At 71.1% G+C, this 57,490-nt stretch carries 49 protein-coding genes (1 of these 49 cut by a window edge); 34 read left to right on the top strand and 15 right to left on the bottom strand.

From position 1 onward, the window contains the following. Positions 1–241: 241 nt before the first annotated feature. A complete protein-coding gene (locus FK529_RS18010) occupies positions 242–727 on the bottom strand; it encodes a free L-methionine (R)-S-oxide reductase MsrC (RefSeq protein WP_146563811.1) in 486 nt (161 codons plus the stop codon). 363 nt (positions 728–1,090) lie between these two features. On the opposite strand from FK529_RS18010, the gene FK529_RS18015 reads away from it, so the two are divergent. The 3 genes from FK529_RS18015 (at position 1,091) to FK529_RS18025 (ending at position 4,388) form a co-directional block, all read left to right on the top strand. After that, positions 1,091–2,068, top strand: a complete 978-nt coding sequence (locus FK529_RS18015) for an alpha/beta hydrolase (protein WP_146563813.1) — start codon at positions 1,091–1,093, stop codon at positions 2,066–2,068. A gap of 300 nt (positions 2,069–2,368) precedes the next feature. Further along, positions 2,369–3,331, top strand: a complete 963-nt coding sequence (locus FK529_RS18020; RefSeq protein WP_146563815.1) for an alpha/beta hydrolase — start codon at positions 2,369–2,371, stop codon at positions 3,329–3,331. Positions 3,332–3,446: 115 nt separating this feature from the next. Next, positions 3,447–4,388 (top strand): HpcH/HpaI aldolase/citrate lyase family protein, encoded by a 942-nt coding sequence (locus tag FK529_RS18025; RefSeq protein ID WP_146563817.1) that lies wholly within the window; start codon positions 3,447–3,449, stop codon positions 4,386–4,388. Between the two features lie 59 nt (positions 4,389–4,447). Here the strand turns inward: FK529_RS18025 and FK529_RS18030 are convergent, their stop codons facing one another. The 3 genes from FK529_RS18030 to FK529_RS18040 all read right to left on the bottom strand — a co-directional run bounded on the left by FK529_RS18030 (position 4,448) and on the right by FK529_RS18040 (position 7,227). Next, positions 4,448–4,984: a YceI family protein gene (locus FK529_RS18030; protein WP_146563819.1), complete on the bottom strand. Its 537-nt coding sequence runs from the start codon at positions 4,982–4,984 to the stop codon at positions 4,448–4,450. Between the two features lie 115 nt (positions 4,985–5,099). Further along, positions 5,100–5,468, bottom strand: coding sequence for a VOC family protein (locus FK529_RS18035; protein ID WP_146563821.1), 369 nt, complete (start codon positions 5,466–5,468; stop codon positions 5,100–5,102). 76 nt (positions 5,469–5,544) lie between these two features. Further along, a complete protein-coding gene (locus FK529_RS18040; protein ID WP_146563823.1) occupies positions 5,545–7,227 on the bottom strand; it encodes a phosphoenolpyruvate--protein phosphotransferase in 1,683 nt (560 codons plus the stop codon). A 102-nt stretch (positions 7,228–7,329) separates the two neighbouring features. Here FK529_RS18040 and FK529_RS18045 point away from each other — a divergent pair, with 102 nt between their 5' ends. The 4 genes from FK529_RS18045 (at position 7,330) to FK529_RS18060 (ending at position 11,462) form a co-directional block, all read left to right on the top strand. Further along, positions 7,330–8,103 carry a DeoR/GlpR family DNA-binding transcription regulator gene (locus FK529_RS18045; RefSeq protein WP_146563825.1) on the top strand — a complete coding sequence of 258 codons (774 nt, stop codon included), beginning with the start codon at positions 7,330–7,332 and terminating at the stop codon, positions 8,101–8,103. Beyond that, positions 8,100–9,053, top strand: a complete 954-nt coding sequence (locus FK529_RS18050; RefSeq protein WP_146563827.1) for a 1-phosphofructokinase family hexose kinase — start codon at positions 8,100–8,102, stop codon at positions 9,051–9,053. The genes FK529_RS18045 and FK529_RS18050 overlap by 4 nt, the downstream gene beginning before the upstream one ends. 38 nt (positions 9,054–9,091) lie before the next feature. Next, positions 9,092–11,137 (top strand): PTS fructose transporter subunit IIABC, encoded by a 2,046-nt coding sequence (locus FK529_RS18055; protein WP_146563829.1) that lies wholly within the window; start codon positions 9,092–9,094, stop codon positions 11,135–11,137. 67 nt (positions 11,138–11,204) lie between these two features. Further along, positions 11,205–11,462, top strand: coding sequence for an HPr family phosphocarrier protein (locus FK529_RS18060; RefSeq protein ID WP_068523395.1), 258 nt, complete (start codon positions 11,205–11,207; stop codon positions 11,460–11,462). A 9-nt stretch (positions 11,463–11,471) separates the two neighbouring features. Here the strand turns inward: FK529_RS18060 and FK529_RS18065 are convergent, their stop codons facing one another. Further along, a complete protein-coding gene (locus tag FK529_RS18065; RefSeq protein ID WP_146563832.1) occupies positions 11,472–12,089 on the bottom strand; it encodes a hypothetical protein in 618 nt (205 codons plus the stop codon). Positions 12,090–12,197: 108 nt separating this feature from the next. Here FK529_RS18065 and FK529_RS18070 point away from each other — a divergent pair, with 108 nt between their 5' ends. The 4 genes from FK529_RS18070 (at position 12,198) to pntB (ending at position 16,939) form a co-directional block, all read left to right on the top strand. Continuing rightward, positions 12,198–13,118, top strand: coding sequence for a D-isomer specific 2-hydroxyacid dehydrogenase family protein (locus FK529_RS18070; RefSeq protein ID WP_146563834.1), 921 nt, complete (start codon positions 12,198–12,200; stop codon positions 13,116–13,118). Then, entirely contained in the window at positions 13,118–13,642 is a 525-nt protein-coding gene (locus FK529_RS18075; protein WP_146563835.1) for a MarR family winged helix-turn-helix transcriptional regulator, read from the top strand. Before FK529_RS18070 ends, FK529_RS18075 begins: the two co-directional genes overlap by 1 nt. Before the next feature lie 314 nt (positions 13,643–13,956). Continuing rightward, complete coding sequence (locus FK529_RS18080; RefSeq protein WP_146563836.1) at positions 13,957–15,483, top strand: Re/Si-specific NAD(P)(+) transhydrogenase subunit alpha; 1,527 nt, start codon at positions 13,957–13,959, stop codon at positions 15,481–15,483. A 7-nt stretch (positions 15,484–15,490) separates the two neighbouring features. Then, on the top strand, positions 15,491–16,939 hold the full coding sequence (gene pntB / locus FK529_RS18085; protein ID WP_146563838.1) for a Re/Si-specific NAD(P)(+) transhydrogenase subunit beta: 1,449 nt from the start codon (positions 15,491–15,493) through the stop codon (positions 16,937–16,939). Between the two features lie 58 nt (positions 16,940–16,997). On the opposite strand, the gene FK529_RS18090 is transcribed toward pntB, so the two are convergent. Next, on the bottom strand, positions 16,998–17,648 hold the full coding sequence (locus FK529_RS18090; RefSeq protein WP_146563840.1) for an SDR family oxidoreductase: 651 nt from the start codon (positions 17,646–17,648) through the stop codon (positions 16,998–17,000). A gap of 206 nt (positions 17,649–17,854) precedes the next feature. Next, on the bottom strand, positions 17,855–18,466 hold the full coding sequence (locus tag FK529_RS18095) for a LysE/ArgO family amino acid transporter (protein ID WP_146563842.1): 612 nt from the start codon (positions 18,464–18,466) through the stop codon (positions 17,855–17,857). 71 nt (positions 18,467–18,537) lie between these two features. Between FK529_RS18095 and FK529_RS18100 the strand changes: the two genes are divergently transcribed. Together FK529_RS18100 and FK529_RS18105 are read left to right on the top strand one after the other, a co-directional pair. Then, positions 18,538–19,413: a LysR family transcriptional regulator ArgP gene (locus FK529_RS18100; protein WP_146563844.1), complete on the top strand. Its 876-nt coding sequence runs from the start codon at positions 18,538–18,540 to the stop codon at positions 19,411–19,413. A 40-nt stretch (positions 19,414–19,453) separates the two neighbouring features. Beyond that, complete coding sequence (locus FK529_RS18105) at positions 19,454–20,941, top strand: bifunctional phosphatase PAP2/diacylglycerol kinase family protein (protein WP_146563846.1); 1,488 nt, start codon at positions 19,454–19,456, stop codon at positions 20,939–20,941. A 12-nt stretch (positions 20,942–20,953) separates the two neighbouring features. Here the strand turns inward: FK529_RS18105 and FK529_RS18110 are convergent, their stop codons facing one another. The 3 genes from FK529_RS18110 to FK529_RS18120 are packed head-to-tail and all read right to left on the bottom strand — an operon-like array spanning position 20,954 to position 25,064. Beyond that, the gene (locus tag FK529_RS18110; RefSeq protein ID WP_146563848.1) at positions 20,954–21,781 is read right to left on the bottom strand and encodes a chymotrypsin family serine protease; all 828 of its coding nucleotides are present in this window, start codon (positions 21,779–21,781) and stop codon (positions 20,954–20,956) included. A 17-nt stretch (positions 21,782–21,798) separates the two neighbouring features. Further along, positions 21,799–22,656 (bottom strand): P1 family peptidase, encoded by an 858-nt coding sequence (locus FK529_RS18115; RefSeq protein ID WP_146563850.1) that lies wholly within the window; start codon positions 22,654–22,656, stop codon positions 21,799–21,801. Between the two features lie 44 nt (positions 22,657–22,700). Further along, positions 22,701–25,064 (bottom strand): ATP-dependent DNA ligase, encoded by a 2,364-nt coding sequence (locus tag FK529_RS18120; RefSeq protein WP_146563852.1) that lies wholly within the window; start codon positions 25,062–25,064, stop codon positions 22,701–22,703. Positions 25,065–25,347: 283 nt separating this feature from the next. Here FK529_RS18120 and ku point away from each other — a divergent pair, with 283 nt between their 5' ends. Beyond that, a complete protein-coding gene (gene ku, locus FK529_RS18125) occupies positions 25,348–26,160 on the top strand; it encodes a non-homologous end joining protein Ku (RefSeq protein WP_146563854.1) in 813 nt (270 codons plus the stop codon). A 20-nt stretch (positions 26,161–26,180) separates the two neighbouring features. Here the strand turns inward: ku and FK529_RS18130 are convergent, their stop codons facing one another. Further along, complete coding sequence (locus tag FK529_RS18130) at positions 26,181–27,941, bottom strand: GNAT family N-acetyltransferase (RefSeq protein ID WP_146563856.1); 1,761 nt, start codon at positions 27,939–27,941, stop codon at positions 26,181–26,183. 52 nt (positions 27,942–27,993) lie between these two features. On the opposite strand from FK529_RS18130, the gene FK529_RS18135 reads away from it, so the two are divergent. Further along, entirely contained in the window at positions 27,994–28,767 is a 774-nt protein-coding gene (locus FK529_RS18135) for an alpha/beta fold hydrolase (RefSeq protein ID WP_146563858.1), read from the top strand. Here the strand turns inward: FK529_RS18135 and FK529_RS18140 are convergent. Continuing rightward, the gene (locus FK529_RS18140; RefSeq protein WP_146563860.1) at positions 28,670–29,626 is read right to left on the bottom strand and encodes a DMT family transporter; all 957 of its coding nucleotides are present in this window, start codon (positions 29,624–29,626) and stop codon (positions 28,670–28,672) included. The two genes, FK529_RS18135 and FK529_RS18140, sit on opposite strands and share 98 nt — an antisense overlap. 81 nt (positions 29,627–29,707) lie before the next feature. Between FK529_RS18140 and FK529_RS18145 the strand changes: the two genes are divergently transcribed. Both FK529_RS18145 and FK529_RS18150 read left to right on the top strand, forming a co-directional pair. Further along, positions 29,708–30,613: a LysR family transcriptional regulator gene (locus FK529_RS18145; RefSeq protein WP_146563862.1), complete on the top strand. Its 906-nt coding sequence runs from the start codon at positions 29,708–29,710 to the stop codon at positions 30,611–30,613. A gap of 72 nt (positions 30,614–30,685) precedes the next feature. Further along, positions 30,686–31,003: a helix-turn-helix domain-containing protein gene (locus tag FK529_RS18150; RefSeq protein WP_146563864.1), complete on the top strand. Its 318-nt coding sequence runs from the start codon at positions 30,686–30,688 to the stop codon at positions 31,001–31,003. 12 nt (positions 31,004–31,015) lie between these two features. On the opposite strand, the gene FK529_RS18155 is transcribed toward FK529_RS18150, so the two are convergent. Beyond that, a complete protein-coding gene (locus FK529_RS18155) occupies positions 31,016–32,098 on the bottom strand; it encodes an adenylate/guanylate cyclase domain-containing protein (RefSeq protein ID WP_158635150.1) in 1,083 nt (360 codons plus the stop codon). 31 nt (positions 32,099–32,129) lie between these two features. Here FK529_RS18155 and FK529_RS18160 point away from each other — a divergent pair, with 31 nt between their 5' ends. From FK529_RS18160 to FK529_RS18170, 3 genes are read left to right on the top strand one after another with little or no spacing between them, the layout of a single operon-like run. Beyond that, positions 32,130–33,506, top strand: a complete 1,377-nt coding sequence (locus FK529_RS18160; protein WP_146563868.1) for an L-serine ammonia-lyase — start codon at positions 32,130–32,132, stop codon at positions 33,504–33,506. 36 nt (positions 33,507–33,542) lie between these two features. Next, complete coding sequence (locus tag FK529_RS18165) at positions 33,543–33,947, top strand: NUDIX hydrolase (RefSeq protein WP_146563870.1); 405 nt, start codon at positions 33,543–33,545, stop codon at positions 33,945–33,947. Next, positions 33,944–35,101 carry a winged helix-turn-helix domain-containing protein gene (locus FK529_RS18170; RefSeq protein ID WP_146563872.1) on the top strand — a complete coding sequence of 386 codons (1,158 nt, stop codon included), beginning with the start codon at positions 33,944–33,946 and terminating at the stop codon, positions 35,099–35,101. Before FK529_RS18165 ends, FK529_RS18170 begins: the two co-directional genes overlap by 4 nt. On the opposite strand, the gene FK529_RS18175 is transcribed toward FK529_RS18170, so the two are convergent. Then, on the bottom strand, positions 35,089–35,913 hold the full coding sequence (locus tag FK529_RS18175; protein WP_146563874.1) for a Fic family protein: 825 nt from the start codon (positions 35,911–35,913) through the stop codon (positions 35,089–35,091). The genes FK529_RS18170 and FK529_RS18175 overlap by 13 nt on opposite strands. 31 nt (positions 35,914–35,944) lie before the next feature. Continuing rightward, a complete protein-coding gene (locus FK529_RS18180) occupies positions 35,945–37,480 on the bottom strand; it encodes an ATP-binding cassette domain-containing protein (protein WP_146563876.1) in 1,536 nt (511 codons plus the stop codon). Between the two features lie 441 nt (positions 37,481–37,921). Between FK529_RS18180 and FK529_RS18185 the strand changes: the two genes are divergently transcribed. The 14 genes from FK529_RS18185 to eccD all read left to right on the top strand — a co-directional run. Next, entirely contained in the window at positions 37,922–39,217 is a 1,296-nt protein-coding gene (locus FK529_RS18185; RefSeq protein WP_146563879.1) for an ROK family transcriptional regulator, read from the top strand. A 244-nt stretch (positions 39,218–39,461) separates the two neighbouring features. Then, on the top strand, positions 39,462–39,779 hold the full coding sequence (locus tag FK529_RS18190; RefSeq protein ID WP_146563881.1) for a hypothetical protein: 318 nt from the start codon (positions 39,462–39,464) through the stop codon (positions 39,777–39,779). Positions 39,780–39,793: 14 nt separating this feature from the next. Next, entirely contained in the window at positions 39,794–42,493 is a 2,700-nt protein-coding gene (locus FK529_RS18195; RefSeq protein ID WP_146563883.1) for a DUF5632 domain-containing protein, read from the top strand. After that, complete coding sequence (locus tag FK529_RS18200; protein ID WP_146563885.1) at positions 42,490–44,424, top strand: AAA family ATPase; 1,935 nt, start codon at positions 42,490–42,492, stop codon at positions 44,422–44,424. Before FK529_RS18195 ends, FK529_RS18200 begins: the two co-directional genes overlap by 4 nt. Further along, a complete protein-coding gene (gene eccB, locus FK529_RS18205; RefSeq protein WP_158635151.1) occupies positions 44,417–46,015 on the top strand; it encodes a type VII secretion protein EccB in 1,599 nt (532 codons plus the stop codon). Before FK529_RS18200 ends, eccB begins: the two co-directional genes overlap by 8 nt. After that, complete coding sequence (gene eccCa, locus FK529_RS18210) at positions 46,015–50,235, top strand: type VII secretion protein EccCa (RefSeq protein ID WP_158635152.1); 4,221 nt, start codon at positions 46,015–46,017, stop codon at positions 50,233–50,235. Before eccB ends, eccCa begins: the two co-directional genes overlap by 1 nt. Before the next feature lie 45 nt (positions 50,236–50,280). Further along, positions 50,281–51,438 (top strand): DUF7373 family lipoprotein, encoded by a 1,158-nt coding sequence (locus FK529_RS18215; RefSeq protein ID WP_146563891.1) that lies wholly within the window; start codon positions 50,281–50,283, stop codon positions 51,436–51,438. Positions 51,439–51,598: 160 nt separating this feature from the next. Then, entirely contained in the window at positions 51,599–51,874 is a 276-nt protein-coding gene (locus FK529_RS18220; protein ID WP_269432104.1) for a PE domain-containing protein, read from the top strand. A 13-nt stretch (positions 51,875–51,887) separates the two neighbouring features. Beyond that, positions 51,888–53,288, top strand: a complete 1,401-nt coding sequence (locus FK529_RS18225) for a PPE family protein (protein WP_146563896.1) — start codon at positions 51,888–51,890, stop codon at positions 53,286–53,288. Positions 53,289–53,341: 53 nt separating this feature from the next. Next, positions 53,342–53,647 (top strand): hypothetical protein, encoded by a 306-nt coding sequence (locus tag FK529_RS18230; RefSeq protein ID WP_146563898.1) that lies wholly within the window; start codon positions 53,342–53,344, stop codon positions 53,645–53,647. Positions 53,648–53,676: 29 nt separating this feature from the next. After that, positions 53,677–53,979: a hypothetical protein gene (locus FK529_RS18235; RefSeq protein WP_146563899.1), complete on the top strand. Its 303-nt coding sequence runs from the start codon at positions 53,677–53,679 to the stop codon at positions 53,977–53,979. A gap of 60 nt (positions 53,980–54,039) precedes the next feature. Beyond that, positions 54,040–54,909 (top strand): ESX secretion-associated protein EspG, encoded by an 870-nt coding sequence (locus FK529_RS18240; RefSeq protein WP_158635153.1) that lies wholly within the window; start codon positions 54,040–54,042, stop codon positions 54,907–54,909. 79 nt (positions 54,910–54,988) lie between these two features. Further along, on the top strand, positions 54,989–56,764 hold the full coding sequence (locus tag FK529_RS18245) for a MinD/ParA family ATP-binding protein (protein ID WP_146563903.1): 1,776 nt from the start codon (positions 54,989–54,991) through the stop codon (positions 56,762–56,764). Positions 56,765–56,770: 6 nt separating this feature from the next. Beyond that, a protein-coding gene (gene eccD, locus FK529_RS18250) for a type VII secretion integral membrane protein EccD (RefSeq protein ID WP_146563905.1) crosses the window boundary here: on the top strand, positions 56,771–57,490 show its beginning. It continues 849 nt past the right edge of the window; the window shows 720 of its 1,569 coding nt (coding positions 1–720); it begins with the start codon at positions 56,771–56,773; its stop codon lies beyond the right edge, outside the window.

Here is a 57,490-nt window from a genome sequence, read left to right on the forward strand (position 1 = left end):
TAGCGTGGGACATGAAGGCCTCCTGGCTGTGGTGTGGTTCCTCGACAGCTCCACTTCACAACCGGAGGCCTTCACCTGTCAGGTGAACTCACCGATCAGCATCAGGACAACGTCCCTGGACATCACACCTAGCGGGGCGGCCACTTCCCCATGTCCATGGACCTGGGGAATGCACGGCGCGCGGAGGCGGTGCGCGCCCCGCTAGGGAGGCCAGACGGTGCGGGCGGGTCGGGTCGGTGAGCTACGCCAGCGAGTCGACGAAGACGGCGGCGATCCCTTCGAGGCCGCGCTGGTCGTCGTCGGTGAACCGCGCGGTGCGTTCGCTGTCGAGGTCGAAGACGCCGATCAGTTCGCCGTCGCGGACGAGCGGCACCACGAGCTCGGAGTTCGTAGCGCCATCGCAGGCGATGTGATCGGCGACGGCGTGTACGTCGTCGATCCGCTGCGTGGTGCGCGTGCGCGCGGCGGCCCCGCAGACGCCCCGGTCGAGCGGGATGCGGATGCAGGCCGGGAGGCCCTGGAACGGCCCGACGACGAGCTCGGCACCGTCGTAGAAGTAGAAGCCCACCCAGTTGAGGTCGGGCACCGTCGCCTTGACGAGCGCCGAGAGATTGGCGGCGTTGGCGATGCGGTCGGGTTCGCCGTCGAGGAGGGCGCGGGCGTAGGTGGCGAGCTCGGCGTAGCGCTCGGCGGGGGAGTCGGAGAGGTCCGGCAGGGTGAACGACACGACTCGACGGTACGGGGTCCGACGGTGCGCCGACACCCTCCCGCGGGGCGTGATTCTGGGTGGAGGCTGAGAGCGTTATCGAATCGGAACCGGGATGATCGGGATCGAAAAAACACCTCGTGTACAGCGCTGACCTGCCTGAGTGCATCGATCTTCACCGGTGGCTGTCGCTGAACTGACATGCCGCTCCGACTAAGAGTTTGTCAGGAACTGAGATCTGGCCTACAGTTCGTGCCGAGTACTGAATCGCTCGCGTTGCTCTGTCACGGGTCCTCCCGTGGCGGCGACGGGGTCGGCACGCCGGCGCCGCGCAGCGGTTTGCACGCGCCCACCGGGCGGAAACACTGAGGAAGAGAGTCTCGTATGCGTATGCGCAACGGCTGGGCCAAGAAGGCCACCGCCGCCGCGGTCACCGTGGCTGCCATTCCGGCCCTGACGATCGCCGGCACGGGCGCCGCGAACGCCTGGGGCCCCGGCAGCGCCCAGAACCCGCCGAAGGGCTTCAAGCAGGCCTTCGTCAACGGCGCGGGCATGCCGAACGTCAAGGTCCGGAGCTGGGCGTCGACCACGACGAACCCCAAGAACGCCCCCACCGTCGTTCTGCTCGACGGTCTGCGCGCGACCTGGGACGTCTCCGGCTGGGAGCGCGACTCCAACGTGGCCTTCCTGTCGCAGCAGGGCGTCAACGTCGTGACGCCCGTGGGCGGCACCTCGAGCTGGTACACCGACTGGCAGAGCCCGTCCTCGACGAACCGCCAGGCCTACCGGTACACCTGGGCTTCGTTCCTGAAGAACAGCCTTCCGCAGTACATCCGCAGCCTCGGTTTCAGCGACAATGTTTCGCTGGTCGGTCTGTCGATGTCCGGTAGCGCCGCGATCATCAACGCTGTCGAGTCGAACGGCTACTACAAGCGCGCCGCTTCGCTCTCCGGCCTGAACAACATCTCGGCGCCCGGTGTCCCGATCGCCGTCGGCATCGCCTCCCTGGATTCGGGCGGCTACAACGCCGGACTCGACATGTGGGGCGGCCCGCTGGACGCGCGTTGGGCCAAGAACGACCCGACGGTGCAGGTGAACCGCCTGAAGAACATCCCGCTGTGGATCTCGGCCGGTAACGGCGTCTTCGGCAAGTACACCCCGAACCCGGGTCCGGCCGACGTCATCCAGGGCGTGCCGCTCGAGTGGCTCGCGCTCTCGCAGTCGCGCGCCTTCCAGGGTGCGGCGCAGCGCGCCGGCCTGAACAAGGTGCATTACGACTTCCCGCCGGCCGGCACCCACACGTGGGGCTACTGGCAGGACCAGGTGTGGCAGATGCAGCGCACCGGCTGGTTCTCGAAGTAATCCTTCGCGATTCCACGAACAGATCACACGACAGGCGGCCTCGTTCGGACGAACGGGGTCGCTTGTCGTATTGTGAGGCGGACGACTTTCCTGAGGAAACAGGGAGGGTCTGTAACGACTTACCCTGTGATTGCGATGAGATCCAGGGAGAGTGTCGCTCATGTTATTGATGTGAATCATGTGACATGTGTGATGAATGATGTTAGAGTGACGGCTGTGACATGGCTGGTCGAGTGTGACCATCTGTCCGGTCCACCAGCAACTGCGCGGAGACTCCGCGTGAAAAAGGAGAGGTCAGCAATGCGAGCAGCCTGGGGTAAGCGAGCGGGTGCGGCGGTTCTCACCGCCGCCATGGTGCCCGCCCTCGCCGGTCTGGGTGCCGGCGTCGCCGGTGCCTGGGGTCCGGGGTCGGCACAGAATCCGCCCAAGGGCTTCAAGTCCGAGAAGGTCGACGGAGCCGGCATGCCGGCCGTCACGGTGCGTTCGTGGGCCTCGACCACGACCGACCCGGCGAAGGCCCCGACCGTCGTCCTGCTCGACGGTCTGCGCGCCACGCAGGACGTCTCGGGCTGGGAGCGCGACTCCAACGTCGCCTTCCTGTCCGAGAAGGGCATCAACGTCGTCATGCCCGTCGGTGGCACGGCCAGCTTCTACACGAACTGGGCGAACACCTCCCGGCACGGCAACGGAACCTACAAGGCCACCTGGGGCAACTTCCTCGCCACCAGCCTGCCGTCCTACATCAAGTCGCGTGGCTTCTCGAGCAACCTCTCGATCGTCGGCATCTCGATGGGTGGCGGCGCCGCCCTCATCAACGCCGCGAACAACCCGGGCGTCTACAAGCGCGCGGCTTCGCTGTCGGGCTTCCTGAACACCTCGGCGCCCGGCATGCCGGTCGCCGTGGGCGTCGCCATGCTGGACGCGGGCGGCTACAACGTCCTCGACATGTGGGGCGGCCCGTTCGACGCCAACTGGGCGAAGAACGACCCGACCGTGCAGGCCGCGCGCCTGTCGGGCACCAAGCTGTGGATCACCGCGTCGACCGGCGAGCCCGGCAAGTACACCCCGAACCCGTCGCCCGCCGACATCGTTCAGGGTGTGCCGCTCGAGATCCTCGCCAAGTCGCAGTCGGAGGCCTTCAAGGCCGCGGCCGACAAGGCGGGCGTGAGCGCTCACTACGACTTCTCGGCGGTGGGCACCCACACGTGGGGCTACTGGAGCGATCAGGTCTGGCAGATGCAGCGCACGGGTTGGTTCAACTGACCTCGCGTTGAGCTGACGTCTCGCACGGAAGGCCCCGGGCACCTGCCCGGGGCCTTCCGGTGTATCGGTACGCTTTTCAGCGAACCCACACGAGAGAGTCGAGGTTGCAGCCCTGATGACCCCGCCGGCCCCGCTCCCCCCCACGAACGCCGATTCCGACGAGCCCCTCGGCTTCCGTATCGACCCCGTGCTCGCGCGCAGCTGGCTGCTCGTCAACGCCGCGCAGCCGGAGCGCTTCGACGCCGCCGCCCGCTCCCGCGCGGACATCGTGGTGCTGGACATCGAGGACGCCGTCGCGCCCAAGGACAAGGTGGCGGCGCGCACCAACGTGGTCGACTGGCTCAGTCGCGAGGTCGACGGTCGCCCGAACGACGGGTGGGTCCGCGTCAACGGCTTCGGCACGCAGTGGTGGGCCGACGACCTGGAGGCGCTGCGCGAGGCGAAGAACCTCGGCGGCATCATGCTCGCGATGGTCGAGTCGATGGACCACGTGACCGAGACGGCCAAACGGCTGCCGGACACACTCATCGTCGCGCTGGTCGAGACCGCGCGCGGGCTGGAGCGGATCGGCGAGATCGCCTCGGCCAAGGGCACCTTCCGCCTGGCCTTCGGCATCGGCGACTTCCGGCGCGACACCGGCTTCGGCGGCGACCCGACGACGCTGGCCTACGCGCGCTCGCGGTTCACCATCGCGGCCAAGGCAGCGCATCTGCCGGGCGCGATCGACGGGCCGACCGTCGGATCCAAGGGGCTGCTGCTGACGGAGGCCACTGCGGTCTCCGCCGAGTTCGGCATGACCGGCAAGATCTGCCTCACGCCCGACCAGTGTCACCCGGTGAACGAGGGGCTGAGTCCCTCACCCGAGGACATTCGCTGGTCGCGGGAGTTCTTCGCGGACTTCGACCGCGACGGCGGCGAGATCCGCAACGGCTCGGACCTGCCCCGTATCGCGCGTGCCACGAAGATCCTCGACCTGGCCCGCGCGTACGGCATCGTCGTCTCCGACGGGCTCGACGGCGAGCACGCGCCGGCCCCGTCGGACACCTTCCACTACTGACCCTGCGACGAGGCCCCCGTACCGCGTTCCGGCGGTCGGGGGCTTCGTCGCGCCCGCGATCAGGCCTGGCGCAGGGCCTCGATGTCGAGCGTCAGGGTGATCTTGTCGCCGATGACCTTGCCGCCGGTCTCGAGGGGCATGTCGATCGAGATGCCGAAGTCCTGGCGGGTGATCACCGTGCTCGCCTCGAACGCGGCGACCTCGCCCTGGCCCATGCCGGGGTTGGTGCCGAGGAACTCGAGGTCGAACTGCACGGGCTTGGTGACGCCGCGCAGCGTGAGCTCGCCGTTGAGCACGTAGTTCGAGCCCTTCTCTGCGACGCCGGTCGAGAGGAAGGTGGCCTTCGGGTGGTTCTCGGCGTCGAAGAAGTCGGCGGTGCGGATATGGGCGTCGCGCTGCGCGTTGCGGGTGTTCACGGAGTTCACGTCGACCTCGGCGGAAAGCGACGCGGTGCCGTCCTCGGCGACCGTGATCGTGCCGCTGAACTCGTCGAAGCGGCCCTTGACCTTGCTCACCATCAGGTGGCGCACGGAGAACTCGACGGACGAGTGGACCGGGTCGACGACGTAGGTGCCGGCGGGGAGGACGTTGCTCATGGGAAATGCTCCTTCGAAGGTTGGACTCTCACGACTCATCGAGCATAACCGGACTGCGGTCCGATGTATTCCGGGTCCCGAGAACGCGCCGAGGTTCGTCCGCCGAAGGCCGCTTCTAGGCCGCCCCGTGGAAGACCGCCTCCACGTTGTTGCCATCGGCGTCGCGGACGAAGGCGCCGTAGTAGCCGGCGTGGTACTCGGGCCACAGGCGCGGCGCGTGCAGCGACTCCGCCCCCAGCTCGAGGGCGACCCGGTGGAACTCGTCCACCGTCGCGGTGTCCGGCGCGGAGAACGCGATGTGTGCCTCCCGGTTCGACGGTCCCCCGGCGGCGCCCGAGATCCAGAAGACGGGCTGCTCGGCGCCGTAGCCGACGGCCACGTCGAAGTCCATGAGCCTGCGCGAGCCGAGCACGGCGAGCACCCCGTCGTAGAACCGCTTCGCCGCGTCCAGGTCGGCACAGTTGATCCCGAAGTGGTCGATCATGTCGGCTCCTCGCCCGATGCCGGGCACCCTCTGCACCCGCGATGTCCTCAGGTCTAGCACCGGAGGCCGACAGGTTTCAGGACAATGCGGCGCGCGCCGCCTCCCGCGCGGCCTGCGGGTCCGGTGCGGCGACGGCGGCCTCGGCGGCCCGCCGGCACTGTTGCAGCGTCACGGAGCCGACCTGGGCGCCCACGGCGGCCGCGGCGCCGGCCGCACAGGACAGCGAGGTCACGCCGAGGCCCACGAGCACACAGGCGAGCAGGGGGTCGGCCGCGGCCTCGCCGCACACGCCCACGGGCTTGTCCGCGGCGACGCCCGCGCGAGCCGTCAGCTGGATCAGGCGCAGCACCGCGGGCTGCCACGGATCGGTGAGCGCGGCGAGCTCGGTGCTCATCCGGTCGGCGGCCATCGCGTACTGCGTGAGGTCGTTGGTGCCCAGGGAGGCGAAGTCCACCTCGGCCAGCACGGCGTCGGCGCACAGCGCGACGGCGGGGACCTCCACCATGACACCCGCGGTCAGCCCGCGCGCCCGGCACTTCGCGGCGAAGTCGCGGGCCTCCGCGGCGGTGGCGATCATCGGCGCCATCACCCACGGCTGCGCGGCGGCGCCCTCGGCCGCGGTGGCGATCGCGTCGAGCTGCCGGTCCAGCAGTCCGGGGTCGCCCTCCGCGATGCGAATGCCGCGCACCCCCAGCGCGGGGTTCTCCTCCTCGCCGTGATCGACGAATTTCAGCGGCTTGTCCGAGCCCGCGTCCAGGGTGCGGATCACGACCTTCTGCCCGGGGAAGGCGTCGATCACCTCGCGGTACAGCGCGGCCTGCTCCTCCACGGAAGGTTCGTCGGCACGGTCGAGGAATGCGAGTTCGGTCCGGAACAGGCCCACGCCCTCCACCTGCCGCTCGGCGGCGCCGCGCGCGGTGGCCCCGTCCTGCACGTTCGCGAGGATCGCGATGGCGGCACCGTCGGAGGTGTGCCCGGGCCCGCGCCACCGCGCGACCTCGGCCGCCCGCCGTGCCGATTCCGCGACCAGGCGGCGGGCCTCGCCTTCGTCCGGTGCGACGGTGACGGTGCCCGTGCCGCCGTCGAGCAGGACGGGCGTGCCGGCGTCGACGGTGCCGGCTCCGGTCAGGCCGACGATGCAGGGGATGCCGAGCTGCCGGGCGATGATCGCGGTGTGGCTGGTGGGGCCGCCGAGCCGGGTACCGATGCCGACGATGAGCGCGGGGTCGAGGCCCGCGGTGTCGGCGGGAGCGAGGTCGTCGGCGAGCAGGATCGACGGTGCCGCCGGAACCGGGACGCCGGGCTCGGGACCTCCGAGCAGCTCGGCGACGACGCGATCGCGCACATCGCGCAGGTCGGTGACGCGCTCGGCCATGAGGCCGCCGAGCTTGGTGAACATGTCCGCGAACTGCTCGGTCGCGGCGGCGACGGCGTTCGCGGCGGGGGTGCCGGCCCGGATCAGCTTCTCCGTCGTGCCGATCCAGGCCTTGTCCGCGGCGAGGCCGGCGTTCGCGCCCAGAACCTCCGCAGCCGCGCCCTGGGCCTGCGCGGCGCGGGTTCGCAGCCGGTCGGCGACGGCCTGCGCCGCGGTGGAGAACCGGGCGGCCTCGGCGTCCCGGGCGTCCTCCGGCACGTCGACGGGCGGCGGGACCTCGGGGCGCGCGCCGGGCCACATGACGGGCGCGTAGGCGACCCCGGGCACGACGGGGGTGCCGGTGAGGGTGGCGGGGCCGGGCGCGGTCGACTGCTGCGAAGTCATGTGACCCAGATTACGAAATCCTCTTGACTTGTCAACACAAACAGGCGTAAAACCAGATAAAGCAAATCCATAACCACAGAAACCCACGAACTCGGAGGGGTCATGTACGCGGAGGAACGACAGCGCGCGATCAGTGAACTGGTCGGCGGCCGCGGCCGGGCGTCGGTCATGGAGCTGGCCGAGCGGTTCGACGTGACGCCGGAGACGGTGCGCCGTGACCTGGATGCCCTCGAGCGCCTCGGCGGCGTCCGGCGCGTGCACGGCGGCGTCGTTGCCGCGGGCGTCCTCGCCGGCGCCGAGTCGGCGCTGGGGGAGCGCGAGGGCACCAACGCCGACGCCAAGCGCGCGATCGGCTCCGCCGCCCGCCGCTTCCTGCCGCCCGCGGGAGGCTCCGTCCTCTTCGACGCGGGCACCTCCACCATCGCCGCGGCTCGCGAGGTCCCGGCGAACCTGCACATCACCGCGATCACCAACTCCGTGCCCGTCGCGGCCGCGCTGTCCCTGCGCGAAACGGTCGAACTGCGGCTGCTCGGCGGGCGTGTTCGGGGGCTGACCCAGGCGGCGGTCGGCGCGGGCACCGTCGCCGAGATCGCGGGGCTGCGGACCGACGTCGCGATCCTCGGTGCCAACGGACTCAGCGCGGAGCGCGGCCTCTCCACGCCGGATGCCGACGAGGCCGCGGTGAAGACCGCGATGGTCCGCGCCGCCGACTTCGTCGTCCTGGTGGCCGACTCGTCCAAGTTCGCGCAGGAGAGCCTCGTCGCCTTCGCCGCGCTGGACGACATCGACGTGCTCGTGACCGACGCCGCCCCCACCGGCGCGCTCGCGGCCGCGCTCGCCGACCACGGCGTGGACGTCGAGGTCGCCGGCCGATGATCGTGACCGTCACCGCCAACCCCAGCCTGGACCGGCTCGTCGCCCTCGGCGGGCCGCTGCGGCGCGGCGCCGTGCACCGCGCCGAGGGCGCCGCCGCCGACCCCGGAGGTAAGGGCGTCAACGTCTCCCGCGTGGTGCACGCGGCGGGGGAGGGCACCGTCGCCGTGCTCCCGGCCGATCAGGGCGACCCGTTGCTCGCCGGCCTCTCCCGGCTCGGCGTACCCGCGATCCCCGTGCCCGTCGGCCACGAGGTCCGCAGCAACATCACCGTCACCGAGCCCGACGGCACCACCACCAAGCTCAACGCACCCGGGGCGCCGCTGGCGCCGGAGGCGGTGCGGGCCCTGGAGGACGCGATCCTCTCCGCCGCCGACGGTGCCGCCTGGCTCGCCCTGTGCGGCTCGCTTCCGCCCGGCCTCCCGGACGGCTGGTACGCCCGTCTCGCCGATCGCCTCGGCGCCGGCGGCCCGCGTATCGCGGTCGACACCTCGGGACCCGCTCTCGCCGCCTCGGCGGTGCGCGGCGTCGCGCTCCTCAAGCCCAACGCCGAGGAGCTCGCCGAGCTCGTGGGCCGCGGCTCCGAGGCCGGCGCCGAGTTCGAGAGCCGAGCGGCGGCAGGCGATCTCGGTCCCGTCCGCGCCGCGGCGGAGGAGTTGCAGCGCGTCACCGGGGGCGCCGTCCTCGCCACGCTCGGCGCCGCGGGCGCGCTCCTGGTCACCGCCGAGGGCGCGTGGGCGGCGACCCCGCCGCCGGTCACGGTCCGCAGCACCGTCGGCGCCGGCGACAGCTCCCTCGCCGGCTATCTCATCGCGCATGCGCGTGGCGCCGATGCGCCGCAGCGTCTTTCCCTCGCGGTCGCCTACGGCGCCGCGGCCGCAGCACTGCCGGGCACCCAGGCGCCCCGACCGGAGGAACTCGCCGTCGCCGACGTGCGAGTCATCGCTCTGTAGCTTCCCGACGATCCATCAGCAGAACCGGAGAACACCCCATGACCGAATCGATCATCGCGCCCGAGCTGGTCGCGCTCGACGTCTCGGCCGGCACCGACAAGTCCGAGGTGATCGCCTACCTCGCCGGCCGCATCACCGACGCCGGCCGTTCCACCTCCGTGGACGGGCTCGTCGAGGCGGCGCTCGCCCGGGAGGCCCAGTCCGCCACCGGCCTCCCGGGCGGCATCGCCATACCGCATTGCCGCGCCGCGGCCGTCACCTCCGCGAGCCTCGGCTTCGCCCGGCTCGACCCGAAGGTCGACTTCGGCGCCCCCGACGGCGGCGCCGACCTCGTCTTCCTCATCGCCGCACCGGAATCCGGCGGATCGCAGCACATGAAGCTGCTGAGCGCGCTCGCCCGCGCCCTGGTGCGGCCCGAGTTCACCGCCGCGCTCCGCGCCGCCGCCACACCCGAGGAGGTGGTCGCCCTCGTCGAGGACGTCATCACCCCGAAGCCCGCGGAGCCCAAGCCCGCCACAGCCGCCGCGCCCGCCCCCGCCGCCGCAGAGGCGGCACCGTCGGGCAAGCCCTCGCTGGTGGCGATCACCGCCTGTCCCACGGGGATCGCGCACACCTACATGGCCGCCGACGCCCTGAAGCTGGCCGCCGAGCGCGCGGGCGTCGAGCTGACCGTCGAGACCCAGGGCTCCTCCGGCTCCACGCCGCTGTCGGCGCAGACCATCGCCGACGCGGGCGCCGTCGTCTTCGCCACCGACGTGGGCGTCAAGGGCCGCGAGCGCTTCGCCGGTAAGCCCGTGATCACCTCGGGCGTCAAGCGCGGCATCAACGAGCCGGACGCCATGATCGCGGAGGCCGTCGCCGCGGCCTCGGACCCGCACGCCGCGACCGTCGACGGGACCGCCTCCGGGACCGCCGAATCCGCGCCCGCGCAGGCGGGGCTGGGTGGGCAGCTTAAGCGCGCCCTGCTCACCGGCGTCAGCTACATGATCCCGTTCGTCGCCGCGGGCGGCCTGCTCATCGCCCTCGGCTTCCTGATCTCCGGCGGCTACGAGATCGGCCTCGATCACGGGGACGACGGCATGTCGAACGGCGCGTACTACGCACTGCACAACTCCCTCACGAATCTGCCTGACGGTGGCCTGCGCGCCTACCTCGGCGGGGTCGCGTTCGCGACGGGCCAGGCGGCGATGAGCCTCATGGTCGCGGTGCTCGCGGGCTACATCGCCTACGCCATCGCCGACCGCCCCGGCCTCGCACCCGGATTCGTCGCCGGCGTGCTCGCGGGCACGGTGGGCGCCGGCTTCATCGGCGGCGTCGTCGGCGGCTTGCTCGCGGGCGTGGTCGCGCTGTGGATCGGCAAGCTGCAGCTGCCGCAGTGGGCTCGCGGCCTGATGCCGGTCGTGATCATCCCGCTGTTCGCCACGCTGATCACGGGCGGCCTGATGTACATGGTCCTGGCCGGCCCGCTGCGCTGGGTGAACGAGGCGATGACGGACGCGCTCAACGGAATGAGCGGCAGCTCCAAGATCGCGCTCGGGGTGGTGCTCGGCCTCATGATGTGCTTCGACCTCGGCGGCCCGGTCAACAAGGCGGCGTACGCCTTCGCGGTCGCGGGGATCGGCGCCGCCGGCGCCGGCGTGCCGCAGTGGGAGATGATGGCCGCCGTCATGGCCGCGGGCATGGTGCCGCCGCTGGCGCTCGCCCTCGCGTCCACCGTCCTGCGCCCGGGCCTGTTCACCGAGCCCGAGCGGGAGAACGGCAAGGCCGCCTGGTTCCTCGGCGCCTCGTTCATCTCCGAGGGCGCCATCCCGTTCGCCGCGGCCGACCCGCTGCGGGTGATCCCGTCGATGATGCTCGGCGGAGCCGTGACCGGCGGCCTGTCCATGGCGCTCGGCGCCCAGCTGCGCGCCCCGCACGGCGGCGTCTTCGTACTGTTCGCCATGAACGGCACGTGGTGGAAGTTCCTCATCGCACTCGCCGTCGGCGTCGTGGTGAGCGCCGTGACGGTCGTCGCGGCCAAGTCCGTCGGCCGCCGGAGCGCCTTCGCGGCCGAATCCGCTCAGCCCGCGGCCGTCGCCGCGTAATACTGGTCCTGACCACTCGCGCGGCCGACCGGCGGCGCGCAGACGAACACCCCCCACGAGGAGAGCCATGCCCAGCACCACCGTCGCCGTCGGATCGGCCGTCGGCCTGCACGCCCGCCCCGCCGCCGTGATCGCGAACGCCGTCAACGAGTCGGGCCACGAGGTCACCCTGTCCGTCGCCGGCGGCGAGCCGGTGGACGCCGGGTCCGCGCTCATGATCATGACCCTCGGCGCGGAGCAGGGCGTGGAGGTCACCGTCGAATCCGCCGATCAGGGGACCGTCGACGCGATCGCGGCCCTCGTCGCACAGGACCTCGACGCCTGAGCCACGGGCCTAGGTGACGGGCGCGATGCAGTAGCTCACGCGCTGTGGCGCGGTGTAGTTCAGTGCCGACGAGCCGCGGCAGGTCAGCGGGGCGCCCGCGGCGCGCTCGATCACCCGGATCACGTTCGACGGTGCGCTGCCGGTCGCGGCCGGGCAGTCGACGGGGCGGATGTCGGTGGTGGCGGCCTTGTCGGGCTTGACCTGATAGCAGTTGCCCAGCGTGAGCTTGGGGACGACGCAGAGCACGGAGCCCGCGGACTCGACGCGGGCGTAGCTCGGCGCGCTGCACGCGGTGTTCGCGGCCGGCTTCTCGGCGACGGCGAAGCTGAAGCCGTCGCCGTCGCACCCGGTGCGGGTGGCGTTCCCGCCCGAGACGGTGACGCAGTCCCCGACCTCGACGGAGCTCACCGGCGCGACCTCGGGACTCGAGGGCTTGACGCCGAGGAGCAGCACCGCGGCGCCCATCACGATCGCGGCGATGAGGCCGGAGTAGATCACCGAGCTGACGATCCGCCAGGTGGCGGTGGGCCGCACCTCGTCGAGCCGCCGGCCCACCGTCGTCGCCTCGAGGCGACGACGGAGCGCGGCGAGACGCGGCTGCGCGGGCTGCTGGAAGGACATCGACATAGTCTCAATCTTAACTTGAGGCTCAGTAGATAACACAAGTCTCAATTTTCACAGGTAGTTCGGCGCGGCTCGGCCCGACGCCGACGCGGGCTCACTAGGCTTTGCGACATGTCATTCGACGACGCGCCCGTCATCGCCGTGGGGCCGAAGCCCGATCCCGAATTCGACGCCGCGATCACCGCCGGCGGTGGCGAGCCCGGCCCGCTGGCCCGCGCCGACGGCCTCGTCTGGACCGATGCCCGCGCGAGCCTTCCTGCGCTGCCTCCGAGCGTGCGCTGGGTCCAACTGCCCTTCGCCGGCGTCGAGGACTTCCTCGACAGCGGCGTCATCGCGGAACATCCGAAGGTCGTCTTCACCTCGGCCGCCGGGGCGTACTCCGGCACCGTCGCCGAGCAGGCCATCGCCCTCCTGCTCGCCGGCGTGCGCGGCCTCTGGAGCCGCGAGACCTCGTGGGACGCCGCGGGGGCCGCGGGCCGCACGGGCCGCCTCGGCGGCACGACGGTGGCGGTCGTCGGCGCCGGCGGCATCGGCCGCGACCTCATTCCGGCGCTCCGCGGGCTCGGTGTCAAGGTCGTCGCCGTGAACCGCTCGGGCACCGACGTCTCCGACGCCGTCGTCGTGACCGCCGACCACCTCGACGAGGTCTGGCCCGCCGTCGACCACGTGATCCTGGCGGCACCGTCGACGGCGAAGACCCGGGCCCTCGTGAACGCGAAGGTCCTCGCGCAGCTCAAGCCGCACTCGTGGATCATCAACGTCGCGCGGGGCTCGCTCATCGACACGGACGCGCTGGTCGCCGCGCTGAAGAAGGGGACGATCGGCGGCGTCGGCCTCGACGTGACCGACCCCGAGCCCCTGCCCGACGGCCACCCCCTGTGGTCGATCCCCAACGCGATCATCACCCCGCACGTCGCGAACCCGCCGCAGCACCTGCGGCCCGCGCTGCTCGCGCGCGTCGAGGTCAACGTCCGCCGCTTCGCCAACGACCTGGAGCCGCTCGCCGTCATCGACGCCGACCGGGGCTACTGATGTCCGACGGCCCGTCGTCCACCGGGGGCCCCGACGGCGGGACGCCCGGCGACGATGCACCGGGCGCGGGCGCGACGGCCACCCCCGACGAGGTCGACCTGATCGTCCGGGGGATCGTCGGACTCGCCAAGCGGGTCCGCAGTGACGCCCGTTTCGTCGGCGCGGAGGTCTCCTACGTCGACTTCACCCTGCTCTTCGTCCTCAACGAGTCGCCGGGGATCCGGGCCGTCGACCTCGCGGAGGCGGTGTCGATCGACAAGTCGACCGCCAGCCGCCAGCTCGCGGGGCTCGAGCGGCGAGGGCTCATCACCCGCGCCGCGGACCCCGGCAACCCCCGGTCCCGGCAGCTGCGGCTGACCGAGAAGGCCGAGCGGGTGCTGGCCGAGACGGACCGCGAATGGCGCCGCCGGATCCAGGCCCGGACGGCCGACTGGTCGCCGGAGGAACGGCGCACCTTCGCGACCCTGATCGACCGGTACATGAGCGTCGATCTGCCCGGCGAGGAGCGCCCGGCAGGGCTCTGATCACGGGCGGAGGCCCGGGAAGTGATGCGGCTGGTGAGGCTACCGAGCGGTAAGTTATGCCGTGCTATGGTCAGCCCACTGTTCTGTGCATCAGGCGACCAGCGTGCCCTCGCGATGCCCGGCGACCCCGGGCCTTCCGCGTAAATTCGCCTCCGTTCACACCGCGGCGGGGTCGTACACGCATGGAGTCTCCCCGGTGCCGGAACTTCCGGGCGCGCAGCCGCGCGGCCCGGTAGGGACGACAGGAACGAATCAATGAATGTCGGTGGACCGACCATGACCCCGCCCGCGGGGCGGCAGTGGGAGTGCTGCGCATGATCATCGGAGCTTTGAAAGAGGCACAGCCGGGCGAGACTCGGGTCGCCGCAACCCCCGCCACGGTGGCCCAGCTGATCAAGCTCGGCTACGAGGTGGTCGTGGACCCGGGCGCCGGTGCGGCGTCCTCGTTCGCGGACGAGGCCTACGTGGAGGCAGGCGCGTCGATCGGTGACGCTCGCGCCGCCGACATCGTGCTGGGCGTCAACGCCCCGTCGACCGCACAGCTCGATGGCATCCGGCCGGGCGCGACCGTCGTCGGTCTCCTGGCCCCCGCGCAGAACCCCGAGCTGCTCGAGGACCTGCGCGGTCGCGAGCTGACGGCGCTGGCCATGGAGTCGGTGCCGCGCATCTCCCGCGCGCAGTCGATGGACGTGCTGTCCTCGATGGCGAACATCGCGGGCTACCGCGCCGTCGTCGAGGCCGCCCACGTCTTCGGCCGGTTCTTCACCGGCCAGGTCACGGCGGCCGGCAAGGTCCCGCCGGCCAAGGTGCTCGTGGTGGGCGCCGGCGTCGCCGGCCTCGCCGCCATCGGCGCCGCCGGCTCGCTGGGCGCGATCGTGCGCGCGACCGACCCGCGTCCCGAGGTCGCTGACCAGGTCGCCTCGCTGGGCGGCGAGTACCTCTCCGTGCAGAACGAGGAGGCCGAGGTCTCGGCCACCGGCTACGCCAAGGAGATGGGCGACGACTACAAGGCCCGCGAAGCGCAGCTCTACGCCGAGCAGTGCAAGGACGTCGACATCATCATCACCACGGCTCTGATCCCCGGGCGCCCCGCGCCGCGGATCATCACCGAGGAGATGGTCGCGTCGATGAAGCCCGGCAGCGTCATCGTCGACATGGCGGCGTCGAACGGCGGCAACGTCGGCGGCACGGTCAAGGATCAGGCGATCGTCACGCCCAACGGCGTCACGATCATCGGCTACACCGACCTGGCCGGCCGCCTGCCCGCGCAGGCCTCGCAGTTGTACGGCACGAACCTCGTCAACCTGCTCAAGCTCGTGACGCCCGAGAAGGACGGGCAGCTCGTGCTCGACTTCGAGGATCCCGTCCAGCGGTCGATCACGGTGACCCGCTCGGGCGAGCTGCTGTTCCCGCCGCCGCCGGTGCAGGTCTCGGCCGCACCGAAGGCCGCTCCCGCCGCCGAGGTGCAGGCGCAGCCCGTCAAGGAGCCGATGTCGGCGTCCAAGAAGGTCTCGCTCACCCTGGTGGGCGTCGCGCTCTTCGGGCTGCTGATCAGCTTCTCCCCGAACCCGTTGCCGCAGCACTTCATGGTGCTCATGCTGGCGATCGTCATCGGCTACTACGTCATCGGCAACGTGGCCCACGCGCTGCACACGCCGCTGATGTCGGTGACCAACGCCATCTCCGGCGTCGTCGTGGTGGGCGCTCTCCTGCAGATCGCCACCAACACCCCGACCATCCTGGTGCTGGCGACGATCGCGATCCTGGTCGCGTCGATAAACATCTTCGGTGGCTTCTCGGTCACCCGTCGCATGCTCGCCATGTTCAGCAAGGGGGCATGAGTAAACCATGAGTGTCACTGCAATCTCCGTTGCGGCGTACATCGTCGCGTCGCTGCTGTTCATCCTCTCGCTGGCCGGGCTGTCCAAACACGAGACCTCCAAGAGCGGCCTGACCTACGGCATGGTCGGCATGGGCATCGCCCTGGTGGCGACCATGGCGCTGGTCATCGACAAGGTCCTCAAGCCCGAGCTCGACCTGACCTGGCTGCCCGTCGGCCTCATGGTCGGCGCCATCCTGATCGGTGCCGTCATCGGCCTGTGGCGCGCGCGCATCGTCGAGATGACCGGCATGCCCGAGCTGATCGCCCTGCTCCACTCCTTCGTGGGCCTGGCCGCCGTGCTCATCGGCTGGAACGGCGCCATCGCAGGTTTCGACACCACGGGCGTGCCGCCGGGTGACGTCCGCGCGCTGACGAACATCCACGAGGCCGAGATCGCGATCGGCATCTTCATCGGCGCCGTCACCCTGACCGGCTCGATCGTCGCCAACCGCAAGCTCTCCGGGAAGATGAAGTCGGCGCCGCTCATGCTGCCCGGCAAGAACCTCATCAACGTCGGCTCGATCGTCGTCTTCGTCGTGCTCACCGCGGTGTACGTCTCGCGCGACACACACCACGACACCACCTCGCTGATCCTGCTGGGCGCCATCACCGCGCTCGCCCTGTTCCTGGGCTGGCACCTGGTGGCCTCGATCGGCGGCGGCGACATGCCCGTCGTCATCTCGATGCTCAACAGCTACTCCGGCTGGGCCGCGGCCGCGTCGGGCTTCCTGCTGAGCAACGAACTGCTCATCGTCACCGGTGCCCTCGTCGGTTCCTCGGGTGCGTACCTGAGCTACATCATGTGCAAGGCGATGAACCGCTCGTTCATCTCCGTCATCGCGGGCGGCTTCGGCATCGAGGCCGGCCCGGCCGACGACACGGACTACGGCGAGCACCGCGAGGTCAACGCCGAACAGGTCGCCGAGCTCCTCACCGGCGCCAAGTCCGTGGTCATCACCCCGGGCTACGGCATGGCAGTGGCGCAGGCGCAGTACGGCGTGGCCGAGCTGACCGCCGAGCTCCGCAAGAGGGGCGTCGACGTCCGGTTTGGCATCCACCCGGTCGCCGGCCGCCTGCCCGGGCACATGAACGTGCTCCTCGCCGAGGCGAAGGTGCCGTACGACATCGTGCTCGAGATGGACGAGATCAACGACGACCTGGCCGATACCGACGTGGTCCTGGTGATCGGAGCCAACGACACCGTCAACCCGGCTGCGTCCGAGGACCCGAGCAGCCCCATCGCGGGCATGCCGGTGCTCACCGTGTGGGAGGCCGAGAACGTGGTCGTCTTCAAGCGGTCGATGGCCGCCGGCTACGCGGGCGTGCAGAACCCCCTGTTCTTCCGGGACAACTCGGCGATGCTCTTCGGCGACGCCAAGGACCGGGTGCAGGACATCCTCTCCGCGATGCGCTGACGCGAAGAATCCTCGGGCCCGGCACTGTCGAGACGACGGTGCCGGGCCCGACTCGTCTCTACGTCCAGGCGTTCTCGATCGCCACGGGACCGTCGGTGAAGGGGAGGTCCTTCCCGATGGTGTCGGCCCGGTCCAGGACGGACGCGGCCACCAGCGCGACGTTCGCGCGCGACGTCCCGGGGTTGTCCGCGGCGCGCACCGCCGCGGGATCGACCCGCCCCGTGGGCTCGTCGAGCGTGAGGCGGCCCGGCATGAGCACCGTCCAGTCCAGGTCCGAGGCGCGGACGGCCACGTCGGCGGCGGCCTTGGACTCCGCGTAGGGGAAGAAGGCGTCCGTCTCCGGGACACCGTGATCGGGGGCGGCGCCCAGGTAGGAGACCATGACGTAGCGCCGGACCCCGGCCGCTTCCGCGGCCTGGACCGAGCGGATCGCGGCGTCGCGGTCCACCGCGTAGGTGCGCTCGGGGTCTCCGCCGCCCGCGCCCGCGGAGAAGACCACCGCGTCGGCGCCACGCAGGGCCGCGGCGAGCTCCTCGCGCGAGGCGTTCTCGACGTCCAGGACGAGGGGCTGCGCCCCGGTCGCGGAGACGTCCGCCGCGTGCTCCGGATTGCGGATCCACGAGGTGACCACGTCGCCGCGGGAGCTCAGGACGCTCGCCAGGATGAGCGCGATCTTGCCGTGTCCTCCGATGATCGTGACAGCTGCCATACGAACCAACGTACGCGCTCGGCGGAGTGCCCGAGTCCGCCCGGCGCGGCGACGGCCACGGAGATCGGACTTCGTGGCGTCTCGGGTGGAGGGAGCGTAGACACGTGGAGCGCAGCCATGCGTGCGACGCATGGCCTCAGCCGAGAGCATGCCTTCGTTCGGGCCCGCTCGGCTCGCCACGGGGTCCACCCGCAACCCGAGCCCTGTCAGCCGCCGAGAGGCATGGTCGCGAGGCGGGCGGCGAGAAGCAGCAGCAGGAGGCCGATCCCGGCGTTGATGGCCCGCCACACGCCGGGCCGCCCGAGTACGCCGGCCAGGCGGCGGGCGCCGAAGCCGAGCAAGCAGAACCAGGCGACACTGGCGACGACCGCGCCGAGCGCGAACCACCACCGGTCGCCGGCGTAGCGGGTGGACGCCGAGCCGAGCAGCAGCACGGTGTCCAGGTAGACGTGCGGATTGAGCCAGGTCAGCGCCAGTGCCCCGGTCACGATGGCCGCGACCGAGGCGGCGCCGTCGCCGCCGGCGACGAGCCCCTCCGACCGGCGCGCCGACCACAGCGACCGCAGGCCGTAGCCCGTGAGCACCACGACGCCCGCCCACTTCACCGCCTCCATCAGCAGCGGCCGGCCCGAGACCGCGGCGCCGAGGCCCGCGACCCCGGCGAGGATCAGCGCGACGTCGGAGACGATGCACACCGCCACGACGGGGCCGAGCCCGCGTCCGCGCACGCCCACCTGCAGCACGTAGGCGTTCTGCGCGCCGATCGCCACGATGAGGGACAGGCCGAGCCCGAGGCCTGCCAGGAGTGCTGGGGTCATGACGTCGACGCTATGGCTGCCACATCCATAAGTGCCAATGCGAGAAGCAGATCACCCATTAGAATCGCTTCATGTTGAGCGGGCACCACCTGGAGACCCTCGTCGCGGTGGTCGACGAGGAGAGTTTCGGTGCGGCGGCATCCCGCCTGCGCATCACGCAGTCGGCGGTCAGCCAGCGGATCCGCGCGCTGGAACAGCAGGTCGGGCACGTGGTCGTGACCCGCGAGGGGCCCTGCCGCCCGACCGCGCAGGGCGAGGTGCTGCTCGGCTTGGCCCGCGGCGTCGCCTCGCTCGAGGCCGACGCGCTGGGCCGGCTCGCGGGTGGGGCAGCACCCTCGGCCGTGCTCGACGTGGGCGTCAACGCGGACTCCCTCGCCACCTGGTTCCGCGATGTCATCGACGCGGTGGCGGCCCTGCCCGACGGGCCGCTGTTGCGGCTCGCGGTCGACGACGAGCACCACACCGCCGACCTGTTGCGGGCGGGGTCGGTGCTGGGCGCCATCACCACCGATCCGGAGCCGGTGCAGGGCTGCGCGGCGGAGTACCTCGGCATCATGCGCTACCTGCCGGTGTGCACGCCGGACTTCGCGGCGCGCTGGCGGTCGGGCGGTCGGTGGCGGTGGCGGGAGATGCCCGTCGTGCAGTTCGACCTGCGTAAGGACGAGCTGCAGACCAAGGTGCTCCACCGTCGCGGGATCAGGGAGTCGCCGCCGATGCACCGAATCCCGTCGTCGGAGGCCTTCACCTACGCCGTTCGTGCCGGACTCGGCTGGGGCAGCCTGCCCGAGGCGGACATTGGCGACGCCCTCGACGATGGGGCCCTGATCCGGCTGACCGACGACACCGTCGACGTGAAGCTGTACTGGCAGTCCTGGCGGCTGCACACCCGTGCCACCGAGCGCCTCGCCGATGCGATCCACGCCGCGGCCGCGGTCCACCTGCGTTGATCCCCCGCGCACCCGCCGAGACGCGGGTACGTTGGCGCTCATGCCCGACCACCCAGCGCCGCACCCGCTCACCACGCTGCACCAGGGCCTCAGCGATCTCGACCGCCGCGTCTTCGATGCCGTCGCGGTCTCGCCGAGTCCCTTGCTCGACCTCACCATGCGCCCACTGTCGGCAGCGGCGGACCACTCCAAACTGTGGATGGTGCTCGCCGTCGGCCTCGGAAGTCTGGGCGGCCTGTCGTCGCGGCGCGGTGCGGTCCGCGGCGTAGCCTCACTCGCCGTCACCAGCCTGATCGTCAACCAGGGGCTCAAGCGGATCTATCCGCGGCGCCGCCCGGTGCACGACGGGGTGCCGACCCGACGCGCACGCCGCCAGCCCACGTCGACCTCGTTCCCGTCCGGGCACTCCGCCGCGGCGGCGGCCTTCGCGATCGGGGTGGGGCTGGAGAACCGCACCGCCGGATACGCGCTCGCCTGCCTCGCCGGTGCGGTGGGCCTCTCGCGGGTCGCCACCGGCGCCCACTACCCGGGTGACGTACTGGCGGGTTTCGCGGTGGGCGCGGGCGTCGCGGTCGCGGGCGCCCGCCTCGCGCCGCCGGTCGACGACAGCCGCACCATGACGCCGGAGCCCACGGTCGAGCGGATCGCGACGGATCCGGACGGCGCCGGCCTCGTCGTGGTGCTCAACCCCGCGTCCGGCGACGGCACCGGCACCCGCGTCGCGGAGGAGATCCGCAGCACGCTTCCGGGGGCCGAGATCGTCGAGCTCGCCGAGGATTCCGACATCGACGCCGTCGCCTCCGAGGCCGCCGGCCGCGCGGAATTCCTCGGCGTCGCGGGCGGCGACGGGACGGTCGCGACCCTGGCCGCGCACGCCGTCGCGGCCGGCAAGCCCCTCGCGGTCTTCCCCGCGGGCACGTTCAACCACTTCGCGAAGGACATCGGCGCCGAAACCGTCGCCGCCGTGGTGGAATCGATCCGGGCCGGCCGGCTCGCCCACGTCGACGTGGTGTGGCTCAACGACGAGAAGCTGCTGCTCAACACCGCGAGCATCGGCGCCTACCCGGCGTTCGTCCGCGCCCGTACGAGGTACCAGCGCCGCCGTATCGGCCGCGTCGCCGCGACGGTGCGCGCGCTCCGCCGGGTGCTCCGCCATGCCGCTCCGGTGGAGGTGCGGATCGAGGGTCGTCCCGCGTCGGTCTCGTTCTTCTTCCTGGGCAACTCCATGTACGGCGCGCCGAGTTTCGTGCCCGGCCGCCGCAGCCGGCTGGACGACGGCGTGCTCGACGTGCGGTACCTCGAGAGCGGGCACGGCCACGCGACGGCGCGCCTGTTCGCGTCGTGGATCAGCGGCCGGATCCGCAACTCCAGGGTCTACCGGGAGCTGCAGGCCCCCGTCGTCACCATCGAGGCCGACGAGCCCTTCCGGGTTGCCCACGACGGGGAGGCCGGCGAGCTGCACACGCGCGCCCGCTTCCGCGTCGACTACCGGGCGTTGCGGGTGTTCGGCACCAGCGTCACCCGCTGATCGCCGGTCCGCTCACGCGGCGCCCAGCAACGTCATCTCGTTCGCGGTGATGTCCGCGGCGATGAGAGTGCCCGTGCCGCCGCCGGTTCCGGTGCCGTCGGTGCGAGTGTGCACGGTGTTGATCACGCCGACGGCGGTGAACGTCCCGTCGGGCCAGCGGGCGTAGACCGGCCCGCCCGAGTCGCCCTCCACGGCGGGGATGCCCGCCCACCTGACGCGCGTGCCGGTCACGTCCTCGAGCACGCCGCAGTGCCGGCCGGTGCGGGCGCCGACGACGCAGATCTCGGGCCGCCCCGCGAGCAGTTCCTCGGTGCCGCTCACGCCCCGGACGGGGCCGATCGCCCGCGCGACCGGAGCGACGTCGCTCCCCTCCAGTTGGATGATGGCGATGTCCTGCCCGCGAGTGCTGCGGGTGGCCTTGATGTACTCGCCGAACGGCGTGCTCCCGCCCGCGGGCGTGAGGTACCGGGCGACGGGGTTGCGGCCGGGCTGCGCCTTCCCGGCCAGCTCGGCGCAGTGGCCCGCGGTGAACGCCACGACCTCGCCGCCGGGGTAGCGGGCGAGGAAGCCCAGGGTGCAGACGCTCGCGTAGACGCCGAACGGGTCCGCGAACGTGGTGATGCCCGCGCCGGTCGTGGGTTTCGCCGCCGTCGTGGGCTTGAGGTTCGGAGCCACCACGTCGTAGGGCCGGACCGAGGGTGTCGTCACCGGGGCCGTCGACGTACTCGGGGGCTCCTCGGGAGCCGCCACCTCGTCGCGCTGGATCGCCGCGCAGCCGCCGAGCAGGGCGATGCCCACCGCGCACGCCACGGCCCGCAGCGGGCGGCGGGTGGCGGTCATCGATTCAGACTAGGGCGTCAGGCCCGTGAGCGGATCGCCTCGGCGACGGCGGAGATCGCCAGGGCCCGCACCACGTCGACCTTCGCCGCGACCGCACCGGTCGCGGCGGAGATGAAGGCGTCGCCGTCGAAGCGGGTGTGCGGCGGGTCGATCGCGCGGGCCAGGCCGTCGTGGGCGCCCTGGGCGAGGAGGAGGCATTCGACCTTGGTGAGCCGCGCGTTGGTGATCACCACGCCGATGGTGGTGTTCTGGCGGTTGCCGCCGAAGGGCGCGTAGTCGCCGAAGTCGGCGATTCCCGCCTGACCGTCGACGATTTCGCCGAAGGCGTTCACGGCGCACAGCGCGCCCACGACCACCTCGCCGGCGCGGGTCTCCGCGTACCCGAGGCCGGCGTCGTGGAGGTTCTCCAGACCGCGGGCCTTGCCGGTGGTGGCGCCGGTACCGGCGCCGAGGAGCCCCTGAACCGGCGTCTCGCCCGCGGCGGATGCGGCCGCCGCATAGCCGTCCTCGGCGGTCGGGCGGACCGTCGGATCGCCGACCATCAGGTCGAACAGGGCCAGCGTGGGGACGATGGGCACGGGGCCGGCCACGGTCTGAACGCCCCGGCCCTCCTCCTCGAGGCGGCGCATCACCCCGTCGGCGCAGGCGAGGCCGAAGGCGGAGCCGCCGGTGAGCACCGCGGCGTGGATCTCCTCGACGGCACGCTCGGGGGCGAGCAGGTCGAACTCGCGCGAGGCGGGGGCACCGCCGCGTACCTCCCCGGACCCGACGGTCCCGTCGGGGAAGGTCACGACGGTGCAGCCGGTGCGGGCCACCGCGTCGGTGACGTGGCCGACGCGGACGCCGGGGACGGTGACGCTCGGAACGACGGTCATACGGTCAGGCTACGACGGTGCCGCCGGGCGCGGGCGGCGGCGGATCAAGTCCCGGCGGGCGCGTCCTCGGGGCCCTCCCACGGCGCCTCGTCGGCGGAGGGCAGGTCGCCGGGCAGCAGGTCGCGCCGGAAGCCGCGCCAGCTCGGTTGCCGCAGGTGGCCGCCCCGGCGCAGCGAGGAGTACCGCACGTCGCCGATCACTTTCGGGAGCACCCAGACGGCGTCGCGGGCCTCGGGATCGTCGATCGGGGCGGTGAAGGGGGAGCGGCGCAGGCGCAGCGGCTCCAACTCCTCCGCGAGCGCCGCCAGATCGCGGTCGCTGAACCCGGAGCCCACCGAGCCCAGGTAGACGAGTCCCGTCTCGGCGGGCAGGCCCACGAGCACCGAGCCGATCCCGCCTCCGCGCGAGCCCTTCCCCGGCTTCCAGCCGCCGATCGCGACCTGCAGGTCGCGCCAGTTCTTGTGCTTGAGCCACGCACGCACCCGCTGGCCGGGAAGGTACGGCGCGTCCCGGCGCTTCGCGATGATCCCCTCCCAGCCGCGCTCGGCGCTGAGCGCCGCGGCCTCCGCCCCGGTCGCGGCGTCGACGAGCGGCGGCACGCTCACCGCCGTGTCGTGCTCGAGCAGCGGGGCAAGGCCGTCCAGTACCTGGCGACGCACCGTCCAGGGGCGTTTCGTCAGGTCAACGCCGTTGAGCGAGAGCACGTCGAAGAGGTACAGCTGCACGGCGCCGGACCGGGTCTGTCCGCCCGCCATCAGGTGGAACGACGGGACGCCGTCGGGATCGAGCACCACCGCCTCGCCGTCGAGCACCACCTCCATCCCGTCGAGATCGGCCGCCAGGGACTCGAACTCGGGGAACTCGCCGGTCACCGTCCGGCCCGACCGGGTGCGCAGGGAGACCGTGCCGCCGCGCACCGTGGCGATCATCCGGTAGCCGTCCCACTTGCCCTCGAACGCCCAGTCCGCCGCGGAGAGCCCGTCGATGGGGGATTCCGTGGGCAGCATGGGATCCGGCGCGATCCCGGCGGCGGGCCTGGCGGGGGCGGACTTGTCCTTGGTCAGGTGCGCGAGCCAGTTCTTGTCGCCGGTGCGGATCAGTGCGTACCGCTTGTTCTGCAGTCGATTCCCGTGCAGGGTCACGATCACCTCGTTCGAGCGCCACTTCTCCAGCTCGTACGTGCCGTGGTCCCAGATGGTCACCTCGCCGCCGCCGTACTCGCCCTTCGGGATGCTGCCCTCGAAGTCCGCGTAGTCCATCGGATGGTCCTCGGTGCGGACGGCGAGGTGGTTGACCGCGGGGTCGTCGGGCAGGTTCTTCGGCACGGCCCAGGAGGCGAGCACCCCGTCGTGCTCCAGGCGGAAGTCGTAGTGCAGGCGCCGGGCGTGGTGCTCCTGGATGACGAAGATCGGATCACCGGTCGACGGTGCGCCGCCGAACGGCTCGGGCGTCTTCCGCGCGTCCCGCTTGGCCCGGTACTCGCCCAGGTCGACGGGCTCGGGAGGCGGGGCGCCGGCACCGTCGAGCCCGGCGAGGAGGTCGCCGTCGGCCCGGGCGCGCGCGAGGACCTCCCCGAACTCGAGCTGACGCAGGCCGGGCCGGGCGAGCTCGTCCCAGGTGCGCGGCGCGGCGACCCAGGGATGGTCGCGGCCGCGCAGCGAGTACGGCGCGACGGTGGTCTTGGACGCGCTGTTCTGCGACCAGTCGACGAAGACGCGGCCGCCGCGCCGGTCCTTGGCCATCGACGCCGTGACCAGCTCCGGCGATTCGGCCTCCAGCTGCGAGGCGATCGCATGCGCGACCGTGCGGGCGCCCTGCGCGGAGATGGCGCCGGGCAGGGGCGCGTAGACGTGGAGGCCCTTGGAGCCGCTGGTCACGGGGTAGCCGTCCATGTCCATCGCGGCGAGCAGCTCACGGATGCGCAGGGCGAGGGCGGCGCACTCGTCGAGGGTCACGTCGGGGCCCGGATCGAGGTCGAGCACGAGGCGGTTCGGCGGGCCGGGCACCTCCGGGCGGTCGGGGTCGGCACCGTCGGGCACGAACGCCCACTGCGGCACGTGCAGCTCGAGCGCGGCCTGCTGGCCCAGCCAGACCATGCCGGCGGCGTTCTCGATGACCGGATACTGGGACTCGCCGTCGGAGTGGAACTGGCTGCTGCGGCGGATCCACGCGGGCGCGTGGCTCGGCAGCCGCTTCTCGAAGAAGGCCGTCTTGTCCACGCCGTTGGGCCAGCGCTTGCGGGTGAGCGGGCGGTCCCGCAGGTGGGGGAGAGCGAACGGCGCGATGGCCTGGAAGTAGTCGATGACCTCGGCCTTCGTGGTGCCCGTGGCGGGGTAGAGCACCTTGTCGAGGTTCGTCAGCTGCACGCCGACGCCGTCGACCTCGCGGCTCTCCCGGGTCTGCGCCATGGATCCATTATCGAGTGCCCGCGCCTGCGGCGGGGAGGAGCCCGCGCGCGGACCCCGGAGGAAGGGGCGTGGCTTTGCTGAGGTCATGCGTTCGGGTATGCGCCCGACGCATGACGGGCGGTGACATCGCTGGTCAGAGGCCATGCATCGGACGCATGGCCCGCCGCGCCGCGCATCAGTCTCCCGGCGCGGCGGATCCGAACCCGTCGCGCGGCTGTCGCGGGGTCGGTGGGAGTGCCGGCCGCCTCTCGCAATCGACGCTCACACCAGTCACAATGGTCACATGCGCGCGATATGGACGGGTGAGCTGTCGTTCGGGCTGGTGAACGTGCCCGTGAAGGTGTACTCCGCGATCGAGAGCCACGATGCGAAGTCGCATCAGGTGGACTCGAAGGACGGGGTCCGCATCCGGTACAAGCGCGTGCGCGAGGGCACCGACGACGAGGTGGAGTTCTCGAACATCGCGAACGCCTACGAGTCCGACGGCGGCGACACGGTGGTCCTCTCGAAGGAGGACATCAAGTCGATGCCGGTGGAGAAGCACCGGGAGATCGCGGTCACGGAGTTCGTGCCACGCGAGGACGTCGACCCGATCATGTTCGACAAGCCCTACTTCCTGGAGCCCTCGTCGAAATCGCCCAAGGCCTACGTGCTGCTGCGACAGGCTCTGCAGGAGACGGATCGCCTCGCGATCTGCACCTTCACGCTGCGCAACCGCACGCGGCTGTGCGCGCTGCGCGTGGTCGGCAACGTCATGGTGCTGCAGACCCTGCTCTGGCCCGACGAGGTGCGCACGCCGGAGTTCCCCGCGCTCACCGAGGACGTGAAGATCCGCCCGCAGGAGCTCGCGATGGCGGCCTCGCTCATCGACTCGATGGCCACGGATTTCGACCCGGAGCAGTACGAGGACGACTACCAGGTGCAGCTTCGCCAGCTGATCGAGGCGAAGGCCACGGGCGGCACCGCGTTCCCCGAGGCGCCCGAGGAGGAGGCCGAGGACGACGAGGTCGCCGACCTGCTGGCCGCGCTCAAGGCATCCGTGAAGAACAGGGAGGCGCAGACCGAGCGGCCCGCGCGCAAGCGCGCGGCGGGGTGATCACCTCCGCGCCGGCCGGGCTACAGCGTTCGCTTGAGGCCCACGTGCTCTGATTGGTACCCGAGCCGGGTGTAGAACGCGCGAGCCCGCTCGCGCACGACGTCGGTGGTGAGCTGCGACAGCACGGCGCCGTGGGTGCGGCCGTGGTGGTGCGCCCACTCGATCATCGCGGTGCCGAGGCCCAGCGAACGATGGTCGCGCGCGACGCGGACGCCCTCGATCTGCAGGCGGGTCGCGCCTCCGCGGGACAGGCCGGGGATCACGGTGAGGTGCATCGTCCCCACGACGTCGTTCGACTCGTCCCGCACCACGGCCAAGTACTGCGCGTCGTCGCGGGTGACCAGCTCGAATGCTCGGTCGTACACCGCGGCGTCGCCCAACTCGCGGGTCGCGCCGAGCTCGTCGTCGGCGAGCAGTGCGACGATCGCGGGCACGTCGTCGCGCCGCGCGCGCTCGATCCGGTAGGTGCCGCCGCCGACGCCGTGCAGCACGCCTCCGACGGAGGCGCGGGCCTGCAGCTCGCGGACCACCCCGTCGAGCCAGGCCCCGACGTTCGCCCGCGCCTCGAGGGTGTCGGGGTAACGGCAGCGCAGATGCAGTCCACCCTCGTCGAGGATGAACCACAGCATCACGCCGTCGGTGCGAATGGTCGCGCCCACGTACTGTGCGTCGAGCCGGGTCGCGTCCACGCGGACGGGTAGCCGGCGCAGGTCGAGCCACGAGATCGCGAACATACCGGGGGCCTCGGGCATCCCGCCCCACTGCTCGAGCACGTCGGCGAGCGGCCACGACCCGAGTCGCACGGCCTCCCGTACCGCCTCCGCCGCAGCGGCCGGCTCCGCGGACGGCGAGTCCAGCACCGAATTGGTGATGAACCAGCCCACCGAGTCGTGCCAGGTCTCGTCGTAGCGGCTGTGCACGGGGAAGACGGCGCGCAGCGGCGCGCCGGCGAGATCGAGGGTGACGCGGGTCAGCGCCGCCACCGTCGCGGACAGCGTGGAGACGCCGACGGCCCGCGCCGCAGCGGCGAACGCCGCGACCTCGTCGGTGCCGAAGACGTCGCGGACCTCCACGCGCTCCCGATGCGCCTCGGGGGTGCCCAGCGGCAGCGGGAACAGCGGCATGACTCCGCCGCTGGCGGTGATGATCTCGGTCCAGCGGCGCCGCACGTCCTCGGGCGCGGCGGGGCGGTCCGCCAGGGCCCGGGTGTGGTCGACGAAGGGCGGCACGGTCTCCGCCGACGGTGCTCGGCCCGCCCGAATGTCCGCGAGCGCTGAGAGCAGGTCGCGCGCGATCACGAGCATCGACCACATATCGGTGTGCGAGTGGTCCGCGGCCACGATCACCGTGTGTCCGGCGGCGGTCTCCAGGACGCAGAGCCGGTGCGCCGGAGAGCGATAGGGCGAACAGGCGTCGTCGAGCACGTCCCGCAGGGCGTCGTTGACCGCCTGCCCAGGCCCGATCGGGTGCTCGGTCCACGCCCCGGGGCGCACCGAGATCTCATGCAGCGTCGGGCCGTCCGCCCCGGGAAGGAACGCGGTCCGCAGCGTGCCGTGGCGGGCGATCACCGCGAGCCAGGCGGCGGCGAGCTGCTCGCGCGGCACCGGGTCGGGGAGCCGGAAGGACAGCGCCATCCACGACCCCGGCCGGTCTCCGCCGCCCACGTGCCGCGCCTGATCGAAGGAGACCGGCAGGGCATCGCCGGGTTCCGACGCCGCGACGTCGTAGCCGTACAGCCGGCCGAAGGGCAGGCGCAGGTGGGCGACGTTGGTCAGGCGCATGGGCGGTACCCTAGCCCTCTCTCCATCCACCTGCGCGCTGTGAGAAGGCCCTATGCCGACGTTCCGAGTACCGGGAGCAGAGCTCGCCACCGAGTTCAGCGACGAGCACGGTCGCCCCGTCGTGCAGTTGCACGGACTGACCTCCAGTCGCGCCCGCGACCGGGTGCTGGACCTGGACCTGGGCCGCGGTCTGAGCGGGACGCGGCTGCTGCGCTACGACGCGCGCGGGCACGGGTTCTCCACGGGCCGCGCCGTCCCCGACGACTATCGGTGGCCGAACCTCGCCGACGACCTGCTGCGGCTTCTGGACCATTGGTTCCCTGGGGAGCGGGTGCACGGCGTCGGGCCGTCGATGGGGACCGGCACGCTCCTGCACGCCGCTGTGCGCGAGCCCGACCGGTTCAGCGGGCTGACGCTGATGGTGCCGCCCACCGCCTGGGCGACCCGCGTCGCGAAGGCTGCCGAGTACCGCGCCGCCGCAACATTGATCGAGGAGCGCGGCGTGGAGGAGTTCCTCGCCGCGGGGGAGGGTGCCGTACCGCCGGCGGCCACCGCCCTGCACCCGTCGACGCGGCCCGACGTCCCCGAGCCGCTCCTGCCCTCGCTGTTCCGGGGCGCCGCGGCGAGCGACCTCCCCGCGCTCGAGGAGATCGCCCGTATCGACGTGCCGGTCACCGTCCTGGCCTGGATCGACGATCCGGCGCACCCGGTCTCGACGGCCGAGGAGCTCAACAGGACGCTCCCGCGGGCGACGCTGTCGGTCGCTCGGTCCCCGCAGGACGTGCAGCGGTGGCCGTCGGTCCTGCTCCGGGACGTCGCGGGCTGAGCCGCGACACGGCCACGCCCACGAGGCACAGGACGCCGCCCAGCAGGCCCCACGTGGTGGGGGTCTCGGCGAGGAACGCCCAGCTCAACAGGATGGACAGGCCCGGCACCGCGTACGACGACGAGGCGGTGACCCCGGCGGGGGTGTGCGCGAGCGCGTAGGCCCACAGCAGGAACGCGAGTGCGGTGGGCACGAGGCCCAGGTAGATCACGCCGACGGTGCTCGACATCGGCGCGGCCGCGAGCTCGTCGAACAGGCGGGGCGCCCAGGGTAGCAGCACGAGCGCGCCGACTCCCGCGCCGAGCGCGGTCGCGGTGAGGGGGTCGACGGTGCGCAGCACCAGCTTCTGCGCCACCACACTGATGCCGTAGAGCAGCGCCGCCGCGACGGCGAGGGCCACGCCGGCACCGTCGTGCCGTCCGTCGCCGGTGAAGGCGATGATCGCGGCCCCGGCGAAGCTGATCGCGATGCCCACGACGAGCAGCGGCGGGAAGCCCTCCTGCAGGAAGGCGCCGGCCAGCACCGCGACGATGATCGGCGCGATGTTCACCAGCAGCGCCGTGGTCCCGGCATCGAGGTGCTGCTCCGCCGCGTTGACCAGCACGGTGTACAGCGCGAACCACAGCGCGCCGTAGCCGACGGTCAGCGCCAGCGTGCGGCCCCGGGGCAGCCGGACACCCCCGTTGTACAGGGCGTTCATCCCCCAGATCACGCCGAGGACGGCGGCGCCCACGAGGAGCCTGCCCTCCGCCATGGCGATGGGGGAGACGTGCGGGCCGAGCCCGCGGATCACCACGAAGGCCGAGGCCCAGGCGAACATCACGGCCACGAGGGCCAGGGCGGGGAGTCTTTTCGTCATGACTTCACTGTGCGGCTGCCCTGAAGTAAGCACAAGCGCATATTTCTGCACTATCATTCAGTAACACTGAATGGAGGCGCCATGCTCGACGCACACCGGCTCATGATCTTCCGCTCCGTCGCGGCCACGGGCTCCGTGGCCGCCGCCGCTGCCAGCCTCGGCTACACCCCGTCAGCCGTCTCCCAGCACGTCGCCGCCCTGCAGCGGGAGACGGGCCTCACGCTCTTGGAACGGGTCGGACGCGGCGTGGAGCTCACCCCCGCCGGGCGGGTGCTCGCCACCGAGGCCGACGGGGTGCTCAGCCGCCTCAACGACCTCGGCGCCACCGTCGACGACCTGCGGGCCGGCAAGGCGAACCGGATCACCATGAACGTCTTCGCCACCGCGGGCACGCACTGGATGCCGTCGGTCGTGCAGACACTGAGCGCCGAGTTCCCCGACACCCGGCTGCGCCTGCGGATCGAGGACGAGGTGAACGAGATCGCCGCTCGTCGGCCGGATCTCGCCGTCGCGGTCCGGCAGGAGCACGGGCAGACGACCGCGGTGCCGGGCTTCTCCCACGAGGACCTCGTGGTGGAGTCCTACGTCGCCGTCGTGCCGACGGGTCACGCGTTCGCGGACCGGGAGCTGGTGGACATGGCCGAGTTGGAACACGAGCGGTGGATCGACAACGACGTGCGGCGCGGCGCGTGCCGTCAAGCCGTACTCGATGCCTGCGCCGCAGCGGGGTTCACGCCGCGGTTCGTGGTCGAGACCACCGACTACCCGTCGGCGCTGCGTTTCGTCGCGCGCAGCGTCGGCGTCACCGTGCTACCCCGCCTCGGCGCCACCGAGCTCCCGGCGGGCACGGTCGCGGTCGACATCTGCAATCCTGCGCCGCGGCGCACCATCGTCGCCTACGTCAAGGATTCCGAGTGCCGGAACCCCGTGGTGCGCAGGGCCATGCACCTGCTCCGCGAGGCGGCGGCCGCAGCTCGTCGTCCGTGAGCCGCGACGCGCCGGTTTCGCCGACCGTGAACGCTCCGCCCGGTGCAGGCCCGGTCGGATAGGCTGAGGCGTATGACGAGCGGGGTGGCGAGCATCGAGACGCACGAGTCGGCGGAGGCCGCGCGTCCCCCGCTGCTGCGCGAGGTGTTCGGGCGCGTCCTGCGGCAGGAACGCACCCGTCAGGGCCGCACGCTCGCCGAGGTGGCGAGCGACGCAGGTGTGTCGACCCAGTACCTCTCCGAGGTCGAGCGCGGACGCAAAGAGGCCTCGTCGGAGGTCCTCGCCAGCGTGTGCGACGCGCTCGGCGGATCGATGATCGAGTTCGTCGGCGGCGTGCACCGGGAGCTGCTGGGCGCCCGCCCGCGCCCCGTCGCGCTCGCCGCAGCCTGAACCCGGCGCCTTCTACGACTCCTCGGGCGCCTCGTCGCCACCCGCAGCGAGGGCTTCCGCGGCATCGGTGGTGTCCGCCTCCTGCGCCGCCTCGCTCTCCTTCGCTGCGCGGGTGTCCTTGTCGTAGCGCAGCAGGTGCGGGTGCACGGCGCGGAAGCCACGGGCGCGGTAGGCGCGCAGACTGCGGGTGGCGAGTCCTGGTTCGTCGGCGATGGCCTGCGTGAAGTTGTCGTCGATGAGCACCGTCCCCGGGCGCGCCGCGCTGGTCAGGCGCGCCGCCAGGTTCACGACGCTGCCGAACAGATCGCCGTAGCGCTGCAGCACTTCGCCGTAGGCCATCCCCACGCGCAGCTGCGGAAACTCGATCTCGATGACCTCCAGCTCGGGGAACTGGTGCGGCTCCTGCAGCTCGAGCCCGATGCGCGCGGCCGCCGCGGGATCCTCCGCCGCGAACATCACCTCGTCGCCCCCGCCCTTGATGATCCATCCGCCGCCGCCGTAGATCACGGCCTGCATCCGCGCCTCGAACGTGGCCACCAGGGTATTGAGTTGCTCGACCGCGAGTCCGCGGCTGAGTCGGGTGTAGCCGACCATGTCCGCGAAGCCGACGGCCATGGTGGCGGTCATGGAGTCGGACGAGTCGTGCGTGCCCAGGCGTCGCGTGGCCGTGGAGAGGTGTCGCCGCCAGACGTGAGTCTGCAGGGTCTCCATCTTGTCGATGACCTGGGCGACCCCGGCCGACGGGTCCTTCACACCGGCGTCGTGAGCGTTGTCCAGGTGCGCCTTAATGATGCCGGCCTGCCATTCCGCGAGCCGATACATCGCTTGGCCGAGGGCCTGCGCGCCGGGGAGTACGGCCTCCCGGTCGATGATGTCTTGGGCGAACAGGTCGGCGAGGTCCCGGACGATCGCCACATCGTCCCGGGTGAACGCCTTCTGTTCGTCGTCCCGCAGGTTCGCGAAACCCGCGGATGTCCACCAGAGGCGGAGGTCCTCCACGTCGATGCCGCCCAACTCCGCGAGCTCACGGAAGGTGTACTCGCGTTCGCCCGGGAGGAGCAGACCGTCGATGTCCAGATCTTCGGTGTCGGCCATGGGTCCACTGTATGGGGCATAGGGTGGCAGGGTGACGATCAGTGTGTTCGAGCTGTTCTCGGTGGGCATCGGCCCGTCGAGTTCACACACCGTGGGGCCGATGCGGGCGGGCGCCGATTTCGCCGATGAGCTGCGGGAACTGCCGTCGACGGTGCGTGCGGTCACCGTCGATCTCTACGGCTCGCTCGCGGCCACCGGGCGCGGGCACGGGACCTTCGCCGCGGTGCTGCTGGGGCTGGAGGGCAACCGGCCCGAGACCGTCGATCCGGACGACGTGGAGAAGCGTGGCGCCGAGATCGAGGTCACCCGCACCGTGTACGTGGGGGGCCGCGACGAGGTGCCGCTGTGCGCCGAGCAGATCGTGCTGCACCCCCTCACCGTGCTGCCGCGGCACACCAACGGCATCCGATTCCGGGCGGAACTCGCCGACGGCACCACGCACGAGGCCGTCTACTACTCGGTGGGCGGCGGCTTCGTCGAGCGCGAATCCGGCGCCGACACGGTGGATCCGCTCGCCGGATCGCCCGGCGTGCCCCACGACTTCGACACCGCCGCCGGGTTGCTGGAGACGTGCGAGCGCACCGGCCGCACTGTGCCGCAGCTGATGCTGGCGAACGAGATCGCGCTGCACGGCGGACCGTCGGAGGTGGCCGAGCGCGAGGTGCGCGCCGGACTCCTGCACATCTGGGAGGTCATGGAGGCCTGCATCGAGCGAGGCTTCCGCGCCGAGGGCATGCTGCCCGGTGGGCTCGGGGTCAAGCGGCGCGCGCCCGGGTTGTACCGCCGGCTCGTCGATTCCGACGGTGCCGACGCCATGGACTGGCTCAACGTCGCGGCCATGGCCGTCAACGAGGAGAACGCCTGCGGCGGCCGGATCGTGACCGCGCCGACCAACGGCGCGGCCGGGATCGTGCCGGCGGTGCTGTACTACGCGCTGAAGTTCCGGTCGTCGCTGGCCGCGCGTCGCGAGCAGGTGGTGTGCGATTACCTGCTCACGGCGGCCGCGATCGCCGTGCTGTACAAGCGGCGTGCCTCCATCTCGGGCGCCGAGGTCGGCTGCCAGGGCGAGGTGGGTTCCGCGTGCTCCATGGCCGCGGGAGCATTGGCACAGGTCATGGGCGCGACGGCCGCGCAGGTGGAGAACGCCGCGGAGATCGGCATCGAGCACAACCTCGGCCTGACCTGCGACCCGATCGGCGGGCTCGTGCAGATCCCCTGCATCGAGCGCAACGCGATTGCGTCAGTGAAGGCCGTCAACGCCGCGCGCATCGCCCTGCACGGCGACGGCACGCACCGCGTCTCGCTGGATCAGGCCATCGAGACCATGCGCCAGACCGGCGCCGACATGCTGTCGAAGTACAAGGAGACCTCCCTCGGCGGCCTCGCCGTGAACGTGCCCGAGTGCTGAGCCCGTTCTGTCGGACACCCTCGCTAGGGTGACCGTATGGACGTGCTGACGGTGGCGGCGGTGTGTTTCCGGGACGAGGCCGGACGGGTGCTCACGGTGCGCAAACGCGGCACCGACGCCTTCATGCTGCCCGGCGGCAAGCTGGAACCGGGGGAGGCCGCGATCGACTGCGCGGTCCGCGAGATCGACGAGGAGCTCGGTGTCGCGCTCACGACGGAGGACCTCACTCACCTGGTCTCGTGGCGGGGTCCCGCCGCGAATGAGGCGAACACCGACATCGAGTCCACGGTCTTCGCCACCGAGCTGCGCGTGGAGCCGCGCGCCGCAGCGGAGATCGCCGAGGCACGCTGGCTGGATCCCGCGGACCACGGCGGGGTGACCATCGCGCCGATGCTGGAGCAGTACCTCTTCCCGCGGCTGGCCGGCGCGCCGAGCACATGAGGATCACGCAGCCCCAGGCGCGGCGGATCGCGCTCGCGGCGCAGGGCTTCGAGCCGGGCTTCGCCGGCACGGCGGCGCCCACGATGCGGCAGGTCCAGAAGACGATCGACCGGCTCAAGCTCATCCAGATCGACAGCGTCAACGTCGTCGCGCGCAGCCAGTACCTGCCGGTGTTCGCGCGCCTGGGCGACTACGACACCGCGTTGCTCGACCGTGCCCGCGACCGGGCGCCTCGCCGGCTCGTCGAGGCGTGGGCGCACGAGGCCTCGCTGGTCCCCCCGGAGACGTGGCCGCTGCTGCGGCACCGTCGGACAGCGGACCGGGTGGCACAGCGGTTCGCGAGCTACGAGTCCCGGCATCCCGGCCAGCTCGACCGCCTACGGTCCGAACTCGCCGCGCTCCCGCCGCTCACCGCCCGCGCCCTCGAGGCGCACCTGGAGCACGAGCAGGTGGTGGAGAAGACGCACTGGGGCTGGAACTGGTCGTCGGTGAAGGAGGGGCTGGAGGTCCTCTTCCACGCCGGCGAGGTCACCAGCGCCGGCCGCACCAGCCAGTTCGAGCGGCTCTACGCGCCCACGTCCGCGGTGCTCGGCGACCTCGCGGACCGCATCGTGCCGGACGAGGAGGCCTACGTCGAGCTGATCCGCCAGTCGGCGAAGGCGCACGGCATCGGTAACCTGCGCTGCCTGCGCGACTATTTCCGGCTGTCCACGGCGCAGGCGGCACCCGCGGTCGAGAAGCTCGTGGCTGCAGGGGAACTCATCCCCGTCGAGGCGGACTGGTGGCCCGGCACCGTCTACCTGCACGCGGAGGCCAGGCGGCCCAGGGGCATCGCGGCGCGGGCGCTGCTCTCGCCCTTCGATCCCGTGGTGTGGCAGCGCGAGCGCGCCGAGGCGCTGTTCGACTTCTTCTACCGGATCGAGATCTACACGCCGAAGGAGAAGCGGGTGCACGGATACTACGTGCTGCCCTTCCTGTTCGGTGATCGCATCGTCGCGCGATGCGACGTCAAGGCCGACCGGGCAGCGGGAGAGTTGCTGATCCATTCGACGACCTGGGAGCCCGGTGGCCGCGACGCGGCGTCCGAGGCGGCACTGGAGCAGACCGTCGCCGAGATGGCGGAGTGGCTGGGGCTGGAGGGTTACCGACTCTGACCCGCCCGCATCGTGATGGCGTCGAAGACGCGGAACAGCGCGTGGGCGTCGGGGCGGTAGTGGCCCGGGTCCGGGGCCGACTGCCGAGACGCGGAATCCCACTGCTTCTTGGTAACGGCGGAGAATTCGAACCGGTACCCGGCGCGGGCGGCGACCAGTTGCAGCAACGTCTTCGCCGCGCGCCCGTTGCCCTCGCGGAAGGGGTGCGCACAATTGAGGTAGGCGTACGCGGTGGCGGCGCGATGCCCGTAGGCCCGCCGCGCGCGGTCGCTCGGTGCGGCGGCTTGCGCGAAGGGTTCGTGGGGTAGTTGCAGGATCACCGTTGCATCCTCGAGGTATCGCTCGATCGTCGCCGCGCCGAAGGTCTGGTCCCGCAAGCCCATGTCGTATTGGCGGAAGACGCCCGCCCACGGGTAGACCTCGCCGAACAGGACGCGATGGATCGCGACGAGGTGCGCGCCGTCGAAGGTCGCCGGGATGTCGATCACCCGCGCCTCGAGACCGCACTGCCGGGCCGTGCCGATCTCGAACTCGAGCTGCTGCAGCGCACCCGCGTCGCGGATCCCGAAGCGGTTGCGCAGGATCCGCGTGCCCGGATAGAACGTGTCGGGGAAGTCTCGCGGCACGTCGATGCAGTCCGGCGAGCCGGTCTCAGCGCCGGCCAGCGCGCGGTCGATCGCGGCGGCGACGTACTCGTCGAGCGTGACGGCCCCGTCCGCCAGCGCGAGCAGCCGCTCGGCATCCAGCGGCGTCGGCGCCCACCCCTCGAGCACGCTGTTGGCGATCGCCCCCAACACCGTCGCTCGATCCATCCCCGCAGCTTATCGACACCGGTCGACCGGATCAGCGGGTGATCTCGACCTCGCGGGTCAGCTCCAGCAGGTCGAGGAAGGCCCGGTCGTGGGAGACGACCACGAGCGCCCCCTCCCACGACTTCAGCGCCTCCACCAGCAGTTCCACCGACGGGACGTCGAGGTTGTTGGTCGGCTCGTCCAGCGCCAACAGCGACGGTGCCGGGTCCCCGAGCAGGGCGATCGCCAGCGCGAGCCGCAGACGCTCCCCGCCGCTGAGGGTGTTCACGATCCGCTCCGACTGCCGCCCACGGAACAGCATCCGCGCGAGCGCGGCGTGTGCGTGCTGGGCGTCGAGGTCCGGGTGGGAGTCCCGGACGGCGTCGAGCAGCGTGCCCTCCTCGGCGGGCCCGAAGCGCACGTCCTGCGGGACGTAGCCGATCACCGTCGGCGGCTCCGCGGCCCGGGCGGCGGCGATGGCGCGGCGCAGCACCGTGGTCTTGCCCGCCCCGTTGGGGCCGACGAGCGCGATCCGCTCCGGGCCCACGACCTGCAGCGGACCGTCGTCGAGCTGGAGACGGTGCAGGCCAGAGCCGGGCTCGGGCATGGCGATGCGGACGGAGCGGTCGTCGCGGACGCCCTCCTTCGCGGCGTCCAGGGCATCCCGGGCCGAATCGACGCGGTCCTCGTGCAGGCCCCGGTGCTTGCCGGCCGAGACCTCCGCGGCGTTCTTCCGCAGACCCGCGATGATCTTCGGGACCCGCCTCTCCGCCTCGGCCTTCGCGGCGAACCGCGCGCGTCGATCGAGCTTGACCTGCGCCTCCACCAGGTCGCGGCGCTGCGCCTTGAGGTCGACCTTCGCCGTGGTCACGGCCTGTTCCGCGGCGGCCTGCTCGGCGTCGAGCACCGCGCGGTAGTGCGAGTACGGACCGCCGAAGACGCGGACGGAACCGCGGTACAGCTCGACGGTCGAGTCCATCCGTTCGAGCAGCGTGAGGTCGTGGCTGACCACCACGGTCGTCCCGGCGAACCGCTCCAGCGCGTCGGTGAGCAGGCCACGGGCGCGCTCGTCGAGGTTGTTGGTCGGCTCGTCGAGGAGCAGGGTGTCGGGCCGCAGCAGCAACTGCCCCGCGATGGCGAGCAGGGTCGCCTCCCCGCCGGACAGCGTGCCGACGGTGCGGTCGAGGGCGCCGAGCCGTAGGCCCAGGCCGTCGAGGACCGCGGTCGCCCGCTCCTCGACGTCCCAGTCGTCGCCGACGGCCTCGAAATCCGCGGGCTCTGCCGAGCCGCCCTCGATGCGGCGCAGGGCGGCGACGGTGCCGCCGATGCCCAGCGCGTCGGCGAGGGTGCTCTCCGGGCGCGCCTGCGGGTGCTGCGGCACGTAGCCGACTACGCCGGTGCCGCTCACCGAGCCCGCTGTGGGAACGATCTGACCTGCGAGGATGCGCAGTAGCGTGCTCTTGCCGGCGCTGTTGGCCCCGACCAGGGCGGCGCGTCCGGCGGGGATGGTGAAGCTGAGGTCGTCGAAGACTTTCGTGCCGTCGGGCCAGCGCAGGGAGAGTGCGGAGACAGCGAGAGAGGTAGCCATGAATGCTCCTGGAGATCGTCAGGGGCCGCGTCGGGTGGGGTGGTCACACCGGTGCGCGCGGCAGGGCCGAGGACGTCTCAGGACAGCATGTCTGCGAGTCTAACCGCGGCGATTGAGCGGCGCATCGAAATATTCCGGAGATATCCGAGTGTGATCTATGTCCCACTCCGGGCCGCGGCGCTTGTGCGGCGCGCAGTGTGTGGTGTTACTTTCAGTTCATGTCCGGGAGTCTTGAGGCCCATCTTCGCGTCGGTTATGAGACCGTCGCGTTGGGCTGCCGTCTCCCCATGGTTCGCGTGCACTGTCGAATGTGTTGCTGCTGAGCGCTCCGGCTCGCAATTCCGCCAGCCCCGCACGGGCTGATTCGATCGACAACTCCATTCCACGTCTGCGCCCGGGGATCACCCGGAGCCGCGGCGTACGCACACACTTCGAGGAACCATGACCGTCGTTGATCTCCCCGCCGTTCCCGCCACCCGCGCCCCGCAGGCCCGCCCCGCCCGCCCGCGTAACCCGCTGGCCCGGCCCGCCGCCACCGAGCGTCCGGCCCGCACCGCCTCCCCCGCCCGCGTCTTCGCCCCGCAACTGCGGGTCTCCGAGAAGCCCGCCGCGGCGGTGCTCCGCGTCATCCGCCGCGGCGGCCTGGTGCTTCGCGACGAGATCGTGCGTGAGACCCAGCTGTCGGCGGCGACTGTGAACCGGCAGGTCACGGCGCTGATCGAAGCAGGGCTGGTGCGGGAGCGCGCCGACCGCGCCGCCAGCGGCGTCGTCGGCCGTCCGCGCCTGCCGCTCGAGGTCGACCCGAACGGCCCCGTCGCACTCGGCATCCACATCGGTTTCCGCGTGAGCACGGTGACCATGCACGACGTCGCCGGCAAGGTCGTCGGCGCCATCCAGATCCCCACCCCCGAGAGCGGCGAGCCCGGCGAGGTGCTCTCGGTGATCGCGACCAGCGCGCGACGGTTCCTCGCCCGCTGGGACGGCCGTACCGTCCTGGGCGCCGGTGTCGCCATCGGCGGCCGGGTGGACGACCGCGGCGTCGTCGCCGATCACCCGCGCCTCGGGTGGAAGGACCTCGCTCTGGGCGAACGCCTGTCGGGCGCGATCGGCCTGCCCGTGACCGTGGCGCCGCACGTCGAGGCGATGGCCGCCGCGGAGCTGCACCTGTCGGAGGAGTACGAGTCGCAGGGCTCCACCCTGTACTTCTACGGCCGCGAGACCGTGGGCGTCGCGCTGGCGCTGCACGGTGCGGTGCACTCGCCGAAGTCGGGGCCGCACACCATCGGCCACCTGCCGACCCGGGGCGTCGACCTACTGGACCCGAAGCGCACCGGCCGCCTCGAGGACGCGGTCACCGACACCGCGGTTGTGGACGCCGCTCGCGCGCAGAAGCTTCCGGTGCGGACCATTGTGGACCTGCACAAGCTGGCCGACGGCGGCAACGAGACCGCGCGGGCGATCGTCGCCGAGCGCGGACGAGTGCTGGGTGAGGCCGCCGCGCTGGTGGCCGACATCTTCAACCCGGACCGGTTGATCCTGGGCGGCCAAGCCTTCACCGACCACACTGCGATCCTCCCGCACGTCTCCGCCGCACTGAAGGCCACCTCGGCCGAGCCCGGCCGGTCGGTGCGGGTCAGCGGTGCCGGTGCGCGCGTGCAGCAGCAGGCCGCCGGCGCCGCCGCGCTCGACGGTGTCTACACCGATCCGCTCGGCGCCGTCTCCCGCGTGGTCGCCTGAACGCTCACTCCGCGTCCTCGACCTGAGGTAGCTCGCTGCCGCCTGCGAGCGCTCCCGCGTCGCACAGATCAATCAACATTCGGAATTGCTGATGGTGATTCTGTGAGTCCTGACCTGCCTATCTTGCATTCGGATAGCGGCGGCTTCAGAGCAGTGCAGTTGCAATACGAGTGGTACATTCTTTTGCGACAACGAACGCAGTCGGTGCGTGTGTGCCGCCTGGTGGGCAGACGGGAGGGTGGCATTGAGTTCCGACGAGGACGTCGATGCGAACCTCGGCCAGAGCGTCGGAGCGCGCGCCATCGAGGCGCGTGCGGCGATCGCGACGGCGCAGTTGCGGTCGACCGTGACCTCGATCAGTTCCGCGGTGGGGTGCACGAGCTCGCACGGCGAACGAATCGTCGAGATCATCGACGAGCTCATCGACGACGTCATGCCCGAGCTCGAGGCCGCCGAGGCTCTCGCCTCCGGCGGCGCTGCCGTCCGACGGGACGCGGCCGCCGCATCGCCCTCGTCGGTGTGGGGCGAGCCCGACTCGAGCGCGGCGCCGCGCCCGGCATGAAGTGAGGTGTCGAAGTGATCGATCGCCCTGATACTCCCCACGCCGACGTTCTCCTCGACGGGATCTGGGAGGAGGAGGTGACCCCCGACGACCTCGCGTCCCGGGCCCTGTCCGCGGCCCAGGCATCGTCGTACGCGTTCCGCGTCGCCAGCGAGGGCACTACCGCGACCGCCCAGCTGGGCGAGGTCGACGTGGCCGACTTCCTCGAGTCCGAGACGGGCAGGTGGGCTCAGAGCTTCATCGGCATCGTTCGGGTGGGCGAGTCTTTGGTCCACGTCTCGCACGCGCTCGGCGAGCTCGCGCGGAGCCTGCAGCAGGTCAACCTGGAGCAGTCGGAGATCGTCTACCAGGTCGAGGCCGAGATCGAGGCCGCGCAGCGGCAATCCGCCCAGGCCGGGGTCGACCCGGCCGGCCGGATCGCGGAGCTGATCGCCCGCGCCAGGGCGCGCGCCGCCGAGGTGGCGGAGAAAATGGCCACGCCCGAGACCAGCAGCACGACGAAGAAGCCCGCGGTCGGCCTGGTCAGTGGATTCATGGCGTTCGGCCGCGTGCCTGGTGCCAGCGCCGAGGCCGCCGAACGCAACGGCCGCGTCGCCCGTTACGGCCACGCCCGCAACGGCTACGCGGTCCGCACCACGCGCACCGACCGGAATGGTCAGGCCGCCGACGAGCGGGTCGCCCCGGTCGAGGAGGGCGCCGCCGCGGCGGCGGAGGAAGCCTTCGCGGGGTCCGCTTTCCCGGTCGACGGTGCCTCCGCGTCCGCGGCCGACGAGTTCGTGGCCGCGGATGATCCGACCGTGGTGGCCCCGCTGCCCGAGACTGCGGAGGACCCCGCGGCGGAGAACGTCGCCGCAGAGCCGCCCGAGGGCGATGCGCCCGTGATCACGAACGGCTTTCTGGGCTTGGGCCGCGCACCGTCCCCGACGGTGGCCGCCGACGACGTCCCGGTGCCGGTGGTGCCGCAGCCGATGATCAACGGTTTCCTGTCGCTGGGCCGCGCGCCCGGCGCGGACGTGCCCGCGACGCAGGGGCCCAGCAGCGGGCCGATCCCGGTCGCCGCGCCGACCCAGTTTCTTCCGCTCCCCACGACGTCCGCCGAGGCCGTCGCCGGAGAGTTCGGAGAGGGGGCGAGGGTGGAGCTCGGTGCGCCGGCGACGCCGTCCGAGCCGGGCGGCGGACCGTCGCCCGAGAGTGAGCCGGGAGCCCGTGCGGACGCGATGGACGAAGGCTTCCTCGCGTTCGGTCGCGTGCCCTCGGGTGGCGGGTGGGGAGGCTCGGGGGTTCCCCCGACGGTCCCCGTCGGCCCTCGGGCCGAAATCACCGACGATGCAGAGGAACCCGTCGTGGACATCACCGAGGCCGACGCGGACGAGGACGACGACGTGGCGGAAGTAGGCGACGCGGCGGTCGACGAGGACGGCCTCGGCGAACCGGCCGACGACGCCGCGGCCCCAGCCGACACGGCCGACGATGCCGCGGCCCCAGCCGACACGGCCGACGATGCCGCGGCCCCGGTCGACGCCCCTGTCGAATCGACGGAGTCGATCGACGCGGAGGCGGACGAGCCGGGCGCTGACGAGCCGACCGCCGACGAGACGGTCGACCAGGTGCCGGCCGACCGTGGAGAGCCCACCCTCGCGCCGTCGCGGCCGGTGCGCAAGTCGGGCCCCGTCAAGTTCTCCGACCTGCTCAAGGCCGCGAACGCGCAGAAGGTCGATCCCGCTCACCTGGCTCCGGCGGCGCTCGTGGCGCCGGACATCGCCGCCGCTGCTCAGACGGCCGAGCCCGTCAAGCCGGCACCGGTGCGCGCCACCGGGCCCGCGATCCTGGGTCGTACGGAACCTCTGGTGTTGCGCAAGAAGGCGTCGCCTGCCGTGGAGCAGGTGTACGACGCGGTCGCCTCGATTCTCGGCTCGCTGCGCGGTAGCCCCCACGGACCCGACTCCGGGCTGCACTGGGCCGCAGGGCTGTTGGTCAACGATGCGGAGACGGTCATGGCTGTCACCACTTCGGATGCGGGTTGGCTGCCGCCCGGCGTGGTGATCCCCGCTGGTGTCCGGGTGCTGTGGAACGTGCCCGCCGGCTATCGCTGGGCGTCGATCGACGACCCGGTGCGCCAGTTGATCGAGTACGCGGCGAACGGCGGCTATACGCTCACGGCCGCCGCCACCACGCACCCGAGCCGCGCGTACGCGTCCGTCGTCGGCGAGGAGAACCTCGTCGGGGTGCTCCGGCCGGGCGCGGTGCTCCCGGGTGGGCGTAGCCGCCTCGAGGCCACGGTCTCGCCCGCGCGCCTGCAGCACATCCGGTCGCTCGAGCCCGAGCAGGCGGACCGGCAGGCGCGGGCCCTGATCCGGGACCTGGAGTCGCAGCCGATCGCGCCCGAGCACGCCGTCGGCATCGAGGCCGCACGCATCGACGCGCGGCGCTTCCTCGATGAGCACGAGGAGGTGCCGCCCGCGGTTCTCGAGCAGTTGCACACCGATGAGCGGGCCCTCGGCGACGCCCTGAGCCTGGACCGGACCCCGGCCTCGGTCGAGGACCTGACGGTGCCCGCGCCGGACGCTCTCCACCTCCGCGACCGTCTGCTGGAGCGGGCGATCCTCGTCGCCACGCTCGCTGCGGCGTACCACGACATCGAGTCGGCGGTCTACGCCTGGACGTACGCACGGTTCCTCTCGAGCCAGGATCAGGATTCCAAGCAAGCACGATGACGACCTCGAATCCCACTGCCCAGCGGTACTTCTCGCTCGGGCTGCGATCACTCGCGGCGCGGACGGATTCCCGCGAGCCGGCGCAGGCCTTCCGCCTCGCCGTCGAATCCGATCCCACGATGTGCGACGCGTGGATCGGCCTGATGGCCGTCGACCGCACCCAGCTCAGCGACCCGTCGGCCGCGCGGGGACTACTGAAATCGGCGCGCAACTTCGGCGCGGAACTGCGCCGCAACGGGATGGTCGTCGACCCCGCGGAGGGTGCGCTCGGGCTGAAGATCCCCGTCCAGATGGGCGTCGTCGAACTCGGGATGCCCGTCACTGATGTCGTCTACGCGCGCGCGGGAGCTGCGGTGATCCTGGCGCAGGCGGGCCGGCTCGCCGAGGCAGCGGAGGAGCTGACCCGGCTGCAGCGCGAGGTGAGCGCGGACTCGCCGGCGCAGCGGAACTACCTGCGATACCTGTGGATCTGCCTGCTGGGTCTGGCGCACCGCTGGCCCGAGGTGCTCTCCACGGTGGCCGACAGCCGCGAGCCCCTGTGGGTCTCGGCCGAGACGGACGGGGCCGTCCGCTTCTGGCAGCTGGGCGTGACCGCGTTGACCGCGCGCGCCCTCGTCGGCACCGGTGACGCTCACCAGGCGCTCTCCGCGACCAAGACCGCACTCGCCTCCGAGGAATTCAAGCTGGTGCAGGCCAGCCTCCTGGTGACGCAGGCGTACGCGCTGCGGGCGACCGGCGAGGCGGAGGCCGCCGCCAAGCTGCTCCGAGACGCCCGCGCGTGGATCTCGGCGCGCGCCGACCTCGATCACGCCGCGGCGGGTGGCACGCTCGAGGTGGTCACCGTGCAGTCGATGCGCACCCGCACCGACCCGTGGGACCCGTCCTCCGGAACGACGGCCCAGGAGATCGAGCAGGAGAGCCTCGACCGGCAGCGCGATGTGGTGCTCGCCGACGCGTGGCGCGAGCTCGACGCGCTCGTCGGCAGCCCGGACGTCAAGTCGCAGATCCGGAGGCTCGCGTCGAAGGTCGAGATGGACCGCGAGCGCAAGGAACTCAGTGAGGAGCTCGGCGAGGAGTACAGCGAGGAGGAGATGCGGCTCTCGGCCATCATCACCGGCCCACCCGGCACCGGCAAGACGACGGGTGTACGGATCCTCGCGAAGCTCTACTACGGCTTGGGCGTGATCGCCAAGCCGGAGGTGTACGAGCACCAGCCCAGCGACATGATGACGGGTTACGTGGGCCAGGCGGGCATCCGCACCAACAAGTTGGTCGACGAGTCGCGCGGCGGCCTCTTCTTCCTCGACGAAGCGTACGGCCTCGTCGCCGGAGACGGGGACGACCAGGGGTCCCAGTTCGGTCGCGAGGCGCTCGAGGTGTTGCTCGCCCGGATCGAGAACGAGGGCGATAAGCCGCTGCGCGACAAAGTCGTCGTGGTCCTTGCGGGCTACGACGACGATATGAACCGGCTGCTGCAGGTGAACGCCGGCCTCCCGCTGCGGTTCCCGACGCGCATCTCGTTCAGTTCGTTCACGGCGGAGGAACTGGTGGAGATCGCCGAGTCCGTGGCCGCCAAGAGTCGGGAGAACCTCGGCGTCGGGGTACGCGACTACCTGGAGGAGCACAACGCGCGGCTCGCCGAGGTGAGCGCCCTCGATCTCAAGGGCCGCCTGTGCACCGGCATCGACCTCATGTCGAACGCCCGCTTCATGCGCACCGTCGTCTCGGCCGCCCGCGGCTTCCGCGACTTCCGAGTCAGTGCGATCGACCGATCGGCGCTGTCGTCCGAGGAGAAGCGGACGCTGTTACGCACCCTCGAGCTCGAGGACGTGCGCCTGGCCTACGAGGAGACCCTGCGCGTGTCGCCGAACTTCCCCTGGTCGCAATGGCACCTCTTGGAGACGAGTCGGGAGGAGCGATCGCGTGGCTGAGACGACGCCGGACCCGTCGAATCCGAAATCGGGTCTGCAGGAACGGGTCCGCGGGTTTCGCCTGACCTCGAAGTACCAGAAGTCGGGCGAGGCCTACCTGCAGCGGCGCAACGAGGAGGCGCTGGTCCGCCGGGACACGCGCTGGATCGACGACGTCAAGAAGTTCCAGGGCTCGCCGCTGTACATGGCGCTCGCCGCGGGCCTCGTCGTCGTCCTCGGGTGTGTGATCGCCGCCGTGATCTTCCCCGCCGGCAAGGTCGGCGACGGCGACATCATCCAGGACAGTCAGACCGGCGCGCTGTACGTCAAGGTCGGCGACGCACTCAGCCCCATCCCCAACGTCGTCTCCGGTCAGCTGATCGTCGGCACCCCCGCGACGCCGGTGCTGGCGAAGTCGGCCGAGATCGAGAAGTTGCCGCGCGGCCCGCTGGTGGGGATTCCGTATGCCCCCACGGCGATCCGGAACTCCACCAGCAGGATGTCGCAGTGGGCAGTGTGCGATACCACAGCCACCGGCTCGGCCGTGCCACTCGACCCGTCGACGGGGTTGCCCACCACTGCGACCTCCGCGGTGAAGGTCACCGTCATCGGCGGCGCACTGACGCCCGCCGACGGCACGGACGAGCTGACCGGAGACCGCGCCCGCGTCGTGGCCTTCGACAACCAGACCTGGCTGGTCTACTCCGACGCCGGGGTTGTGGCCCGCGCGCGACTCGACCTGGGCAACTCCGCGATCCGGGAGGCGCTGGGCATCTCCATCGACCAGCGGGTGATCCCGATGTCGTCGGGCTTGTTCAACGCTCTCGCGGCGCGCGAGCCCATCGACGTCCCACCGATCATGGATCTCGGTAAGCCCGTGCGCTTCCCGAATACCGAGAAGCTTCTCGTCGGCACTACGCTGCGCGTCGCCACCGTCGACGGCGGGTGGACCTACTACGTGGTCGCCGCCGACGGCGTCCAGCAGGTCAGCCAGACCGCTGCGGCGATCCTGCAGACCGCTTCGCCGGTCAGGAGCGGGGTCGTCGAGACCGAGGCGTCGAAGGCGAACCAGTGGCCCAAGGTGGGCGGACGGATCGCCGTCGACCACTTCCCGGCGGGCAAGGTGCGGATCGAGGACACCACCAGCGACCCCGTGACCTGCCTGAGCTGGTCGCGTGACGGTGACGCGCCGACCGCCGAGCAGAAGGTCCTGGTCGCGGGCACGGTGCCGCTCACCGCCGAGCAGAGCGCCGCCCGGATCTCGTTGATCGGCGCAGCCGGCTCCGCGGGGACGATCGCCGATGAGGTCTACCTGCCCGCGAACAGCGGGCGGTACGTCTACGCCACGGGCTCCGCGAAGGACTCGCGCGAGCACAGCGGCGAATTCTGGATCGCCGACACCGGCATCCGGTACGGCATCGACGACCAGGGCTCGACCGAGCCGGGCTCGTCCGCGAAGGCGCTCGGCCTGCGCGACCCGGTGCCCGCGCCGTGGACGATCATCAGCCTCTTCGCTCAGGGCCCCACGCTGTCGCAGGCCGGTGCGTCCATCAAGCACGACGGTGGTGCGCAGGACCCCGTCGTGGCGAAGTTCGACCCGAAGGGGAAGTAGTGAGTAGGCAGGTCTTCGAACCCCCGCTCCACCCGAAGAAGGAGCCCCGGGTCGTCAAGAAGGAGGTGGAAGTCCGCACGCCGGACACCATCGACGAGGTCGATCCTCCGGGCAGGTGGCGCACTGTGATGATGCCCGTCATCATGGTGGTCGCCGTGCTCGGCATGCTGTTCATGATGATCCGCATGAACCGTGGCTTCAACCCGGTCATGCTGCTCATGCCGATGATGCTGCTGTTCGGCATGTTCGCGTACATGGGTGGCGGTCCCGGCGGCAGCGGCAGCAAGTCCAGGGCGCAGCTGCTGCACGACCGCAAGCAGGCCAGCCGCTCGATCGGCGTTTCCCGCGAGAAGGCACTTTCCCGCGGCCGCAACTACTTCGACGCCCTCGTTCACGCCTATCCCGATCCGTCCGTCGCGGCCTCGCTCGTCGGCACCGAGCGGATGTGGGAGGTGAGTGGCGGTGATCCCGAGCGCAAGACGCGGTTCACGGCCGCACGGTACGGCCGCGGCCGCATCGTGCCGAAAGCGAAGCTGCTCACGCCCGAGGCGCCCGAGGGTGAGTTCCTCGATCCCGTTCAGTGGACCGAGACCGTGAAGTTCCTGCACACCCACTCGACCATCGCGGACATGCCGCTCGCGCTGACCCTGCGCAACCTGCCCGTGCTCGGCGTCGGCGGCGACGCCGAGCGTTCCGCGGGCATGGTGCGCGCCATGCTGAACCACCTCGCCATCACCCACGGACCGGACCGGCTCCGTTTCGCCGTCGTCGCGGACACCCCCGACGGCGGTCGGTGGGAGTACCTGAAATGGCTTCCCCAGGTGCAGCATCCGTCACTGATCGATGCGCTCGGCTCGCGGCGCATGATCTACGGCAATTGGACCGAGTTCCTCGACGAGCTCGCCGGCAGCGAGGAGCAGCCCACTGCCGAGGCGGACCGCATCGTCGACTACTCACGGCCCTTCACCACCGAGTCCGAGGTGACCGGACGCACCCGGCACACCGTCGTGATCGTGGATTCCGCTGAGCGGGCCCGGATGACGGACCAGGCGATCGCCTCGCTCGCCGATGTCACCTGGATCCTCATGTCGCCGCCCGACGGCGTGATCGACTCCTTCCCGCACGCGGTGCTGCTCGACGTGGACCGGGCGGGCATCGTGACCCGCTGGGACTCGAACCTGCCGTTGGAGGAGCCCAAGGAGATCGCGCGGGCCGACTACCTCGACCCCGTCGACGCGCACACCACCGCGCGCAAGCTCGCGCGCTGGGAGCTCGAGACCACCGCATCGCTGCTCTCGAAGGAGCGCAAGGACTCCGGGCGCGACTGGGCGACTCTCGTGCAGGTCGACGATCCCGGCGCGATCGACGTGGTCGACTTCTGGCAGCGCATCAAGCGGTTCGACGATCCGCGCCGCCTCAACTTCCCGATCGGCTTCGGCCCCGACGGCACGCGGATATTCCTCAACATCCGTGAGGCGAGCCAGGGTGGCACGGGCCCGCACGGCGAGATGATCGGCACCTCGGGCTCGGGCAAGTCGGAGTTCCTGCGCTGCCTCGTCCTCGACGCGTGCCTGTTCCATTCCCCGACGATGCTCAACCTGCTGCTCGTGGATTTCAAGGGCGGCGCGACCTACCAGGGCATGGAGGAGATCCCGCACGTCGCCGCGGTGGTCACGAACCTCGAGAAGTCCGAGAGCATGGTCGACCGCATGATGGAGGTCATCACCGGCGAGCTCAAGCGGCGTCAGCAGCTCTTCGACAGCGCCGCGGCACGGTACCCGTCGTTCAACATCATTGGCCTGACCGAGTACGAGAAGGCCCGCGAGTCCGGCCACTGTCCCGACCTCGAGCCCATGCCGGCGCTGCTCGTCCTCATCGACGAGTACACCGAGCTCCTCGAGGCCAAGCCCGAGTTCGTCAACATCTTCAGCCAGATCGGCCGCGTCGGCCGGTCCGTGGGCGTCCACCTGCTGCTCGCCTCGCAGAACGCGGAGATGGCGCGCTCGCGCGGCCTGGAGTCGAACATCCACTACCACATCGCCCTTCGCACCGGCACTGCCGGAGATTCGCGTGCGGTGATCGGCGTGCCCGACGCCAAGAACCTGCCCGGCAAGCCCGGCAACGGCCTCATCAAATCGCTGCACGAGGACGAGCTGATCCGGTTCTACGCGGGCTTCACGGGCAAGCCCTACTTCGCGCCCGAGGCGGAGCCGGAGCCCCTTGCGCGGGAGATCGTGCAGCCCACCGCCGACGACCTCTCCTCCCGCGGCTTCACCGCGCGCCGGGTGGACATCCCGGACCTCGACGCCGAGATCGTGGAGGACGACGAGATCGTCCGCACGGAGGAGGAACTGCTCGCCGCGCCCACCGTCTTCACGGTGGTGAAGGAACTGCTCACCAGGGCGCCGGCGCGCCCGGCGTACAAGCCGTGGCTCCCGGAGCTCACATCGACCACGCTGGACGTCCTGGCACCATCGCTGGCGGCCGACGAGTGGGTCGCTCCGAAGGTGACCACCCCCGCAACGCTGAAGCTGCCCTTCGGCGTCTTCGACGACCCGGCCAAGCACCAGCAACCCGTGTGGGAGCTCGACCTCTCGGGCGGCCAGGGCAACGTGCTCGTCTACGGCGCACCGCAGAAGGGCAAGACCACCGCCGCGATGACGCTGGTGACCTCCCTCGCGCTGACCCACGCGCCCCAACAGGTGCAGTTCTTCATCGTCGACTACACCGGCGGCGGCTGGATGCGGCTCGAGGATCTGCCGCACGTCTCCCGGATCGCGACGCGCTCCGAGGAGGACGCGATCAACCGGATCGTCTCCCAGATGTCCGACCTGATCGACCAGCGCGTCAAGCTCTTCCGCAAGTACCGCGTCAACTCGATGGCGGAGTACCGGCGGCTGCGCAGCGACCCCGGCGCAGAGGTCATCGCCGAGGACGCCTTCGGCGACGTCTTCATCGTGATCGACGGCTTCGACGCCGCTGTCACCGAGGGCGGGGTCTTCGAGGACAGGGTGCCCATGCTGGAGTCGCTCGCGTCGGGCGCCCTGAACTACGGAGTCCACTTCGTCATCACCACCGCCCGCAACACGGTGCTCCGCGGCCTCGCCAGTCATATGCACACGATCATCGAGGGGCGGGTCTCCACGGCCAGCTACGACATGTCCGTCGTGAACTCCCAACGGAACAAGGCGGTGCCCGACAAGGCCGGTCACGTCATCACCACGGACCGGGAGCTGCTGGCACTCGTCGCACTGCCCCGCGCCGATGGCGACGTCTCGCCCGACACCCTCAGTGTGGGCATCGAAGAGGTCGTCGACCGGATCCGGCGCGCGAACACCTCCGGCGCGGAGGCGCCGAAGCTTCTGGCCCTGCCCGAGTCGGTCCTCAAGGACGACCTGTTCTCCGTGTTGCCCGCCGAGGCCGGCGCGCGCGAGCGAGTGCGCCTGCCCTTCGGCGTCCGGGAGCTCGACGGCGGCCCCGCTACCGCGGACTTTGGGCGCGAGGCGCACATGTACGTGGTCGGCGAGAGTGGATCCGGGCGGTCCGCGTTCGTGCACACCCTCATCGAGGCGATCAGCCGCCGCTACCCGACCATCGACGACGGTGCCATCGCCCTGCTCGACCCCAAGCGCGTGCACCGCGGTGCCTTCGCGCCGAACCCGAAGAATCTCGGCCTGCACGGCTCCGACCTCTACGATTTCCTGCGCCGCTGGCAGGACAAGCTCGTGGAATGGATGGGCGAGGGGGAGACGGACCCCGCGAAGGTGACCTACCGCCGGGTGCCGGACACGGCCGACAGCGCCGCCCTCGCGCGCCGCGACTGGTGGACGGGCCCCGAGGTCTTCCTCATCATCGACGACTACGACGCCGTCGTAGCCCGCGGAGACCGCACCAATCCGATCACCCAGACGGTGAAGTTGATGAACGACGGTGTCATTCGGGGCTTCCACGTGATCGTGGTGCTCAACGACTCCGAGTACCTCTACAAGGCGAGTTCCGACCCGCTGATCCAGTACCTCGACACGCACAGCACCATGGCCCTGGCGCTCTCCGCGGACAAGTTCAACGTGAACATCGCAGGTGAGCGGGGCCAGCGCTTCGGCGTCGCGGGACGCGGCCGGTTCCACCCCGGACGCGGGGCTCCGTCGGGCATCGTCCAGGTCGCCTGGAACGGCGTGCGCAGGGACGAGGGAATGACCGACGAGGACGTGTGGGGGTGAGCCGTCTGCGAGAATGTGGGAATGGGGCGTACCAGGGGAAGTACGGTGACGGCACTCGTCGTCGTCGCGGCGCTGTCGGGGTCGGCGTGTTCGACCACCGTGCCGGGCGAAGCGGTTCCCTCGGAGGTACGGCTCGACACCGGGAACTTCACGACGATGCCCCGCGACGTCCCTGACCGGATCGGTGATGACGCAGCAGTTCAGGGGAACATTGCTCTGGGGGACTACGCCGTAGTGCCGTTCGACCTCGATGCCAGGTTCGATTGGGGGCTGTACAGGTTGTTCCCCAGCCTCCCCGACTCCAACTCGCTGTACCGGGTGATGGGAATAAATCTGTGGAGCGCCCTGAACCCGGGACGCGTATCCGGCGTACTCTCGGCGGCGACGGAGGCCCCCAATACTGAGGACTCGCCGCAGGCCACCATGATCGTCCTGAGGTACTCCGACGTGAGCCGAGCGCAGACGGCGTTCAACAGGGTTGCGCAGATACCAGCGACCGTCGCCAGTGCGGCACCGTCGAAGTACCCTGCCGCGCACGTCGGCCTCCAGCCGACGTCGTTCAGAACGGGCCCTGCGATCTGGCTGCGGCACAAGGAGTACGTTCTTGCCGCGACTTTCGCGAACATCAGCGACGCTACGCGCGTCGAGCGCCTCACTACGAGCTTCTTCGATGCGCAGATTCCGAAGCTCGACAGCGTGCCCTTCGGCCCCGACGCCGCGAGAACGCAGCCCGCGGACAAGGACGGGATCCTGCGGCTGACTCGAGTTGATTCGACGGAGCCCGGCGCTGTCAAGTACACCTCCGGCTACTACTCGGTCCACACTTACGTGACGGGCGCCGTCGGCCGTAAGAGCACGGCGCGAGACAAATACGCGGTTCATGGGATCGACCTCATCGGTAATGAGGGGCGCAATCAGGTCCTGCGTGCTGCGAACCCCGACCGGGCAGCGGATTACGTGCGGCAGTACGGAATCGGGACGTCCGAAGCCGCGGCTCGAGGCTTCCGATCCGAGCCCGGCGTGCCGGGTCTCGGGGAATCGAGGTGCCATTCGACCGTCGCAACACTGTACGGACGCGCTGAGCGGGTCTACTCGTGCTCCGTTTCGCGCGGGCGGTACGTCGGCGCGGCCCAGGGCGCGTCGCTGCTCCAAGCTCAGCAAGGTGGCGCGGCGAGTTACATGGTCCTCAAGAACGCCGAATAGTACCGGCGTGAAGTGCCCAACGCTCGATTGCCGGACCGATGGTGGGCGCCGATTGTCAGTGCTGGTTGTTTTGGTGACCTGGGATTGACGAGAGGACACCAGCCTGGGATAGTTGCGATCTGAAAGTCAATCTGAAGGGGACAAACAGGTGGGCCTGAACGTGGCGCCTATACAACTCTTGGCAGGAACCAACGAGGTCATGGCCAACGTCGCCACCACCTCGGGCTTGATCGGTGGCGCCGCGGGCGCCATCGGCGCCGTCGTACCGGCGGGCGCCGACGACGTCTCGCTGCTGGCCTCGGCCAGCTCCGCGGCGCACGCTGCGAACTTTCTGGCCACCTCCGTGGTCGATCACGCCGAGGTCGCGCAGTACGCAGTGAGCCTCTCTGCCGCCGCCTCCACGTACATCATGGCCGACAACGCCGTGCAGTTCTGACGAGCGTGACGTCGTGACCTTCCCCGCGCTCCCTCCCGAGGTCAACGTTGGGCGCCTCATGTCGGGGGCGGGCCCTGCACCGGCGACGGCTGCGGCCGCGGCGTGGGCGACGGTCGCGGCCTCGGTCAGCGCGCGGTCCGTTTTCCTGCAGTCCTTGCTGCCCCGTCTCGCCGCGTCGTGGCAGGCCCCGGAGACGGCGCTGATGACGCGCAACGTCGCGATGTACCTCGCGCACAACGAGGCGCTGCGGACGCAGGCGTTGCTCGCGTCGACTCGCCACACCAAGCAGGCGGCCGATTACTCGGCGGCTTTGGCCGGTATGGCCCAACTGCCCGAGATCGCGGCCAACCACATCACCCACGGCATCCTGCAGGCGACCAACTTCCTCGGCGTGAACACCGCGGCCATCGCCGCGAACGAAGCGCAGTACGCGGCGATGTGGGCGCAGAACGCCGCGATGATGCTGACCTACCTCGCGAACTCGACCGCGAACATGACCTTCGAGCCCTTCCTTCCGCCGAAGCCGGTGGCTACCTCCATCGGCGTGCCGATCCCCGCGGCAGCCGCGGGTGCCGCGTCGGTCGGCGATGCGGTCGTCACCAAGATGACTCTCGCCGCGCAGGGCGCGCAGGCCACCGCGAGCATGCTCGCCATGCGCACCGCGGGCGGGGTCCTAACGGCTACGAAGCTCGCCCAGACTGTCGTCGTGCAGGCACAACGGTTCGAGCAGGCGGCCTCCAACGCTGCGACCGCAGGTTCCCAGTCGCGTGAGAACAGCGCAGTCCGCCCCGCCGCTGGGCAGCAACTCGGCCAGAGCCTGATGCAGCAGCTCGGCGGCGCGGGCGTCGCCGCGGCGGGTATCGCCGGCGGCGTTGCGGGCGGAGCAGTCGGCGTCGCCCTATCCGGTGGTGGGACGGCGCTGCAGACCGGCGTGAGTGCGGGCACCGTCGCCGCCACCGTCGCCACCGGTGGCGGTGTCGTCTACCAGCCGATGAGCGCGTTGCTCGCGAACGTCAACCCTGAGAACCGGACCGGCACCGTCGGCTATTTCGGCACCCGCCCCGGCTCGCCCACGCTGGAGCGGATGTCTCGCGGCGAGCCGGCGCAGCGCAGTGCGTCCGCGCTCCGCATCGAATCCAGCACTGCGGCCCAGCCGCGGGTGGCCGCCCCGGCGAACTGGGCGACCGATGGTCTCACCGTCGCTCCGCCGCCCCCTCCGGTCCCGCGCGTGGCCGCCGAGCCGGTGCGCCCGCTCGTCCCGACCGGCGCTAGCGCGCCCGTCGCGCAGTCGAAGGGCAAGCAGCGCGAGCGGATCGTCGTGCCCGACACCGCCGCGATACCCGTCTACCAGGATTCGGCGCCCGAGTACGAGTCCGTTCCAGTCGACGTTCCGTCGAGTGGGGAGAGGCGCTGATCCCCACCATCCGCCCGGCCTACCACGACCACCCCTGAACTGGAGGAACACTCATGCCCCCGCAGATCTACGAGATGAACACCGGCGCACATGCCGCCGGTACCGCGAAGACCCACGACGTGGCCGCGACGACCCTCGCCAACATCAAGTTCGTCCGCACGACGGCCGAGGCCTACCGCGCCGCGAACGCCGGTGACACCACGAACAAGGCGAGCGCCCACATGGAGGAGCTCATCGCGGTGTGCAACGCCGAGCAGCAGAAGCTCGAGGCCGTGGCCGAGGCACTCGGCCGCAACGGCGGACTCATCACCAGCACCGACGGCGACGCCGGCGGCCTGTTCACCGGCTACGTCGTCTAGACCGCCGCCAGCACCGAAGGGTTACGGAAATGACTTCACCTCTGATCAAGGTCGACTACGCCAATTACGACGTCACGTCGGCGAGCCTGGGCAAGGCCTCGGCCATCGCGGACGCGAACATCGCCGAGCTCACCGCCAACAACACCGCGAACCTCAACGCGGGCAACTGGGTGGGCGTCGACCAGGAGAGCTACCAGCACGTCCACGAGGTCTGCCTCAAGGCCAACGAGAACCTGTCGTTGGCGATCCGCAAGACGGGCGTGAACATCCAGACCGCCGCCACGATCCACCAGGCGGGTCAGCTACAGGCGTCGGGCCTTTACTACATCTAGATGACGCGGGCCCGGCCACCGCACGCGCGTGGCCGGGCTTCGGTGGAAGTGGAGGGGCGCATGGCCGTGCTGCGCGACGAACCGGCGGCGAAGCTGTCCGCCTTCGCCGCTGACATCGACGAACTGCTGCTGTTGATGCGGCTTTCGGACGTCAGCGAGCTCGCGCCCGTGGTGCTAGCGGTGCACCCCAACGTGTACCGGCCCGACGATCAGCTGGTCGTGGACCTGGCGGTCCTGCCGGGGCTGGTGGATGCCGGGCTGGTGGACGCTACCGGATCCGTGGACCCGCAGGTCAGGCAGTGGCTCAGCGCCCTGCAGGCACCTGCCGCCGAGGTCGCGATCCGCGTGTTCGACGGTGACGCCGTGCTCCGCGGTGCAGTGGTGCGCCGCGAGGAGCTGGTGGTCGTCGCCTTCCGCAACGACGACCAGTTCACGGTGCAGGGCTTCCGCACCGATCGCGAGGATTTCGAATCGACGGTAGTGGAACCCCTGTGGCGGGTCCTCGGCGCACGCGATCCCGCGGACTTCGAGTCCTTCACCGTCGACGAGGGCGAACTGGCGGAGATCGTCGCGAGTTTCGATCCGCAGGTCACGGGCGCCCGCGGCGAGCGCGAGGTGCGTAGTCGGCTGCGCGAGCACGACCTGTCCCCGCAGACGATCGACGTGCTCCTCGACGCCGCGCGGTACACCGGGCGACGAGCCGAAATCGTCTACCATCGTGCGGATTCCAGCGGCGTGCGCACGCAGGCGGCGTGGGCGGTCGGCGTGATGGACACCGGTGCCGGCCGAGTCCTGTCGACCACCGACCGCGGTGCGCAGGGAGTGCTCGACGTGACCCTCAGTCCCGGCACCCGGCGGCGGTTCTCCGAGGGGATCACAGCGCTCGTCGAGCGCGGCGGGTGCCGCGGATGGTTCGATACAACAAACTGATAGAGCTCCCCTGGCTGGTCCCCTGACCTGGGTGTGTATTAGCCTGCAAACGATTCTTCCTTTGAGAGAGGTGCAGTCCATGAGCGACGCAGCTACCAATGTTCGGGTGCCTTTCGTGCCGCAGAACAGCTCGGATGAGACCGGCTCGCACGCGGCGACCCTGCCCTCGACCGATGCGGCCGTCCCGGTGGTGCGCCCGGCCGACCCGTCGGGTAGCCCGCTGCCCGAGCCCGTGAGCGGCGAATGGGAGGAGCCGGAGCTCCCCGAGGTCGACGACCTCGACGGTTCTGCCGTCGTGCCCACTGTGCCCACCGCGGAGCCCGCGGTTGTCGCCGCGGACGAGCGGCCCACCGCGGAGCAGCCGGTCGTCGTCGACGATCAGGCCCTCGCCCCCGAGGAGGATGCCCCCGAGACTGGTCTCCCGTCGGTGGACGCCCCGAAGCCGGGCGCCGCGGAGGCGAATGCGCCCACGGCCGACGTCTCCACGAACGGCATCCCGACGACGGACGTCCCGACGATCGACGCGTCGAATGCGGACGCCCCCACGACGGACGCTCCCGCTGCCGCGACACCGTCGGGCGCGCAGGCGGTGCATCCCATCCCCGCTCCGGCCTCCGTGCCGCAGCCGCAGCAGCCGCAGCAGTGGCAGGGCGGCCACAACGGCTTCGTCCCCGGTGCGGCGCAGAACACCCAGGCGCCGTTCCAGGGTGTGCCGCCGACCGGCCAGTTCCAGGCGCCCCAGGTATCGGGACCGATCCAGCGCCCGGCCGCGCCGCAGGTCTTCGGTCAGGCGCCCGGGCCCGTGCAGGGCCCCGCCGCGCCGATGGTGCCGCAGCACCAGCAGGCCCCGGTGCGCCCGGTGGGCGAGTCGCTCTCGGCGCCGATGTCGACCGCGTCGTCGTCGTTCAACCAGCAGATCCGGTTCTCGGACTCGGCCGTGCGGGTGTCCGGCTGGCGTGCGTGGATGCGCAGGGTGGGCCTCGACGTGGGCCCCAGCGCCAACGATCAGGAGCACGCGGAGCTGGTGCACCGCATCCGCGTCCCGAAGCACAAGTTCCACGTGACCAGCGTCTTCGCCGACAATGCCGGCGGCACGCTGCTGGTGGGCGTGCTCGGTCAGATCCTCGAGCGCACCCGCGCCGACAACGTGGTCGCGCTCGACCTCGACCCGGACGGCGGCGACCTCGACCAGGTGACCGCGTGGCACCAGGGCGGCTCGACGGCGCGCACGCTGATCCAGCAGAGTGACCTGTCGGACCGCAACCAGGTGGACAAGCACCTCGCGGTGACCTCGACCAACCTGCACGTGCTGCCGACGCCGTGGCGCTTCAACGGCCGCGACGTCGCCGACTACGACGACGTGCTGGACCTGTACTCGATCTTCCGTCCGCACTACAGCCTCGCGGTGGTCGACGCCGGCCGCGGCCTGCAGACCCCGACGGGTACCGGCGTGCTGGAGATCTCCTCCGCGCTGATCCTGCCCGCCTCGGCGACGACCCGCGGCGTGCGCAGGGTGGCGGCCACCATCGACTGGCTGCGCCACCACGGCTGGCACGGACTGCTGGCGAACACGATCGTGGTCATCAACCACACCAAGCGCCGAGGCAGCGTCTCCGTCGAGCAGTTCGACGAACTCTTCCGCGCCGGGCAGAAGCTCCGTGTGCACGAGATCCCGTACGACCCGCACCTCGACTCGGACCAGCCGATCGACATCGATCTGCTGCGCAAGCGCACGGTGCGAGCGTTCGAGGAGCTGGCGGCGGACCTGGCGGACGGCTTCAACTCGGGTTACGAGCCGCCGGCCGCCCAGAAGCTCGCCGAGCTGCAGCAGGTGCGCACGACAGAGGGACGCTGACGCCCGATGGTCTTCCCGATCACCCCGGAGCCCGCCGGAACCGAGAACGCGGGCCCCGGGAGATCCGCCGTCCCCGAACAGGTGCGCGTCCTGGTCGAGGTCGGCGAGAACTCCGTCGAGCGGAGCCTGTTGGCCCGCCGACGGTTGTCCGTCGTGATGGACTCCGTGATCCCCGGGCTGGAGCAGATCTTCCCGGACCACGACTTCTCGACGACCGGAGCCTGGACCTTCGCGCGTGAGGGCGGCACCCAGCTGCCCCGCGACAAGTCCCTCGCCGACGCCGGCGTCCTGGACGGGGACCGGCTGATCCTGTCCGAGACCTTCTCGACCCAGACCTTCCGGCCGCTCATCGAGAGCACCGCCGACGCGATCCAGGAGTTCTGTCGGCAGCGCTTCCGCCGGTTCGAATCGGCGACGGCGCGGGCGTTGGGGCTGCTCGCACTGGTGCTCGGCGCCACGGTCTTCGGCGCGCTGGTGCTCATCGCGTGGTTCGCGCACTCCAGCGTCCTGTGGTGGTTCCCGGTGGCGGCGCTCGCCTCGATCGTCGTGGTGCTCGCCGCGGTGTCGGCGGACCGGCAGTACCAGGCGCCGCAGGTGGCGTACGCGCTACAGCTGGCCGCGGTCCCGGTGCTCTTCGCGGCCGGGTTCGTGCTCATCCCACCCGACGGCGGGGCCGACGGTGCCTTCACCGCCGCGAACATCCTCACGGGGTCGATCTTCGCGCTG

The organism is Tsukamurella asaccharolytica (assembly GCF_007858435.1).
Classification (GTDB): Bacteria; Actinomycetota; Actinomycetes; order Mycobacteriales; family Mycobacteriaceae; genus Tsukamurella; species Tsukamurella asaccharolytica.

Bases quoted from the DNA above. Each gene is read 5' to 3' on its own strand.
- FK529_RS18015 (WP_146563813.1), top strand. From the start codon at position 1,091: ATGCGTATGCGCAACGGCTGGGCCAAGAAGGCCACCGCCGCCGCGGTC.
- FK529_RS18020 (WP_146563815.1), top strand. From the start codon at position 2,369: ATGCGAGCAGCCTGGGGTAAGCGAGCGGGTGCGGCGGTTCTCACCGCC.
- FK529_RS18025 (WP_146563817.1), top strand. From the start codon at position 3,447: ATGACCCCGCCGGCCCCGCTCCCCCCCACGAACGCCGATTCCGACGAG.
- FK529_RS18030 (WP_146563819.1), bottom strand. From the start codon at position 4,984: ATGAGCAACGTCCTCCCCGCCGGCACCTACGTCGTCGACCCGGTCCAC.
- FK529_RS18035 (WP_146563821.1), bottom strand. From the start codon at position 5,468: ATGATCGACCACTTCGGGATCAACTGTGCCGACCTGGACGCGGCGAAG.
- FK529_RS18040 (WP_146563823.1), bottom strand. From the start codon at position 7,227: ATGACTTCGCAGCAGTCGACCGCGCCCGGCCCCGCCACCCTCACCGGC.
- FK529_RS18045 (WP_146563825.1), top strand. From the start codon at position 7,330: ATGTACGCGGAGGAACGACAGCGCGCGATCAGTGAACTGGTCGGCGGC.
- FK529_RS18050 (WP_146563827.1), top strand. From the start codon at position 8,100: ATGATCGTGACCGTCACCGCCAACCCCAGCCTGGACCGGCTCGTCGCC.
- FK529_RS18055 (WP_146563829.1), top strand. From the start codon at position 9,092: ATGACCGAATCGATCATCGCGCCCGAGCTGGTCGCGCTCGACGTCTCG.
- FK529_RS18060 (WP_068523395.1), top strand. From the start codon at position 11,205: ATGCCCAGCACCACCGTCGCCGTCGGATCGGCCGTCGGCCTGCACGCC.
- FK529_RS18065 (WP_146563832.1), bottom strand. From the start codon at position 12,089: ATGTCGATGTCCTTCCAGCAGCCCGCGCAGCCGCGTCTCGCCGCGCTC.
- FK529_RS18070 (WP_146563834.1), top strand. From the start codon at position 12,198: ATGTCATTCGACGACGCGCCCGTCATCGCCGTGGGGCCGAAGCCCGAT.
- FK529_RS18075 (WP_146563835.1), top strand. From the start codon at position 13,118: ATGTCCGACGGCCCGTCGTCCACCGGGGGCCCCGACGGCGGGACGCCC.
- FK529_RS18080 (WP_146563836.1), top strand. From the start codon at position 13,957: ATGATCATCGGAGCTTTGAAAGAGGCACAGCCGGGCGAGACTCGGGTC.
- pntB (WP_146563838.1), top strand. From the start codon at position 15,491: ATGAGTGTCACTGCAATCTCCGTTGCGGCGTACATCGTCGCGTCGCTG.
- FK529_RS18090 (WP_146563840.1), bottom strand. From the start codon at position 17,648: ATGGCAGCTGTCACGATCATCGGAGGACACGGCAAGATCGCGCTCATC.
- FK529_RS18095 (WP_146563842.1), bottom strand. From the start codon at position 18,466: ATGACCCCAGCACTCCTGGCAGGCCTCGGGCTCGGCCTGTCCCTCATC.
- FK529_RS18100 (WP_146563844.1), top strand. From the start codon at position 18,538: ATGTTGAGCGGGCACCACCTGGAGACCCTCGTCGCGGTGGTCGACGAG.
- FK529_RS18105 (WP_146563846.1), top strand. From the start codon at position 19,454: ATGCCCGACCACCCAGCGCCGCACCCGCTCACCACGCTGCACCAGGGC.
- FK529_RS18110 (WP_146563848.1), bottom strand. From the start codon at position 21,781: ATGACCGCCACCCGCCGCCCGCTGCGGGCCGTGGCGTGCGCGGTGGGC.
- FK529_RS18115 (WP_146563850.1), bottom strand. From the start codon at position 22,656: ATGACCGTCGTTCCGAGCGTCACCGTCCCCGGCGTCCGCGTCGGCCAC.
- FK529_RS18120 (WP_146563852.1), bottom strand. From the start codon at position 25,064: ATGGCGCAGACCCGGGAGAGCCGCGAGGTCGACGGCGTCGGCGTGCAG.
- ku (WP_146563854.1), top strand. From the start codon at position 25,348: ATGCGCGCGATATGGACGGGTGAGCTGTCGTTCGGGCTGGTGAACGTG.
- FK529_RS18130 (WP_146563856.1), bottom strand. From the start codon at position 27,941: ATGCGCCTGACCAACGTCGCCCACCTGCGCCTGCCCTTCGGCCGGCTG.
- FK529_RS18135 (WP_146563858.1), top strand. From the start codon at position 27,994: ATGCCGACGTTCCGAGTACCGGGAGCAGAGCTCGCCACCGAGTTCAGC.
- FK529_RS18140 (WP_146563860.1), bottom strand. From the start codon at position 29,626: ATGACGAAAAGACTCCCCGCCCTGGCCCTCGTGGCCGTGATGTTCGCC.
- FK529_RS18145 (WP_146563862.1), top strand. From the start codon at position 29,708: ATGCTCGACGCACACCGGCTCATGATCTTCCGCTCCGTCGCGGCCACG.
- FK529_RS18150 (WP_146563864.1), top strand. From the start codon at position 30,686: ATGACGAGCGGGGTGGCGAGCATCGAGACGCACGAGTCGGCGGAGGCC.
- FK529_RS18155 (WP_158635150.1), bottom strand. From the start codon at position 32,098: ATGGCCGACACCGAAGATCTGGACATCGACGGTCTGCTCCTCCCGGGC.
- FK529_RS18165 (WP_146563870.1), top strand. From the start codon at position 33,543: ATGGACGTGCTGACGGTGGCGGCGGTGTGTTTCCGGGACGAGGCCGGA.
- FK529_RS18170 (WP_146563872.1), top strand. From the start codon at position 33,944: ATGAGGATCACGCAGCCCCAGGCGCGGCGGATCGCGCTCGCGGCGCAG.
- FK529_RS18175 (WP_146563874.1), bottom strand. From the start codon at position 35,913: ATGGATCGAGCGACGGTGTTGGGGGCGATCGCCAACAGCGTGCTCGAG.
- FK529_RS18180 (WP_146563876.1), bottom strand. From the start codon at position 37,480: ATGGCTACCTCTCTCGCTGTCTCCGCACTCTCCCTGCGCTGGCCCGAC.
- FK529_RS18185 (WP_146563879.1), top strand. From the start codon at position 37,922: ATGACCGTCGTTGATCTCCCCGCCGTTCCCGCCACCCGCGCCCCGCAG.
- FK529_RS18200 (WP_146563885.1), top strand. From the start codon at position 42,490: ATGACGACCTCGAATCCCACTGCCCAGCGGTACTTCTCGCTCGGGCTG.
- FK529_RS18230 (WP_146563898.1), top strand. From the start codon at position 53,342: ATGCCCCCGCAGATCTACGAGATGAACACCGGCGCACATGCCGCCGGT.
- FK529_RS18235 (WP_146563899.1), top strand. From the start codon at position 53,677: ATGACTTCACCTCTGATCAAGGTCGACTACGCCAATTACGACGTCACG.
- FK529_RS18240 (WP_158635153.1), top strand. From the start codon at position 54,040: ATGGCCGTGCTGCGCGACGAACCGGCGGCGAAGCTGTCCGCCTTCGCC.
- FK529_RS18245 (WP_146563903.1), top strand. From the start codon at position 54,989: ATGAGCGACGCAGCTACCAATGTTCGGGTGCCTTTCGTGCCGCAGAAC.